Origin of the sequence: Streptomyces anthophorae, assembly GCF_049310305.1 — a bacterium.
Taxonomy (GTDB): Bacteria; Actinomycetota; Actinomycetes; order Streptomycetales; family Streptomycetaceae; genus Streptomyces.
Genome location: NZ_JBLWQQ010000001.1, coordinates 8,338,435 through 8,393,090, shown reverse-complemented (window position 1 = coordinate 8,393,090; position 54,656 = coordinate 8,338,435). Strand labels below are relative to the sequence as shown.

Annotated in this window: 55 protein-coding genes, 1 pseudogene and 1 riboswitch (2 of these 57 only partly in view); of the genes and pseudogenes, 16 read left to right on the top strand and 40 right to left on the bottom strand. The window is 71.6% G+C overall.

Translation table 11 applies throughout. From position 1 onward, the window contains the following. The 6 genes from ACNYS0_RS38220 to ACNYS0_RS38195 form a co-directional block, all read right to left on the bottom strand. Positions 1-255, bottom strand: the 5' end (the start) of a protein-coding gene (locus ACNYS0_RS38220) for an ABC transporter substrate-binding protein (protein WP_422480674.1). Its footprint begins 621 nt before the window's first position; the window shows 255 of its 876 coding nt (coding positions 1-255); its start codon is at positions 253-255; the stop codon falls past the left edge of the window. Then, complete coding sequence (locus tag ACNYS0_RS38215; RefSeq protein ID WP_422480671.1) at positions 256-1,002, bottom strand: ABC transporter ATP-binding protein; 747 nt, start codon at positions 1,000-1,002, stop codon at positions 256-258. After that, positions 999-1,826: an ABC transporter permease gene (locus tag ACNYS0_RS38210; protein ID WP_422480669.1), complete on the bottom strand. Its 828-nt coding sequence runs from the start codon at positions 1,824-1,826 to the stop codon at positions 999-1,001. The genes ACNYS0_RS38215 and ACNYS0_RS38210 overlap by 4 nt, the downstream gene beginning before the upstream one ends. Further along, a complete protein-coding gene (locus ACNYS0_RS38205) occupies positions 1,823-2,824 on the bottom strand; it encodes an NrtA/SsuA/CpmA family ABC transporter substrate-binding protein (protein ID WP_422480667.1) in 1,002 nt (333 codons plus the stop codon). Before ACNYS0_RS38205 ends, ACNYS0_RS38210 begins: the two co-directional genes overlap by 4 nt. An 11-nt stretch (positions 2,825-2,835) precedes the next feature. Continuing rightward, the gene (locus ACNYS0_RS38200) at positions 2,836-3,852 is read right to left on the bottom strand and encodes an ABC transporter substrate-binding protein (RefSeq protein WP_422480665.1); all 1,017 of its coding nucleotides are present in this window, start codon (positions 3,850-3,852) and stop codon (positions 2,836-2,838) included. Positions 3,853-3,961: 109 nt separating this feature from the next. Then, positions 3,962-4,090 (bottom strand): hypothetical protein, encoded by a 129-nt coding sequence (locus ACNYS0_RS38195; protein ID WP_422480663.1) that lies wholly within the window; start codon positions 4,088-4,090, stop codon positions 3,962-3,964. 253 nt (positions 4,091-4,343) lie between these two features. Here ACNYS0_RS38195 and ACNYS0_RS38190 point away from each other — a divergent pair, with 253 nt between their 5' ends. The 3 genes from ACNYS0_RS38190 to ACNYS0_RS38180 all read left to right on the top strand — a co-directional run bounded on the left by ACNYS0_RS38190 (position 4,344) and on the right by ACNYS0_RS38180 (position 6,672). After that, on the top strand, positions 4,344-5,117 hold the full coding sequence (locus ACNYS0_RS38190) for an IclR family transcriptional regulator (protein ID WP_422482882.1): 774 nt from the start codon (positions 4,344-4,346) through the stop codon (positions 5,115-5,117). Positions 5,118-5,251: 134 nt separating this feature from the next. Next, positions 5,252-6,271 carry an MDR family NADP-dependent oxidoreductase gene (locus ACNYS0_RS38185; protein ID WP_422480661.1) on the top strand — a complete coding sequence of 340 codons (1,020 nt, stop codon included), beginning with the start codon at positions 5,252-5,254 and terminating at the stop codon, positions 6,269-6,271. Positions 6,272-6,300: 29 nt separating this feature from the next. Beyond that, positions 6,301-6,672, top strand: a complete 372-nt coding sequence (locus tag ACNYS0_RS38180; RefSeq protein ID WP_422480659.1) for a MerR family transcriptional regulator — start codon at positions 6,301-6,303, stop codon at positions 6,670-6,672. Positions 6,673-6,720: 48 nt separating this feature from the next. Here the strand turns inward: ACNYS0_RS38180 and ACNYS0_RS38175 are convergent, their stop codons facing one another. Beyond that, positions 6,721-7,632 carry a LysR family transcriptional regulator gene (locus tag ACNYS0_RS38175; protein WP_422480657.1) on the bottom strand — a complete coding sequence of 304 codons (912 nt, stop codon included), beginning with the start codon at positions 7,630-7,632 and terminating at the stop codon, positions 6,721-6,723. Positions 7,633-7,733: 101 nt separating this feature from the next. On the opposite strand from ACNYS0_RS38175, the gene ACNYS0_RS38170 reads away from it, so the two are divergent. From ACNYS0_RS38170 to ACNYS0_RS38155, 4 genes are all read left to right on the top strand, one after another. Beyond that, positions 7,734-7,829, top strand: a complete 96-nt coding sequence (locus tag ACNYS0_RS38170) for a putative leader peptide (RefSeq protein ID WP_422480655.1) — start codon at positions 7,734-7,736, stop codon at positions 7,827-7,829. Between the two features lie 151 nt (positions 7,830-7,980). Beyond that, positions 7,981-8,535 carry an NADPH-dependent FMN reductase gene (ssuE, locus tag ACNYS0_RS38165; protein ID WP_422480653.1) on the top strand — a complete coding sequence of 185 codons (555 nt, stop codon included), beginning with the start codon at positions 7,981-7,983 and terminating at the stop codon, positions 8,533-8,535. A 62-nt stretch (positions 8,536-8,597) separates the two neighbouring features. Then, positions 8,598-9,812 (top strand): SfnB family sulfur acquisition oxidoreductase, encoded by a 1,215-nt coding sequence (locus ACNYS0_RS38160; RefSeq protein WP_422480651.1) that lies wholly within the window; start codon positions 8,598-8,600, stop codon positions 9,810-9,812. Between the two features lie 29 nt (positions 9,813-9,841). Continuing rightward, on the top strand, positions 9,842-10,987 hold the full coding sequence (locus ACNYS0_RS38155) for an LLM class flavin-dependent oxidoreductase (protein ID WP_422480649.1): 1,146 nt from the start codon (positions 9,842-9,844) through the stop codon (positions 10,985-10,987). A gap of 77 nt (positions 10,988-11,064) precedes the next feature. Here the strand turns inward: ACNYS0_RS38155 and ACNYS0_RS38150 are convergent, their stop codons facing one another. The 7 genes from ACNYS0_RS38150 to ACNYS0_RS38120 all read right to left on the bottom strand — a co-directional run bounded on the left by ACNYS0_RS38150 (position 11,065) and on the right by ACNYS0_RS38120 (position 19,087). Continuing rightward, positions 11,065-12,423, bottom strand: a complete 1,359-nt coding sequence (locus ACNYS0_RS38150) for an LLM class flavin-dependent oxidoreductase (protein ID WP_422480647.1) — start codon at positions 12,421-12,423, stop codon at positions 11,065-11,067. Further along, positions 12,420-14,063, bottom strand: coding sequence for a dipeptide ABC transporter ATP-binding protein (locus tag ACNYS0_RS38145; protein ID WP_422480645.1), 1,644 nt, complete (start codon positions 14,061-14,063; stop codon positions 12,420-12,422). The genes ACNYS0_RS38150 and ACNYS0_RS38145 overlap by 4 nt, the downstream gene beginning before the upstream one ends. Further along, positions 14,063-14,911 carry an ABC transporter permease gene (locus ACNYS0_RS38140; RefSeq protein WP_422480643.1) on the bottom strand — a complete coding sequence of 283 codons (849 nt, stop codon included), beginning with the start codon at positions 14,909-14,911 and terminating at the stop codon, positions 14,063-14,065. The genes ACNYS0_RS38145 and ACNYS0_RS38140 overlap by 1 nt, the downstream gene beginning before the upstream one ends. 2 nt (positions 14,912-14,913) lie before the next feature. Next, a complete protein-coding gene (locus tag ACNYS0_RS38135) occupies positions 14,914-15,867 on the bottom strand; it encodes an ABC transporter permease (RefSeq protein WP_422480641.1) in 954 nt (317 codons plus the stop codon). Continuing rightward, positions 15,864-17,522, bottom strand: a complete 1,659-nt coding sequence (locus tag ACNYS0_RS38130; protein WP_422480639.1) for an ABC transporter substrate-binding protein — start codon at positions 17,520-17,522, stop codon at positions 15,864-15,866. The genes ACNYS0_RS38135 and ACNYS0_RS38130 overlap by 4 nt, the downstream gene beginning before the upstream one ends. 41 nt (positions 17,523-17,563) lie before the next feature. After that, on the bottom strand, positions 17,564-18,769 hold the full coding sequence (locus ACNYS0_RS38125) for an acyl-CoA dehydrogenase family protein (protein ID WP_422480637.1): 1,206 nt from the start codon (positions 18,767-18,769) through the stop codon (positions 17,564-17,566). Positions 18,770-18,997: 228 nt separating this feature from the next. Then, entirely contained in the window at positions 18,998-19,087 is a 90-nt protein-coding gene (locus ACNYS0_RS38120; RefSeq protein ID WP_351257587.1) for a putative leader peptide, read from the bottom strand. A 130-nt stretch (positions 19,088-19,217) separates the two neighbouring features. Then, positions 19,218-19,303: riboswitch (ZMP/ZTP riboswitch) on the top strand. Positions 19,304-19,324: 21 nt separating this feature from the next. Here ACNYS0_RS38120 and ACNYS0_RS38115 point away from each other — a divergent pair. Next, complete coding sequence (locus ACNYS0_RS38115; RefSeq protein WP_422480635.1) at positions 19,325-20,191, top strand: bifunctional 5,10-methylenetetrahydrofolate dehydrogenase/5,10-methenyltetrahydrofolate cyclohydrolase; 867 nt, start codon at positions 19,325-19,327, stop codon at positions 20,189-20,191. Between the two features lie 56 nt (positions 20,192-20,247). Here the strand turns inward: ACNYS0_RS38115 and ACNYS0_RS38110 are convergent, their stop codons facing one another. The 3 genes from ACNYS0_RS38110 to ACNYS0_RS38100 all read right to left on the bottom strand — a co-directional run bounded on the left by ACNYS0_RS38110 (position 20,248) and on the right by ACNYS0_RS38100 (position 22,647). Continuing rightward, positions 20,248-21,570: a replication-associated recombination protein A gene (locus ACNYS0_RS38110; RefSeq protein ID WP_422480633.1), complete on the bottom strand. Its 1,323-nt coding sequence runs from the start codon at positions 21,568-21,570 to the stop codon at positions 20,248-20,250. 235 nt (positions 21,571-21,805) lie between these two features. Further along, on the bottom strand, positions 21,806-22,039 hold the full coding sequence (locus tag ACNYS0_RS38105) for an MmcQ/YjbR family DNA-binding protein (RefSeq protein WP_422480631.1): 234 nt from the start codon (positions 22,037-22,039) through the stop codon (positions 21,806-21,808). Continuing rightward, positions 22,036-22,647 (bottom strand): TetR family transcriptional regulator, encoded by a 612-nt coding sequence (locus ACNYS0_RS38100; RefSeq protein ID WP_422480629.1) that lies wholly within the window; start codon positions 22,645-22,647, stop codon positions 22,036-22,038. The genes ACNYS0_RS38105 and ACNYS0_RS38100 overlap by 4 nt, the downstream gene beginning before the upstream one ends. A gap of 138 nt (positions 22,648-22,785) precedes the next feature. Between ACNYS0_RS38100 and ACNYS0_RS38095 the strand changes: the two genes are divergently transcribed. Then, a complete protein-coding gene (locus ACNYS0_RS38095) occupies positions 22,786-23,484 on the top strand; it encodes an SDR family oxidoreductase (protein WP_422480627.1) in 699 nt (232 codons plus the stop codon). Between the two features lie 519 nt (positions 23,485-24,003). Here ACNYS0_RS38095 and ACNYS0_RS38090 read toward each other — a convergent pair. The 4 genes from ACNYS0_RS38090 to ACNYS0_RS38075 form a co-directional block, all read right to left on the bottom strand. Continuing rightward, positions 24,004-25,368, bottom strand: coding sequence for a nucleobase:cation symporter-2 family protein (locus tag ACNYS0_RS38090; protein WP_422482881.1), 1,365 nt, complete (start codon positions 25,366-25,368; stop codon positions 24,004-24,006). A 19-nt stretch (positions 25,369-25,387) separates the two neighbouring features. Continuing rightward, a complete protein-coding gene (locus tag ACNYS0_RS38085; RefSeq protein WP_422480625.1) occupies positions 25,388-26,374 on the bottom strand; it encodes an isopenicillin N synthase family dioxygenase in 987 nt (328 codons plus the stop codon). 278 nt (positions 26,375-26,652) lie between these two features. Then, complete coding sequence (locus ACNYS0_RS38080) at positions 26,653-27,981, bottom strand: amidohydrolase family protein (protein ID WP_422480623.1); 1,329 nt, start codon at positions 27,979-27,981, stop codon at positions 26,653-26,655. Further along, positions 27,978-29,321, bottom strand: a complete 1,344-nt coding sequence (locus ACNYS0_RS38075; RefSeq protein WP_422480621.1) for a uracil-xanthine permease family protein — start codon at positions 29,319-29,321, stop codon at positions 27,978-27,980. The genes ACNYS0_RS38080 and ACNYS0_RS38075 overlap by 4 nt, the downstream gene beginning before the upstream one ends. A 555-nt stretch (positions 29,322-29,876) precedes the next feature. Between ACNYS0_RS38075 and ACNYS0_RS38070 the strand changes: the two genes are divergently transcribed. From ACNYS0_RS38070 to ACNYS0_RS38055, 4 genes are all read left to right on the top strand, one after another. After that, positions 29,877-30,080, top strand: a complete 204-nt coding sequence (locus tag ACNYS0_RS38070; RefSeq protein ID WP_422480618.1) for a cold-shock protein — start codon at positions 29,877-29,879, stop codon at positions 30,078-30,080. 299 nt (positions 30,081-30,379) lie between these two features. Then, positions 30,380-31,858 carry a DEAD/DEAH box helicase gene (locus ACNYS0_RS38065; protein ID WP_422480616.1) on the top strand — a complete coding sequence of 493 codons (1,479 nt, stop codon included), beginning with the start codon at positions 30,380-30,382 and terminating at the stop codon, positions 31,856-31,858. Between the two features lie 62 nt (positions 31,859-31,920). Beyond that, positions 31,921-32,211: a CBS domain-containing protein gene (locus ACNYS0_RS38060; protein ID WP_422480614.1), complete on the top strand. Its 291-nt coding sequence runs from the start codon at positions 31,921-31,923 to the stop codon at positions 32,209-32,211. Positions 32,212-32,250: 39 nt separating this feature from the next. Continuing rightward, entirely contained in the window at positions 32,251-32,559 is a 309-nt protein-coding gene (locus ACNYS0_RS38055) for an SCO5918 family protein (RefSeq protein WP_422480612.1), read from the top strand. A gap of 60 nt (positions 32,560-32,619) precedes the next feature. Here ACNYS0_RS38055 and ACNYS0_RS38050 read toward each other — a convergent pair. After that, a pseudogene (locus ACNYS0_RS38050) lies at positions 32,620-32,727 on the bottom strand (MerR family transcriptional regulator); the annotation flags it as partial. An 844-nt stretch (positions 32,728-33,571) separates the two neighbouring features. Here ACNYS0_RS38050 and ACNYS0_RS38045 point away from each other — a divergent pair. Further along, positions 33,572-33,961 carry an ATP-binding protein gene (locus ACNYS0_RS38045; protein WP_422480610.1) on the top strand — a complete coding sequence of 130 codons (390 nt, stop codon included), beginning with the start codon at positions 33,572-33,574 and terminating at the stop codon, positions 33,959-33,961. A gap of 77 nt (positions 33,962-34,038) precedes the next feature. On the opposite strand, the gene ACNYS0_RS38040 is transcribed toward ACNYS0_RS38045, so the two are convergent. The 18 genes from ACNYS0_RS38040 to ACNYS0_RS37955 form a co-directional block, all read right to left on the bottom strand. Next, positions 34,039-34,797 carry an SDR family NAD(P)-dependent oxidoreductase gene (locus ACNYS0_RS38040; RefSeq protein ID WP_422480608.1) on the bottom strand — a complete coding sequence of 253 codons (759 nt, stop codon included), beginning with the start codon at positions 34,795-34,797 and terminating at the stop codon, positions 34,039-34,041. 87 nt (positions 34,798-34,884) lie between these two features. Beyond that, positions 34,885-36,441 (bottom strand): class I adenylate-forming enzyme family protein, encoded by a 1,557-nt coding sequence (locus ACNYS0_RS38035; RefSeq protein WP_422480606.1) that lies wholly within the window; start codon positions 36,439-36,441, stop codon positions 34,885-34,887. Between the two features lie 32 nt (positions 36,442-36,473). After that, on the bottom strand, positions 36,474-37,514 hold the full coding sequence (locus ACNYS0_RS38030; RefSeq protein ID WP_422480604.1) for an MBL fold metallo-hydrolase: 1,041 nt from the start codon (positions 37,512-37,514) through the stop codon (positions 36,474-36,476). A gap of 43 nt (positions 37,515-37,557) precedes the next feature. Further along, positions 37,558-39,051, bottom strand: a complete 1,494-nt coding sequence (locus ACNYS0_RS38025) for a class I adenylate-forming enzyme family protein (protein ID WP_422480602.1) — start codon at positions 39,049-39,051, stop codon at positions 37,558-37,560. Between the two features lie 113 nt (positions 39,052-39,164). Next, a complete protein-coding gene (locus tag ACNYS0_RS38020) occupies positions 39,165-39,485 on the bottom strand; it encodes an EthD family reductase (RefSeq protein WP_422480600.1) in 321 nt (106 codons plus the stop codon). Between the two features lie 89 nt (positions 39,486-39,574). After that, on the bottom strand, positions 39,575-39,952 hold the full coding sequence (locus ACNYS0_RS38015; RefSeq protein ID WP_422480598.1) for a hypothetical protein: 378 nt from the start codon (positions 39,950-39,952) through the stop codon (positions 39,575-39,577). Beyond that, entirely contained in the window at positions 39,949-40,329 is a 381-nt protein-coding gene (locus ACNYS0_RS38010; protein WP_422480596.1) for a nuclear transport factor 2 family protein, read from the bottom strand. Before ACNYS0_RS38010 ends, ACNYS0_RS38015 begins: the two co-directional genes overlap by 4 nt. Positions 40,330-40,579: 250 nt before the next feature. Continuing rightward, on the bottom strand, positions 40,580-41,200 hold the full coding sequence (locus tag ACNYS0_RS38005; protein WP_422480594.1) for a TetR/AcrR family transcriptional regulator: 621 nt from the start codon (positions 41,198-41,200) through the stop codon (positions 40,580-40,582). Between the two features lie 101 nt (positions 41,201-41,301). Beyond that, on the bottom strand, positions 41,302-42,450 hold the full coding sequence (locus ACNYS0_RS38000; RefSeq protein ID WP_422480592.1) for an acetyl-CoA C-acetyltransferase: 1,149 nt from the start codon (positions 42,448-42,450) through the stop codon (positions 41,302-41,304). 16 nt (positions 42,451-42,466) lie between these two features. Beyond that, positions 42,467-43,270 (bottom strand): enoyl-CoA hydratase/isomerase family protein, encoded by an 804-nt coding sequence (locus ACNYS0_RS37995; protein WP_422480590.1) that lies wholly within the window; start codon positions 43,268-43,270, stop codon positions 42,467-42,469. Continuing rightward, positions 43,267-44,046 carry an SDR family NAD(P)-dependent oxidoreductase gene (locus tag ACNYS0_RS37990; protein ID WP_422480588.1) on the bottom strand — a complete coding sequence of 260 codons (780 nt, stop codon included), beginning with the start codon at positions 44,044-44,046 and terminating at the stop codon, positions 43,267-43,269. Before ACNYS0_RS37990 ends, ACNYS0_RS37995 begins: the two co-directional genes overlap by 4 nt. Continuing rightward, positions 44,043-44,849: an SDR family oxidoreductase gene (locus ACNYS0_RS37985; protein WP_422480586.1), complete on the bottom strand. Its 807-nt coding sequence runs from the start codon at positions 44,847-44,849 to the stop codon at positions 44,043-44,045. The genes ACNYS0_RS37990 and ACNYS0_RS37985 overlap by 4 nt, the downstream gene beginning before the upstream one ends. Next, complete coding sequence (locus tag ACNYS0_RS37980) at positions 44,846-46,066, bottom strand: acyl-CoA dehydrogenase family protein (RefSeq protein WP_422480584.1); 1,221 nt, start codon at positions 46,064-46,066, stop codon at positions 44,846-44,848. Before ACNYS0_RS37980 ends, ACNYS0_RS37985 begins: the two co-directional genes overlap by 4 nt. A 30-nt stretch (positions 46,067-46,096) precedes the next feature. Continuing rightward, complete coding sequence (locus ACNYS0_RS37975) at positions 46,097-47,074, bottom strand: phosphotransferase family protein (RefSeq protein WP_422480582.1); 978 nt, start codon at positions 47,072-47,074, stop codon at positions 46,097-46,099. Further along, positions 47,071-48,276, bottom strand: a complete 1,206-nt coding sequence (locus tag ACNYS0_RS37970) for an acyl-CoA dehydrogenase family protein (protein ID WP_422480580.1) — start codon at positions 48,274-48,276, stop codon at positions 47,071-47,073. Before ACNYS0_RS37970 ends, ACNYS0_RS37975 begins: the two co-directional genes overlap by 4 nt. A 43-nt stretch (positions 48,277-48,319) precedes the next feature. Then, complete coding sequence (locus ACNYS0_RS37965; RefSeq protein ID WP_422480578.1) at positions 48,320-49,465, bottom strand: thiolase family protein; 1,146 nt, start codon at positions 49,463-49,465, stop codon at positions 48,320-48,322. Next, entirely contained in the window at positions 49,462-49,866 is a 405-nt protein-coding gene (locus ACNYS0_RS37960; RefSeq protein ID WP_422480576.1) for a Zn-ribbon domain-containing OB-fold protein, read from the bottom strand. The genes ACNYS0_RS37965 and ACNYS0_RS37960 overlap by 4 nt, the downstream gene beginning before the upstream one ends. Before the next feature lie 5 nt (positions 49,867-49,871). After that, positions 49,872-50,660: an enoyl-CoA hydratase/isomerase family protein gene (locus ACNYS0_RS37955; RefSeq protein ID WP_422480574.1), complete on the bottom strand. Its 789-nt coding sequence runs from the start codon at positions 50,658-50,660 to the stop codon at positions 49,872-49,874. 254 nt (positions 50,661-50,914) lie between these two features. On the opposite strand from ACNYS0_RS37955, the gene icmF reads away from it, so the two are divergent. Further along, positions 50,915-54,163: a fused isobutyryl-CoA mutase/GTPase IcmF gene (gene icmF / locus ACNYS0_RS37950; protein ID WP_422480572.1), complete on the top strand. Its 3,249-nt coding sequence runs from the start codon at positions 50,915-50,917 to the stop codon at positions 54,161-54,163. Positions 54,164-54,281: 118 nt separating this feature from the next. Further along, positions 54,282-54,656 carry the 5' portion of an MFS transporter gene (locus ACNYS0_RS37945; RefSeq protein ID WP_422480570.1) on the top strand. Its footprint extends 912 nt past the window's final position, so the window shows 375 of its 1,287 coding nt (coding positions 1-375); it begins with the start codon at positions 54,282-54,284; the stop codon falls past the right edge of the window.

Sequence of the window (54,656 nt, the reverse complement as noted above, 5' to 3'; positions counted from 1 at the left end):
GTCGGGGCGGGGCGCGGAGGCGGCGGTGTAGACGATGTCGTGGCCCGCGGCCTGGGCGGTGATGGGCGGGGTGGAGCCGGTGCCGCCGAAGTCGATGACGCCGTCGGTCAGGAGTTCTCCGGTGCGTACGCCGTTGGTGTACGGGTGGAAGGCGGCGCTCTCGCCGAGTGCCGCGAGTTCTTCCTGGGCGTAGTCCAGGCGGGAGAGGTAGTAGAGCGTCGGATTGCTGTTGTGGACACCGATGGTGACGGTCATTCAGGGGGCTCCTGTCGGGAGGGGCGTGCGGGTGGTGGGGTGGACGCCGAGGTCGGCGAGGAGGCGGCGGCGCAGGTCGGCGAAGGCGGGGTCGCCCGGTTCGCGGGGGCGCTCGACGGTGACGCTCTCGTCGGTGACGAGCCGTCCGTCGCGCAGGACGCAGACGCGGTCGGCGAGGCGGACGGCCTCGTCGACGTCGTGGGTGACCAGGAGGACGGCGGGCCGGTGGATGCGGCACAGGTCGCCGACGAGGTCCTGCATTTTCAGCCGGGTGAGCGCGTCGAGGGCGGCGAACGGCTCGTCCAGGAGCAGGAGTTCGGGTTCGCGTACCAGGGCGCGGGCCAGCGCCACCCGCTGGGCCTCGCCGCCGGAGAGGGTTCCGGGCCAGGCGTCGGCGTGCCCGTCGAGGCCGACCTCGGTGAGCGCGGTGCGGGCCCGGTCCTGGGTGGCGCGGCCGCGGGGCAGGGCGACGGCGACGTTCGCAAGCACCTTCTTGGACGGGACGAGGCGGGGCTCCTGGAACACGATGGTGCGGGCCTGGGGCACCAGCACTTCGCCGTCGTCGGCGCCGTCGAGCGCGCCGAGGATGCGCAGCAGGGTCGTCTTGCCGCTGCCGCTCGCGCCGAGCAGTGCCACGAACTCGCCGCGCCGGATGGTGAGTTCGATGCCGTCGAGGACCGCGCGGTCACCGAAGACGCGGCGCAGGCCGTGGATGTGGACGGCTGTGTCGCCGGTGGGGGCGGTCATCGTGCGGCCCCCTGTGCGGCCGCACGCCAGGGCATCAGGAGGTGTTCCAGCAGGCGTACGACGGCGTCGGCGGTGAGGCCGAGCAGGCCGTAGACCACGATGCAGACCGCGAGGATGTCGGTGCGGGCGTAGCTCTGGGCCTGGGCCATCAGATAGCCGATGCCGGCGGTGGCGTTGATCTCCTCGGCGGCGATCAGGGCGATCACACTGAGCGTCATCGACAGGCGCAGGCCCGACAGGAGCGAGGGCAGCGCGCCGGGCAGCACGACCTCGCGGACGACGGCGAGGCGGCTCATGCCGAAGCTGCGCATGGCCCCGACGAGTTTGCGGTCGGCGTTGCGGACACCGCCGTAGGTGGCGACGTACATGGGGAAGGTGGTGGCGACGGCGATCAGGAGGATCTTGGCGGCCTCGTTGATGCCGAACCAGACCATGAACAGCGGTACCAGGGCGAGGAACGGGATGGTGCGCAGGGTCTGGATGGAGGAGTCGAGGAGTTCGTCGCCGAGGCGGGTGAAGCCGGTGACGACGCCGAGGGTGAGTCCGGCGGCGAGCCCGATGACCAGGCCGATGCCGGAGCGGGTGAGGGACGTGGCCAGCGCGTCGGGCAGCTGGCCGTTGCCCCACAACTCGCCCACCGCGGAGACGACTTGCGCAGGGGACGCGAGAACGTCCTTGGTGAGGAGGCCGGTCGCGGACGCGAGCCACCACACGGCGAGCAGTCCGAGCGGTCCGAGGGCCCGGACGAGCGCGGCGTGGCCGCGGCGGCGGGGGCTGACGCGGGGCGGACGGGGTGCCACCAGGGTGGTGCCGGGGGTCGTCATGACAGTTTCTCCACGTCCAGGACGTGGGCCGCGATGTCCACGGTCGTCCTGGTGACCTTCTGCGCGGCGTAGAACCGGGCGACTTCCTTGAACCGCTTGATGTCGTCCTGGGTGATGGGTTCGACGGTGCCTGCCTGCCGGGTGATGGCGATCTGGGCGGTCTTCGCGGCGCCGGTGAGGGCTTGCGGTCCGGCGTCGGTGTTCACGTTGAGGTAGGCGGCCGGGTCCCGCTGTGCCTTGGCGCTGGCGGTGTGCAGGTAGTCGTAGAGGGCGCGGACGACCTCGGGGTGCTGGTCGGCGAAGTCGGTGCGGACGGCGTTGAGGCTGTAGTTTTCGGAGCCGAGTTGCTTGCCGGTGGCGATGAACTTCGCCTTGCCGGTGCCGAGTTCGGCGACCGAGTTCGCCGCCCAGGCGGCCCAGGCGTCGACCTTGCCACTGTTGAAGACGGCCGCGGTCTGTTCGGGCTTCAGGTAGACACGCTTCACCTTGGAGGCGGGGATGTCGTGCTCGGCGAGGGCCTTGAGGAGGAGGTACTCGCCGGTTCCGCCCTGGTTGACGGCGACCTTCCTGCCGACCAGGTCCTCGACGGAGTCGATGCCGGAGCCCTTCGTGGCGAGGATGCCCTCGCCCGCGCCGTCGGGGGCGGTCGCCGAGAAGAAGGTGAAGCCGGGGGTCTGGGTGAGCGAGGTGATGCCGGAGGTGATCGAGCCGGTGGCGATGTCGAGCTGATTGGCGTTCATGGCCTGCGCGGCGGGCGCGAACGGGCCCGCGCTGCCGGTCCACTCGACCTTCGCGTGCACTTTGGCGAGGGCCTTGTCGAGGCTGCCGTCCTTCTTGCCCACGGCGAGGACACCGGAGTTGCCGGGGTCGGGGATGCGGACGGTGATCTGCTCCCCCGCTCCCTTGCCTGCGTCGGCCTCCGATGTGCCGCACCCGGAGGCGAGGACGCTGAGCGCCGCGGCTGCGGCGAGGGCGGCGACGGGTTTCGGTATGCGCATGGCGGGGGTCCTCACGGGCGTTCAGGGGTGGGATGGAGTGTGCGGGCGCGGCGCAGCGGCTCGGGGTCGGCCCACTGGCGTACGTCGACGGGGGCGGGCAGGAAGCCGTGCGCGCGCAGCCGTTCTTCCTGCACGGTGAGTAGGTCGAGGCGGTCCGCGGACAGGTCCGGGTGCAGGGTGCGGTGGGTGCCGAGCCGGTAGGCGCCGGTGACACCTTCGGCGCCGGCCCCGGTCTCGGCGCCGAGGATGCGGGCGACGTCGTCGGGGTGACCCGCGGCCCAGCCGGCGGCGCGCAGCAGCACGGCGAGGAACCGGTCGACGAGGTCCGGGTGGTCGTCGAGGAGCTGCTGGTGGACGGTGATGGGTCGCGGGGTGCCGTTGTTGACGCGGTAGCGGCGGTCGGGCAGCTCGTCGAGTTCGACGGCGACGCGGGCCCCGGCGCGGCGGGCCGCCTCGACGGCGAGCGCTCCCTTGACGTAGACGGCGTCGACGTCGCCGTGCCGCAGCGCGTCGAGTTCGGCGCCCCACTGGCCGTGGTACCCGTCGGCGGAGATGTCGACGAGGCGGACGTCGTCGAGCGTGAGGTCGGCGGAGGCGAGGACGCCCTCGAAGCCGCGCAGGGCCATGGCCCGCCAGAAGTCGATCGCGATGGTGTGCCGGGGTGCCGCCACCCGCAGGCCCCGCAACTCCTCGGCCCGGCGCACCGTGCTGTCGGGCCGCACGAGGATCGCCTGGCGTTCCTCGATCCAGGTCAGCCCGATCAGCCGGGTCCGCTCGCCGCGCGCCCTGGCCCACAGGGCGGGCACGTTGCCGCCCTCGCGGAACAGGCCGGGCAGGGCGTGCGTGTAGTGCGTCTGCCGATCGACGTCGGACGACGCGTCCTGCAAGGAGCGTACGGCGATGCCGTCGGCGGCGAACTCGTCGGCCAGCCACTGCCGGTCGGCGGCGATGCCGGTGGCCGTGGGCACCGGACAGCGGGTGAACCAGAGGGTGTCGGGGGCGGCGCGGGTCAGGGTGTGCGCAGGCATGGCGGGTCCCGGGGTTCAGGAGGCGAAGGGCGCGCGGGCAGGCCGTGAGGGGGTGGCTGCCGGGGTGCGCGAAGTCGTACGGGAAGGCGCGGCGCGGTGGCGCGACGCGTCAGGCGCGGGCGCCGGTGCGGCGACAGGCGGCGCTGGTCGCGCGGGCCAGGTCGATGTGGCGGCGCAGCGTGAAGGCGGCCGTGACCGGGAGGGCGGCGGGCGCGATGCGGGCGGTGCGACGGTTCATAGCGCGGCTCCCTTCTCCGGTACGGGCGACGGTGGTGTGCTGTGGCCACACCCTGACACGCCTCCGATGGCCCGACAAGCGGCTTACCACCATGTGGGAACGGGTGTGAACACCATGTTGCGCGAGCCCATTTCGGGGTTCGTTTCGGGGGTTCAGGCCTGCCGTAATGTGAGAGAACCGAGCCGCCGTCCACCTTCGAGGGCCCACCGTGACCGACCCCGCCGCCGACGTCCACCGCCCGGCCCCCGTCGACATGCCCGCCCCCGCGCGGGCGCCCTCCGGGAGCCAGGCGGTGCGCCGTGCGCTGGACCTGCTGCACTGCTTTCACGACAACGGGCCCGACCTGAGCGCCTCGGAGCTGGCCCGCCGTCTGGACCTGCCGGTGTCGACGGCACACCGGCTGGCCCGCACGCTGCTGGCGGCCGGCTTCCTGGAGCAGGACTTCCGCACGTCCCGCTACCGGCTCGGCCCCTCGGTCACCGAACTGGGCAGGCTCTCCTACCACCAGCGCGGCCTGCACCTGGCCACACCGGAACTCACGGCGCTGGCCGAACGCACGGGCGCCACCGCCGACTTGGCGCTGCGCAGCGGCCCGTACGCGGTGATCGTGGCGGGTGGCTCGGTGACACCGAAGGTGGGGCTGCGCCGCCCGCTGCACTCGACGGCGCTCGGCAAGGTGCTGCTGGCGTGGCCGCGCCCCGGCGACGCGGGCCCCGAGTCGCTGCCCCCGCTGCCGGCCTTCACCGAGCGCACCATCGTCGAACGGGACGCCCTGCGCGGGGAATTGGACCGGGTGCGCGAGGACGGTCACGCCCTCAACGACGGCGAGTCCGCGCACGGTGTGCGCACCCTCGCGGTGCCGGTCCTCGACCGCGGGGGCCACGCACGCTTCGCCCTCGCGCTGCGGGCGACCCCGGACCTGATCACCACGGCATCCCTGCCGTGGTTCCTGGAACGGACCCGCGCGTGCGCACGGGCCCTGGAAGTGCTGCTGCTGGCACCGGGCGAGCGACGGGATGGGGAGTGAGGGCTGCGACCGGCGGACGGACGATCACACCGCCGGGAGCGGCCCGGGAGCCGTCCACCCGGCTTGCCCCTCACCCGCACGTCAAGAGTTAGCGTCCGGGCCTGCCCCACAATTTCGGCTCCCGGAGGTTCTCCATGCCCGCACCGTCCACCGGCCGTGAAGTTCGACTGGCCGCCGTCCCCACCGGCCTGCCAGGCCCGGAGCACTTCACGGTCACCGAAGCTCCCGTCCCACGCCTCACGTCCGGCCAACTCCTCGTCCGCAACCGGCACTTCCTGGTCTTCCCGGGGCTGCGCACGCTGGTCTCCGCCGGAGCGAAGGGCTTCCCGTTCCCGCCGCTGAAGCCCGGCGAGCCCCTGTTCGGGCCGGCGCTGGGCGAGGTGGTGGCGGCGGGGCCGGACGTCACCGACGTACGGGTCGGCGCCCTGGTCACCCACATGCAGGGGTGGCGGGAGTACGCGGTGGTCGGCGCGGATGCCGTATGTGCCGTGCCGGACGGGCATCCGGACCCGGTGGCGTTGCTGTCCATGGCGTCGTCCGCGTACGGGGCGCTGGCCCGGATGGCCCGACTGCGGCCTGGTGAGACGGTGTTGGTGACCGGTGCGGCCGGCGCGGTCGGTTCGCTCGCCGGGCAGATCGCGCGACTGCTCGGTGCCGCGCGGGTCGTCGGCACCACCCGCAGCCCGGACAAGGCCGCGCGACTGCGGCAGGAACTCGGGTACGACGCCGTGGTGGTACCCGGCAACGACGGGCCCCGTTCACTCGCCGAGGCCGCCCCTGACGGCTACGACGTGATCGTCGACAACGTGGGCGGCGAACAGCTCACCGATGCCCTGGAGTTGACGCGACCCGGCGCACGGGTCGTCGTGGTCGGCACCCTGTCCGGACAGTTCGATCCGGCACTGCCGGGCGGGAGTTCGCCGGCCATGATCGACACGTTCGTCCTGGTGAAGCGGTCCGTGTCGCTGGTCGGCTATCAGGCCGTCGACCACCCCGGAGTGGAGAAGGAGTGGCGCGAGCGGTTCGCCGACTGGCTGCGGGCCGGGCAGATCGTCTTCCCGTACACGGCGCTGCCGGGCATGGAACGCGCCCCTTCGGCGTTGCAGGAACTGCAACGGGGGCGGCACGTCGGCACCCTGGTAGTGGAAGTCTGATCGCACACGGTGCGAAGAGGGAGGCCGGGATGCGGATCGGCGACGCGGCGGCAGCCGCCGGCACCACACCGCGCGCCCTGCGCTTCTACGAGGAACGGGGGCTTCTGCCACCGCCGCGGCGCACCGGATCGGGCCAACGGACCTACAACGAGAGGGACGTGGCCCGAATCCGCGTGGTGCGCCGGCTTCTCTCGCTCGGCCTGACCGTGGCGGACGTCCGGGCGTGCGGCGACCGTATCGACCTGCTGATCGCCGAGCCCGACTGCCGGTGCTCCGCACCCGGCGCCGCACAGGGGGTCGTGGACCAGCGGATCGCCGCGATCGACGCCGAGATCGCCAGACTTACCGTCCTGCGCGAGAGCCTGGCGGGACGGATCACGGCGCCCGAGCCGGCTGCGTGACGGAGCAGGCGCCGACCGTCGGCCGACCGGCGTACACCGCGCCGCCGGTCAGACGCCGGGCGCACCTCCGATGGTGTGCGCTCGGGCGCGCAGTGCCGCGTGCAGGTCGCGCACCGCACTGGGGACCGCGCCCGTGCGGCATTGCAGCACCACCAGCACGTGCGTGGTCTCGTCGACGAGCGGGCGGTACGTGATCAGTCCCGCGCGCTCCAGGGGGTCGCCCGCCACGCTGAAATCGGGCAGCAGGGTGACGCCCAGTCCCTCGGCGACCAGGACCTTGCCCAGTTCGGCACCGTCCGTGGAGTAGGCGAAGGACGGGTCGGCGCCCCTGAACAGACGGTGGGTGTAGCGGTTCATGACGTAGCCCGTGCGCATCCCGATCAGCGGCTCCCCCGCCAGGTCGGCGGGGGCGAGAGCGCTCCGCCGGGCCAGCGGGTTGTCGGTGCGCAGGCACACCACCGGGCGGCCGCGCAGGAGTTCGGTCGTCGCCAGGTCGGGCGGGGTGTCGTCGCCGTCGAGGTAGTTGACCAGGCCGAGGTCGAAGCGGCCCTCGCGCAGCCCTCGGTGGATGTCGTCCTGTTGCGACCCGACCATTTCGACCTGGGTCGCCGGATGGTCGGCGCGGAAGTCACGGACGGCGGGCACCAGGAGCGGGACCGTCGCCGCGTTCACCGTGCCGACGCGCACCATCCGGCTGCTGTGGTGCTGGTCGTGCGCCGCGCTGCGCAGCCGGTCCACGGATTCCAGGACGCCGATGATGTGGGGCAGCAGCTCGCGCCCCTCGTCGCTGACCTTGGCTCCGGAGCGGTGCCGGTCCAGCAGCGCGACGCCCAGCTCGCGCTCCAGGTTGCGGACGGTCTCGCTCAACGCCGGTTGCGAGATGTGGAGTTCGGACGCCGCGCGGCGCAGCGAGCCCAGGCGGGTCACCGCCTCGATGTACTCCAGCTGTTCGGTCCGCACCCGGATTTCCCCTCACTACCGGCAGAGCAGAAGGGAAACCCTATCAGGGGCTCGTGTTTACCGTCTCGACGGACCGGCGGGGCGGCTGCTTGAATCGGAGCATGGATGCAGGGCGACAGGAACTCACGCGACGACGTCACGTCGACCTCGCGCGGGTGAGCAGCGCCGCCTGTCCGCTTTCCCGTTTTCCCCGCTGAGCCTTCCCACGGCTCCCCTCGCACGCCCGCGTTCCTCCCGCCTGCCCGGCGGTCGAGGCCGAACCGGCGTGCGCCCGTCGCCCAGCCGTCGGCGCCCCCAGCCCCCACCCGCCGCGCCGCCTCGGCCCCTCTCCTCCCTCAAGGACTCACCGTGTCTGTTCTCCTCACGCTCACCGGCAGCGCCTCCTCCCCCGGCTCCTCCCGTACGGCCCGCCTCGTCGCACACCTGGGACGCGAGTTCACCGAGGACGGCCACGAGGTCCGCCACCTCGACGTGCGCAGCCTGCCGGCCGAGGCGCTGCTGTCGGCCGATGCCGCCCATCCCGAGGTCGCGCGGGCCGTCGAACTCGTGGCGCGCGCCGATGCGCTGATCGTCGCGAGCCCCGTGTACAAGGCCGCCTACTCGGGCGTCCTCAAGGCCTTCCTCGATCTGCTGCCGCAGTACGCCCTGCGCGGCAAGGCCGTACTGCCGCTGGCCACGGGCGGCTCGCCCGCGCACGTCCTCGCCGTCGACTACGCGCTGCGCCCCGTCCTCACGTCGATGGGCGCGGACGTCGCGCAGGGGTGGTTCGTCCTCGACCGGCACATCGTGGTCGAGGACGAGCACTCCGTCGCGCTCGCCCCGGAGGCGCACGACGCGCTCGCCCCGGTCGTCTCCCGGTTCCGCGCCACGCTGCCCACCGGCTCCCGGCTCGCCGTCGCCTGACCCATGGCTATCGGCTTTCCCTTTCACATCGCCGTCCCTCACTCCGCGGAAGGGCCCCCGCCATGACCCGTACCACCGACACCGCACGTGTCACTCCGTTCGGCCCGGACACCACGGATGCCGAAGTGCTGGAGACCGTGCGGGGGCTGGCCGCCCGGTTCGCCGCCGACGACGCCCGGCGCGACGCCGAGCGGATCCTGCCCTACGACGAGATCCGGGCTCTGGGCGAGTCCGGACTGTTCACGCTGACCGTGCCGAAGGCGTACGGCGGGCCCGGCCTGTCCACGCGTACGCTCGGTGAAGTGTTCACCGAGCTGGTCGCGGGCGACGCCAGCATCGGACAGATCCCGCAGAACCACTACTTCTTCGTCAACGTGCTGGCCTGTGCCGGAACACCGCAGCAGCAGGCCTTCTTCTACGAAGAGATCCTGCGCGGCCGCCACTTCGCCAACGCCCTGTCCGAACGCGGCTCACGCACCGCACGCGACTTCGAGATCGGCTTCGCGCCGCAGCCCGACGGCGGCCGGATCCTGGACGGCACCAAGTACTACGCCACCGGCTCGCTGTTCGCGCACTGGATCCCCGTCTACGCCACCGACGAGGAGGGGCGGGTGCACGCGGCGTGGGTGCCCGCCGACGAGCCCGGCGTCACCGTCGAGGACGACTGGAACGGCATGGGCCAGCGCACCACCGGCAGCGGCACCGTCCGCTTCGAGCAGGTCCGGGTCCCCGCCGAGCGGATCGTGCCGGTGTATCCGATCTTCGAAAAGGCCGAGGTGTTCGGCGCGTTCGGCCAGTATCTGCACGCCGCCATCGACACCGGCATCGCGGTCTCCGCACTGCGCGACGGCAAGCGGCTCATCCGCGAACTGGCCAGGCCCCGCAAGGAGACCGGCCTGGACCGGGCCGCCGACGAGGAGGCGGTCATCGACCTCTTCGGTGCGCTGGCGCTGCGGGTGCGCACCGCCCGGGCCCTGCTGCGCGAGGCGGGCGAGGCGGTGGACGCGGCCCACGCACACCTCGACACCCGTACGGCGGCCGAGGCCTCGGCCGCCGTCGCCGCGGCCCGCGCCCACAGCGACGAGGTCTCGCTGAAGGTGTCGAGCGGCATCTTCGAACTCATCGGCACGCGCGCCGCCGATCGCGCCCTGGGCCTGGACCGGCACTGGCGCAACGCCCGCACGCACACCCTGCACGACCCCCGCCGTCTCAAGCTGCGCTACCTGGGCGGCTGGGAACTCAACGACACCCCTCCTCCCGCCAACGGCCTGGTCTGACACCCTGCTTCGCCCTAAGGACGACTCCCATGCCTTTGACCTTCCACTGGTTCCTGCCCACGAACGGTGACAGCCGCCACATCGTCGGCGGTGGGCACGGCGTGCCCACCGGCTCCGCCGGGGGCGACCGGCCCGCGTCGCTCGCCTACCTCGGCCAAGTCGCCCGTACCGCCGAACAGTTGGGCTTCGACGGCGCGCTGACCCCGACCGGCGCCTGGTGCGAGGACGCCTGGCTGACCACGGCCATGCTGGTCGAGCAGACCGAACGGCTGAAGTTCCTCGTCGCCTTCCGTCCCGGTCTGGTCGCCCCCGCGCTCGCCGCGCAGATGGCCGCCACGTACCAGCGGCACTCCGGCGGGCGGCTGCTGCTCAACATCGTCACCGGCGGTGAGGATCACGAGCAGCGTTCCTACGGCGACTTCCTCGACAAGGAGGCCCGCTATGCCAGGACCGACGAGTTCCTGCACATTGCCCGCTCCCTGTGGCGCGGTGGGACCGTCGACTTCACGGGGAAGTACGAGCAGGTCGCCGAGGCCCGCCTGGCCCGGCTGCCCGATCCGGTGCCGCCGGTCTACTTCGGCGGCTCGTCGAAGGCAGCGGGCGGCGTCGCCGCCCGTCACAGCGATGTCTATCTGACCTGGGGCGAGCCGCCCGCGCAGGTCGCCGAGAAGATCAGCTGGATCAGGGGCCTCGCCAAGGACGAGGGCCGGGAGGTGCGGTTCGGGATACGGCTGCACGTCATCGCCCGCGACACGGCCGCGGACGCGTGGGCGCAAGCGCACCGGCTGCTGTCCGGGATCGACCCGCAGGTGATCGCCGACGTCCAGGCGGGTCTCGCCCGTTCGGGCTCGGAGGGGCAGAAGCGGATGCTGTCCCTGCACGGCGGCAGCACCGACGACCTGGAGATCTACCCGAACCTGTGGGCGGGTGTCGGGCTCGTGCGGGGCGGCGCGGGCACCGCCCTGGTCGGCTCGCACACCGAGATCGCCGACCGGATCGCCGAGTATCACGCCCTGGGCATCGAGGAGTTCGTGCTCTCCGGCTACCCGCATGTCGAGGAGGCGTACTGGTTCGGCGAGGGGGTGCTTCCGGTGCTCGCCGAGCGGGGGCTGTGGCAGCACCCGGAGGCGTCGTCCCTCGACCTGACACCGGCGGCGGTGCCGTTCGCTTCGTAGCCGCACGATCACTCGGACACGACTCGGCCCCAGGAGCGCGGCGCTCCTGGGGCCGGGCCCGTTGGGCCCCTCTGCCCCTAGCGCCGGTGGCGGGCCGCCGGGTGCGAGGTGGGCAGCCGGTCGCCGCGGCCGAACAGTTTCTGCCGCAGGGTGCCCGTTTCGTACTGCGTCTTGAGAAGACCCCGCTTTTGCAGCACGGGCGCCAGATGGTCCGCGAAGTCCGCGAAGGTTCCCGGGCTGGTGACGTACGCGAGGTTGATGCCGTCCACGCCGGCCTCGCGCCACTTCTCCAGCTCGTCGGCGATCTGTTCCGGCACGCCGGCGACCGGCCGCGTCCAGGCGCGCGCCCGCAGCACCTCGCCGAACGTCCATGTCTTGTCCGGCGCACCCTCCACCAGGGAGCGCACGAAGCCCTGCACCCCGTTCGTGTCGATCTCGCCGACCGGAGCGTCGAAGTCGACCTGGGAAAGGTCCAGTTGCAGCGAGCCCGACATGTGCGCGGCGAATCCGTCGAGGCTCGTGTGCTCCCGGTAGTCGGCGAGTTTGCGGGCCGCCTCCTCCTCGGTGCTGCCCACGATGAGCGTCAGCCCCTGGAAGAAGAGGACGTCGCCTGCGTCCCTGCCGTGCGCCACCGCCCGCGCCCGCACGTCGTCCACCTGGGTGCGCGCCCCCTGCGGCGACACGGCGCCGAGGAAGACCGCCTCCGCGTTGCGGGCCGCGAACTCCCGGCCCCGCTCGGACGATCCGGCCTGGAAGAGGATCGGGGTGCGCTGCGGCGACGGTTCGGACAGGTGCGGTCCGTTCACCCGGTAGAAGCGGCCCTCGTGGTGCACGTCGTGGATGCGGGACGGTTCGGCGTACACGCGCCGCTCGCGGTCACGGACGACCGCGTCGTCCTCCCAGCTCCCCTCGAGGAGCTGGTAGAGGACGTCCGTGTACTCCTCGGCGCGCTCGTACCGCTCGTCGTGCAGCGGCAGCCCGTCCAGGCCGAGCCCCTTCGCCGCCGACTCCAGGTACGACGTGACGACGTTCCATGCCACGCGGCCCTTGGTGAGGTGGTCGAGGGTGGAAAGCCGGCGGGCGAAGTTGTACGGGGGTTCCTGGAGGACCGACTGCGTGAAGGCGAGCCCGAGGTGTTCGGTGGCGTGGGCGATCGCCGCGACGAGCAGCGCGGGGTCGTTGACCGGGATCTGGAGTCCTTCACGGACCGCTGTGTCGCGCGACCCGCGGAAGGTGTCGTACGGGCCGACGACGTCGGCGAGGAAGAGCGCGTCGAAGTAGCCGCGCTCCAGGGTCCTGGCGAGCTCCGTCCAGGTCTCCAGGTCGATGTAGGAGGTCTGGCTGGTGTCGTCGCGCACCCACTGCCCGTGGTTGATGTGGGAGACGCAGTTCATGGCGAAGGCGTTGAAGCGCAGGGGCTTGGGGGCGGCGGTCATCGGGTGGCTCCGGTGGTGGTGGGGTGCGGGTGGACGGCGGCCAGCAAGGTGCGCGTGTAGGGATGGCGCGGGGCGGCGAACAGCTCCTCCGCGGGCCCCGACTCCACGACCCGGCCGTTGGACATCACGAGGACGTCGTCGCTGACGTGCCGGACGACGCCGAGGTCGTGGGAGATGAAGAGGTAGGCGAGGCCGAGGGAGTCCTGGAGGTCGGCGAGCAGGTCGAGGACCTGGGCCTGAACGGACACGTCGAGCGCGGAGACCGGTTCGTCGAGAACCAGGACGGCCGGTCGGGGAGCCAGGGCGCGGGCCAGCGCGGCCCGTTGGCGCTGCCCTCCGGACAGCGACAGGGGATGCCGGTCGAGGAGGTCGTCCGCGAGGCCGACCCGTGCGGCGAGTTCCGTCACCCGGCGGCCGGCCTCGTCGGGGGCCGGCACGGGATGCCCGGGTCGCCGCAGTCGGACGGCGTCGATGAGCGAGCGGCGCACGGTCCAGCGCGGGTCGAACACGGACAGCGAGTCCTGGTGCACGAGCTGGATGCCGTGCCGCAGTGGACGGCGTTCCCGTTCGGGCAGCTCGCTCCACGGTGCGCCGTGCAGGGTCACCGTGCCCGCGTCGGGGCGGGTGAGCCCCAGCGCGATCCGGGCGGTCGTCGACTTGCCCGAGCCGGACTCCCCCACGATGCCGAGGGTGCGGCCCGCCGCCAGGGCGAACGACACGTCGCGCACCGCGTCCCGGCCGCCGTACGCCTTGTGGAGCCCGTCGGCGGTGAGGACGACCTCGTGCGGGCGCCGGGCGGGGGCCGGGGCCGTCGTGCGCGCCGCGGTGAGACGTGCCCCCTTCGGGTGGAGCGCCGGATCGGCCGCCAGTAGGCCCCGTGTATAGGGGTGTTGGGGATTCTCCAGGACGTCCGCCACGCTCCCCTGCTCCACGATCTCGCCGCCGCGCATCACCGCCACCCGGTCCGCGAGCCGCCGTACGACCCCCAGGTCGTGCGTGATGAACAGCAGGCCCCGCTCCCGGTGGCGGGCCGCCGCCAGCAGGTCGAGGATCTGCGCCTGCACCGTCGCGTCCAGGGCCGTCGTCGGCTCGTCGGCGATGAGCAGCGGCGGGTCGAGGGCGAGCGCGGCGGCGATCAGGGCGCGCTGGCGCAGGCCGCCGGACAGCTCGTGCGGGCGCTGGGCGGCGCGGAGTTCGGGGTCCGGGATGCCGACCTGCCGCATGATGTCCAGGACGCGGGCCCGGCGCGCGGTCCTGTTGCCGTGGCCGTGCAGCCGCAGCCCGTCCTCGATCTCCTTGCCGACCGGACGCAGCGGGTCGAGCGAGACGAGTGCGTCCTGGAGCACGAAGCCGATGTCGCGGCCGCGGACCCGGCCCCAGTGTCGTTCGCCCCAGCGGCGCACGTCCTCGCCCCGCCAGGTCAGCTCGTCGGCCGCCACTGCGGCTCCGGCACCGGTGAGGCCGACCAGGGTGCGGGCGGTCACGCTCTTGCCGGATCCGGACTCGCCGACGAGGGCGACGGTCTCGCCGCGGCGCAGGGTGAGGGAGACATCGCGCACGACGGTGCGGTCGCCGAAGCCGACGGTCAGGTTCCGTACGGACAGCAGTACGTCGGTGTCGTCGGTGGTGTGGGTGGTCATCAGCTGCTCCTCGTGTCGAGCCAGGCCTGTAGACGGCGGCCGAGGACGGTCGTGGACAAGGTGGTCAGGACGATGAACAGGCCCGGGAAGAACGAGGTCCACCAGGCGTACTGGAGGAAGGTGCGGCCGTCCGCGAGCATCGCTCCCCACTCGGCGGCCGGCGGCTGCGCGCCGAGTCCGAGGAAGGACAGCGAGGACGCCCACACCACGGACTGGCCGATGCCGAGCGTGGCGAGGGCGGCGAGCGGGCGCAGGACGTTGGGCAGCACCGTGCGTCGTGCGACGCGCGCCGGCGAGTGGCCGAGCCCGCGCGCCGCCTCGACGTAGCCGGAGCGGACGACCGTGGTGGCCTGGGAGCGGATGAGGCGCGCGTATCCGGCGGCCTCGCCGATGCCGACGGCGATCGCCGCGGTCACGGCGCCCGTGCCGAACACGGCGATGAACAGGAGGGCGAGCAGCAGCCCCGGGAAGCCGAAGAGGACTTCGAGGACACGGCCGACGGCGAAGTCCAGGCGGCGCCCGCCGAGCGCCGCGCCCAGGCCGAGCACGATGCCGAGGCCGAGCGAGATCGCGGTGGCGCCGAGCCCGATGAGCAGGGACTGGCCCGCGCCGTACACGACGCGGGTGTACACGTCGCGGCCGTTCTGGTCGGTGCCGAACCAGTGTGCGGCGGAGGGCGGCTGGAAGAAGTCGGCGGGCGTGATGGCGTCGGGGGCGTACGAGGTGAGCAGGCCGGGGACGAGCGCGGCGACGACGACCAGGGTCAGGAAGAGACCCGCGGCGAGCAGGCCGGGGCGCAGCCGCGACCGGGCGCGGGCCGGGGCCAGGGGTGTGGTCAGGGCGGTCACGGTCAGATCTCCCGGGAGGTGCGGACGCGCGGGTCGACCACCGCGTACAGCAGGTCGACGGCGAGGTTGACGAGGACGTAGACCGTGGCGATGAGCAGCACGATCCCGGTGACGAGCGGCAGGTCTCGGGCGATCACGGCGTTCAGGAGCGCCCGGCCGACGCCCTGGCGTGCGAAGACCGCCTCCACGACGACCTCGCTGGAGAACAGGGCGCCGACCGCCCAGCCGGACAGGGTGAGCGGCGGCAGCAGTGCGTGCCGCAGGGCCCGCCGGGCACGCACCGCCCCCGGGCTCATGCCGCGCAGCCGTGCCGACGTGATGAACGGCTGGTCGAGCGCGGTCAGGAGCGCGCCGCGTGTCACCTGGCCGAGATACCCGGCGAGCGGTACGGCAAGGGTCGTCGCCGGCAGCACGAGCCCGGTGAGTCCGGTGCCGCCCGCGACCGGGAACCAGCCGAGGCGGAACGCGAACACGTACAGCAGCACGACCCCGAGCCAGAAGTGCGGAAGCCCCGCGGCGACCGTCTCCAGGCCCGAGCCGAGCGCCCGCCCGAGAGCGCCCCTGCCGGTCGACAGGAGCACCACGACGGCGGCGAGGAGCCACGCGAACAGCAGGGCAAGGGCGGTGAGTTGGAGTGTGGAGGGCAGCTGCTCGGTGATGACGGTACCGACGGACTCCTTCAGGGAGGTCGACATCCCCAGGTCACCGGTGAGCAGCCGGCCGATGTGCTGCGCGTACTGCGTGTACAGCGGCTGGTCGAGGCCGTACGCGTGGCGCGTCGCGGCGATCGTCTCCGGCGTCGGACTGGATCCGGAGCCGCCGCCGAGCAGGACGAGCACCGGGTCGCCCGGCACCAGGTGCAGGGCGAGGAAGGTGACGGTGGCCGCCGCCCACAGCACGAGCGCGGCGCCAGCCACCCTTGCGAGGACGCGTCGGTACAAGAGAGTTGTCTTCATCGGGAGCTCACCCACGCGTCGTAGAGGTAGGGCAGGGAAAGGGCCGGCTCGAGGGCGGCGCCGCGCACCGACGCACCGTGGGCGGCGAGCCGGGTCGTCTGCGGGTACAGGGTCAGCTGATAGGCGCCCGCGGAGATCAGCCGTTGCGCGGCGCCGTAGAGCCTGTGCTGCTTCTGCGGGTCCGTGGTGGCCTGCGCGGCGCGGAACAGCCGGTCGAGAGCGGGGTCCTTGGCGTAGGACGCATTGGAGTGGATCCCGCCCTGGACGGCGTACTCGCTGCCGAAGACGGTGTGCAGCACGTCGGGTGTGTTGGTGTTCCAGTAGCCGTCGCGCAGGTCGTACTTGCCCGCCAGATAGCGGGTGTTGACGGTCGCCGCGTCGAGCCGCAGCAGCTTCAGCTGGAAGCCGGCCTCCTTGGCGGTGGCCTGGATCTGCTCCAGCAGGGCGAGCTGGTTCGGGCTGATGTCGGATTTGAGCAGCACCTCGGCGCTCAGCCGCTTGCCGTTCTTGACGCGATATCCGTCCCCGTCGCGCCTGTTCCATCCCGCCTTGTTCAGCAGCGAGTTGGCCCGTGCCGGGTCGTAGGGCCAGGCGTTCTCGTACGCGCTCTTGTAGTGCGGCGTCACATAGCTGAGCGGGCCGCCCGCCCGCCGGTACTGGCCGAAGAAGACGCTCTTGAGGCCGTCGGCGACATCCGCCGAGTACAGGAACGCCTTGCGCACGCGCAGGTCGTCGAAGGGGGCGCGGGAGGTGTTCAGCGCGAGGTTCGTCGGGTTGCCGGGGCGGTCGCGGACGACCACCTTCAGGCGTTCGTCGTGCTCGGCGGTGCGCTGGTCCTCCGGCGGCAGCGCGTCGATCACGTCGACCTGCCCCGACTGCACGGCCGCGAAGCGGGTCGCGGGCTCCGGTATGAACCGCCAGACGACCTTGTGCGCATAGGCGGGGCCCTTGTGCCTGGCGTACGGGGGCGGCGAGTTGTAGCGCGGGTTGCGGACGAGGACGACGTCCGACTGCCGGTTCCACTTCTTCACGATGAACGGGCCGGTCCCGACGGGCGCCGCGCAGTTCGCCTCCTTGCTGCGGGCGAGCGCCTTGGGTGACTCCATGCCGAGGAAGGCCTGGGCGAGCATGTTCAGGAACGGCGAGTACGGGCGGTCCAGGTGCACGCGGGCCGTGAACGCGTCGATGACATCGGTCTTTTGATAGGGCGCCAGGTAGCCGCCCGCTGTGCCCGACTGGGTGTCGGGGTCGACCATGTGGTCGAAGTTGGCCTTGACGGCCGTCGCGTCGAAGCGGGTGCCGTCGGTGAAGCGGACGTCGTCGCGGAGGTGGAAGGTGTAGGTGCGGCCGTCCTTCGAGATGTCCCAGGACGTGGCCAGCCACGGCTTGGCCCTGCCCTGGTCGTCGAGGGCGACGAGCGAGTCGAGGACCTGCTGGGCGACGTAGGCCTGCGGCATGTCTCCGGCGACGTGCGGGTCGAGGCAGGTGGGCTCGCGGTCGGTGGCGTAGGTGAGGGTGCCGCCTGCGGCGGGCCGTGCGGTGAGGGAGGTGGCGGCTTCACCGGTGCCACAGGCGGTGGCCAGGAGCAGGAGCGGCAGGCCGAGGAGGAGGTGGCGGAGGAAGCGGGCACGGTGGGAGCGGGAGTGCGGTTTCACGGGGGCTCCGGGATGAGGGGCCGGCGGGATGAGGGGGGCGGTCAGAAGAAGCCGTTGAGCGGGGGCGGGGTGCCGTTGAGCAGCCAGTCGCCTGCCACCCGCGCCTTGTGTCCGATCGGGTTGTGCGAGGCGACGGTGCGGGCATTGCGCCAGTGCCGGTCCAGGTGGTGCTCGCGGAGAGTGGCCGACGCCCCGCCGACGTCGTAGAGCCGCTCGCCGGCGCCCAATGCGGCACGTGCGGCGGTGACTTGGGCCTGGGCGACGACGGCGGCCGCCGCGTTCAGGGCGTCCGGGTCCCCGGTGACACCGTCCTCGGACGGCGTCGCGAGCGCGGCGTCGATCACCCCGGCGGCGTGCAGCACCACTGCCTCGGCGGCGAGCGCCCCTGCCGCGATGTCACCGACGGTGTGCTGGACGAGGGGGTCGTCCCCCGCCCGCTCGGCCCCGGCGTGTTGTACGGCGCGTGCCTTCTCGCGGGTGTACGTCACCGCGTCGGCCAGGGCCGCCTTCGCGATCCCGGCGTGCACGGCGGCCAGGAAGAGCTGGTAGTACGGCCCCAGGTGGGTGCGGCGCTGCCGGCCTGTGGTGTCGATGGCGACCTCGTCCTCATGGGCGACCACCTGCCGCAGCCGCGTCGTGCCGGACGCGGTGGTGCGCTGCCCGAGTGCGTCCCAGTCGTCGAGGAGTTCGACGCCCTCGCGTGAGCGCGGCAGCACAACCCGGACGCGGTGTTCCTCGTCGTCGAGCGCGGTCACCACGATGCGGTCGGCGAAGAGCGCTCCGGTGGAGTAGAACTTGGTGCCGTCCACGCGGTAGGTGTCGCCGTCGCGCGTGAGGCGGGTGCGGATCTCGCCGGGGTGGGCGGTGCCGCGCTCGGAGGCGGCGTTCCCGAACAGCTCACCGGCCACGACCGTGGGGAACCAGCGGGCGCGCTCGGCAGCGGTGCCATGGCTGAGCAGCAGTTCCACGAACCCGAAGTGCGGCCGCAGCGCCTGGGCCACGTTCGAGTCGGCCTCGGCCAGATCGACGACGAGTCGAAACAGGTCGACGAGCGCGGCCTGCGCGCCGCCGTACTCGCGGGGCACGCGCAGCGCGCCGAGTCCGCTGCGACGGATCAAGTCGACGCTCTTGTAAGGCAGTTCGCGCGCGGCTTCCAGGGGCGCGGCGTCGCCGCGGATGCGCTCCAGGAGGTCGTGCGGGGCGACGAAGGGGACGGAGGGCACGGATGGTGGGACGCGTGAGGACATGGCGGGGCCTTTGGACGTGGGCGGGGCGCGGGTCGGCGGGCGCGCAGGGGCAGGCCGCGGCGCATGGCGGCGCCGCAGGGCAGGAGGGCACACGGGTGGGAACGCGCTGCGCGACCGCGCAGCGGGCGGGATCAGCCTCTCGGCTCCGGCGTCACCCGCCGCGCACGGCAGGGCACGGCGGCACACCGATCCGTGCGGCGAGCACGCGGGATTGGCAGCCTGGAGGGCCTAGGCGACGGCGCGACGACAGACGGCACTCGAAACACGGGACAGGTCGACGTGACGTCGCCGTGTGAGTTCTTGCCGCTCGTCGGACATGACCATGATTCAACCAGGTGTACGACCCGCTGGTCGAGTAGGCATTGGCGAAGCACCTATCGGGAATCCCTTTCACCGGGCCCGACCGAGAACGTAGCCCGGTGTGAGCGTGCTGTCTCTACTAGAGTGCGGTGTGGGCCGTGACTGGCGCTGAGGTGGAGCACCACCGGGGAGCGGTCTGACGAGACGTCGTTGCCGTGCGCCTGGGCGAGTGGTCAGTAACGCCTGGAGGCGACGATGTCCGCTACTCGGACGGCCCAGCTCATGGATGGCACCGGCCTCGCCCGACGCATCATCGAAGAGGCCGCTGCCAAGGCGGCGGAGATTTCACGGCGTGGGGGAACCAGCCCCTGTCTGGCGACGGTGCTGGTGGGAGAGGACCCCGCGTCGGTCACATATGTCCGCATGAAGCAGGCCCGGTGTGCGAAGGCGGGCATCAGGTCCCGGCACATCGCCTTGCCTGCCACCACCACGACCGCCGAACTGATCGACACCCTCGCCCGCCTGTCCGGCGATCCGGACGTGCACGGCATCCTGCTCCAGCATCCTTGCGGCCCGCACATCGACGAACGAGCGGCGTTCGAGGCGATCGCCCCGGAGAAGGACGTCGACGGGGTCACGATGCATTCGTTCGCCGCGATGAGCTTCGCGCTGCCGGGCTTCGTGTCCTGCACTCCGGGCGGCATCATGCGTCTGCTGGAGGCGTACGACGTCGAACTGGCCGGCAAGCACGCCGTCGTGGTGGGCCGCAGCGCGATTCTCGGCAAGCCGGCCGGGATGCTCCTGCTGGCCAGGAACGCCACGGTGACGTACTGCCACTCCCGCACGACGGACCTGTCGGCGATCGTCGGGGAAGCGGACGTCGTGGTGGCGGCCGTGGGGCGGCCCCGGCTGATCCGCGGTGAGGACATCAAGCCGGGCGCGGTGGTGATCGACGCCGGATACAACGCGGGCAACGTCGGCGACGTGGACTTCGACACCGCCTCCACCCGCGCCCGTTTGATCACTCCGGTGCCCGGCGGCGTCGGGCCGATGACCATCGCCGTCCTGCTGGCGCAGACCGTGGACGCCGCCGCGAACCAGCTCGGCATCCGGCACCACTGACCTCGTGACTGGCAGCTCCTTGGCGCAGCGGGTTTCCCTCCCCCACACGGAGCGGGTCAGTCGCCCTCGGGGTTTCGGCGTTGCCTGCGCAGGTCGGCCCAGTGGCGCAGGCGTTCGCCGATCTGGGCTTCGTAGCCGTTGCGGGTGGGCTGGTAGTACGTCTCGCGGTCCATGCCGTCGGGGAAGTAGTCGGCGCCGGAGAAACCGTCGGCGGTGTCGGGGTCGTACTCGTAGTCCTTGCCGTAGCCGAGGTTCTTCATCAGCCGGGTCGGGGCGTTGAGGATGTGGGCGGGCGGCATGAGGGAGCCGGTGCGGCGGGCGGCGCGCTGTGCCGCGTTGAAGCCCCGGTAGATGGAGATGGACTTGGGGGCGGTGGCGAGGTGGACGACGGCCTGGGCGATCGCCAACTCGCCCTCCGGGGAGCCGAGTCGCTCGTACACGTCCCAGGCGGCAAGCGCCTGCTGGAGGGCGTGCGGGTCCGCGATGCCGATGTCCTCGCTCGCGAAGCGGACCAGGCGGCGGGCCACGAACAGCGGGTCCTCGCCGCCGTCGAGCATGCGGGCGAGCCAGTACAGGGCCGCGTCCGGGTCGGAGCCGCGCATCGACTTGTGGAGTGCGGAGATCAGGTTGTAGTGGCCCTCCTGGGCCTTGTCATACAGCGGGGCGCGCTGCTGGATGTGGTGGGCGAGCGCGGCGGTGTCCAGAGGTGCCCTGGCGGTCTCTTCGGCCGGGAGGGCGTGGAGCTGTTCCGCCATGTTGAGGAGGTAGCGGCCGTCGCCGTCGGCCATGGCGATCAGGGCGTGACGGGCATCGTCGTCCAGGGGCAACGGGTGACCGGTGAGGTGCTCGGCGCGGTCGAGGAGCGTGGACAGTGCGGTTTCGTCGAGGCGTTTGAGGACGAGTACCTGGGTCCGGGAGAGCAGGGCGCCGTTGAGTTCGAAGCTGGGGTTCTCCGTGGTGGCGCCGATCAGGACGACCGTGCCGTCCTCGACGTAGGGCAGGAAGCTGTCCTGCTGCGCGCGGTTGAAGCGGTGGATCTCGTCGACGAACAGCAGGGTGCTCCGGCCGATGGTGCGCCGGCTGCGGGCGGCGGCGAAGACCTTCCGCAGCTCGGCGACGCCGGAGAAGGTGGCCGACACCGGCTCGAAGGCAAGGTTGTCGGCGTCCGCGAGAAGCCGGGCGATGGTCGTCTTCCCGACGCCGGGCGGGCCCCACAGGACGGCGGAGGTCAGGTGCTGCTGGGCGACCATGCGGCCCAGCGGGGCGTCCGGGGCCAGGAGGTGGTCCTGGCCGACGACCTCGTCGAGCCGGGTGGGGCGCAGACGGTCGGCGAGCGGCCGGGTGGGCTCCTCGTCGAAGAGCGGCAGGGTCGGTTCCATCGGTCTCTCGGATCACGGGCGGAGGTGTGCTGGCGCGGCAAGCCTTGCACGGGGCACTGACAGCCGCGGGCTCAGCGGCTCGTGGGGCCGCTTGCGGTGCTCATCGGGCCCGGGGGCGGTCGCGCCGCGGCAACCGCTCGACGATCAGGTCGTAGGAGTCCTCGACCGCGTCGGTGATCAGCCGCTCGGTGACGCCGGGGCCGGGGCCGAGCGAGATCCAGTGGCGTTTGTCGAGCTAGCGGCCCGGGGTGATCGAGGTGTGGGCGTGCATGCGCGCGCGGGCGAGTTCGGGGTCGCACTTGACCGTGATGATCTGCTCGTCCGGGTCGTCGGTGACGATGAGGAACACCTTGTCCGCGACCTTGTACACGTCCAGTGCGGGCGTAAAGGGGTATCCGTGACTGACGCCGGGCAGGGCCAGGGCCGCCTGGCGGGCGGCGTCCTGGAGCCGGTCACCGGCCGCGCTCACGAGGCGGCCTGCCGGCCGGTGCCGTCGGTCAGGGCCCGGTGGGCGGCGCCCAAGATCCGTTCGGAGAGTTCGGAGCCCTTGGTCGCGCGGGACAGGACGAGCGCGCCGAACAGAGTACTCAGGCGGACGAGGCCGTCCTGGCCGTCATCACCGAGGAAGTCGGCGAATTCGGCCACCCCCTCGGCATAGGAGCGGCGGGCCTCCTGGCCGTCGGGGGCGCGGGCGATGTCGGAGGCGAGCGCGGCGATCGGGCAGCCGCCGGCCGCGTTGTCGCGGTGTTCGACGGAGAGATAGGTGTCGATCAGCGTGCGCTGCGCGGTGTCGCGCCGCCCGGCGTCCTGCTCGGGTCCGGCGGCGTACCGCCCGGCGTCCTGCTCGGGTCCGGCGGCGTACCGCTCGGCGAGCTCGTCGATCGCGTGGGCGGTGGCCTCGTCGACCAGCGCTTCCTTGGAAGCGAACTGCTTGTAGAAGGCGCCGTGGGTCAGACCGGCCGCCTTCATCAGGTCGGCGACGCTGACCTGCGTGCCCTGCTCCCTGAAGAGCCGGGAGGCCGTGTCCACGACCCGTCTGCGGTTCTCCTCCGCCTGCGCCTGCGATACCCGGCCCATGGCCACCTCCTGCGCGAAACCGGTTTGGATGTCGACTGGCATCTATCGTAATCCGATGTTTAGATTGCCGTCGTAATCTAAACTAGCTGGAGGCGGATCGCCGGACGGCGCCCGCCACAACCGGGAGCAGGGTCAGTCATGGAGCTCAAGAACGCGGTCGCGGTCGTCACCGGCGCCAACCGGGGCCTCGGACGGCATCTCGCCGCTCAGCTCGTGGAGCGCGGCGCGAAGGTCTACGCGGCGGCCCGCCGCCCCGAGACGGTCGATCTGCCGGGTGTCACCCCGCTGCGCCTGGACGTCACGGACGAGGAGTCGATCCGCCAGGCCGCCCGCACCGCCTCCGACGCGACACTGCTGATCAACAACGCGGGCATCTCCACGGGCGCCACCCTGGTCGACGGCGACCTGGACGAGGTGCGCCGGGAGATGGACACCAACTTCTTCGGCCCGCTCGCCGCGACCCGCGCCTTCGCCCCGGCCATCGAGGGCAACGGCGGCGGCGCCGTGCTCAACGTCCTGTCCGTCCTGTCCTGGTACCACCCGGCGGGCCTCGGCTCCTACGCCGCCTCGAAGGCCGCCGCCTGGGCGCTGACCGGCGCGAGCCGCGAGGAGCTGGCGCCGCGCGGCATCGCCGTCTCCGCGCTGCATGTCGGCTACATGGACACCGACATGGCCGCCGAGGTCCCCGTCGACCAGAAGGTCTCCGCCTCCGACGTCGCCACCCAGGCGCTCGACGGCATCGAGGCGGGCCTCCCCGAGATCGTCGCCGACGAGTTGACCCGGCAGGTGAAGCAGAGCCTGGCCGGCACGCCGCGGCCTCAGCCGAACGCTGCCTGAGCCTGGGACCCGCGACAGTCGATCGCCGTGCGCCGCCGCCCAGCTGCCGCCACGTCGCTGAAGCCCCGAGCTTTCGCCCGATCCGGCGTATCGGGCGCCCAGTGGTGGAAGACTGCCGACAACGGCCCCCGCCGGGAATCACCGGGAACATCAGCGAGGGCCGCCGGCGAGACCGCGCGGCTCCCCTTCTCGCGCGGCCTCACAGCTCCGCCCAGCGGCATGCGTTCCAGGAGCGTGCGGGAGGTTCGCCCCGAGAACCGCAGCCGCGGCGGAGCGGCCGGAGCCGCGTTTGTCGGCGATACGGCTCCAGCCGGCTCAATGGCTTCGGTCACCGATCCGGGGTCTGGGGATCGAGCAGCGCAGCGGTGCTCCCCCTGCGCGCCGGAAATGGTAAGTCAGGTGCAACTTTGATCTCAAGGCCCCTTCTCGGCCAGGGCTTTGATGAATCGTCACAGGTCAGAAGCGCGTGCGGCCGACGAGGCGGAACGCAGTTGGGGCATGAACGGGCAGGGCCCGTGGTCAGGCTCCCGTCCGCCCCGTCGGCGCCTCGCGTCGCATCTCCGCCACCGGCGCCCGTACGAGCCCCGCGGCACGTCCTGACCTCCCGCCGTTGAACGCCAGGTTGAGGCCGAACGCCAGCAGCGTCGCGCTCGTCACCGGTGAGCCGAGGACGATGCCGACGCCCTCGGGGAAGCGCGAGTACAGGTCGGGGGCCACCTCGGGTGCCATGCCGAAGCCGATCGACACCGCGACGATCAGCAGGTTGTGCGTGCCGTCGAAGTCGACCTTGCGGAGCGTGTTGATGCCGACCGCGGCGACCGTCGCGAACATCACGAGCCCCGCCGCGCCGACCACCGGCTGCGGCAACCCGGCGACCAGCGCCCCGAGTTTGGGCACCAGGCCGAGGACCACGAGGATGCCGCCCGCGACCGTCGCGACGTGCCGGCTGCGCACCTTCGTCATCGTCACCAGGCCCACGTTCTGCGCGAACACCGTGTCCAGGAACGCGTTCATGACGCCTCCCAGCACCCCGGAGAGCCCGTCCGCGGCCAGCCCGCGCGCCATGTCCGCGGTGGTAAGGCGCTTCCCGGTCAGCTCCGCGACCGCGATCAGATCGGCCGTCGACTCGGCGAACAGCACCAGCATCACCACGCACATCGACAGCACGGCGACCGCGGGGAACTCCGGCGCCCCGAAGTGGAACGGGGCGCTGACCCCGATCCAGTCCGCCGTCCGCGCCGCCGAGAAGTCCACCAGGCCGAGCGGCACGGCGACCGCCGTGCCCGCCAACAAGCCCAGCAGTACGCCGGTTTGAGCGAGGAACCCGCGCCCGAACCGCGCCACCAGCAGGATCACGACGACGACGAACGCGGCGAGCGCGAGCCGCGAGGGCGCCGCGTGGTCGGCCGCCTTCGGGTCGTTCCCGACGACCAGGTTCACGCCCACGCCGATCAGCGCGAGCCCCACCACCGTGATCACCACGCCGCTCACCAGCGGCGGGAAGAAGCGGACCAACTTCGCGAACGGATAGGCGATCAGCAGCCCGAACACACCGGCCGCGAGCATCGACCCGTACACCGCCTGAAGGCCGTACTCCCCCGCGATCAGGATCATCGGCGTCACCGCGGTGAACGCGGCCCCCGCCATCACCGGCATCCGCACACCGAGGAAGCGGCCGACACCGGCGCCCTGGATCATCGTGACGACGCCCGCGACGAGCAGATCGGCGTTGATCAGAACGGCGATCGTCGCGGCGTCAAGCCCCGCCGCGGCGCCGAACACCAGCGGCACGGTCACACACCCCGTGTACATCACGAGCACGTGCTGGAGCCCCAGCACCGCGAGCCGCCCGAAACCGGCCCGCTGACCGCCCTTCGCAGGCATCGTCACGTCAATCACCTGCCTATCGGGCGAAGTTGGCAGCGATCCGCTGCTGGATGTAGTCGGCCGCGGTGATCGGCGGGTAGCGGCGCTCCGGGCCCTCGATCACCACGTCACGGTCGGCCTGCGCGAAGAACGCGATGCTGTGGCGGGCCGCGCGGTCGTCGTCAGGGCCCGGCGACTTGACCCGGTGGAAGTTCGACGGGAGCCGGTCGTCGCTCCACCGCATCAGCATGTCCCCGATGTTGCAGGTGATCACGGAGTCCGCCGGCTCGACCGGCGTCCACTCCTGCGCCTCGGCCTCCTTGCCCGGGCACACCTGAAGCCCGCCCTGCCCGTCCCGCTGGAACAGCAGCGTCAGGCAGTCGAAGTCGGTGTGCGCCCCGGCCCGCCACACGTTCTCGGGGATCACGGCGTCCTCGGGCACGGCGAAGTAGTGCAGCATCCGCAGCGTCGACTGGTACTGCGGGCTCGCCGGGTCGTGGGCGCGCGCGAAGAACCCCTCGGGCAGCCCGAGACGGTCCGCGAAGCAGGACAGCACCCGCATCGCCAGGTCCCGGCAGCTCGCCTCGAACGCCAGCGTCCGCTCCCGGAACCCGGGCAGCGCGTCGTCCGGCCACAGTCCTTCCATGTGCGGGCGGGTCAGCTGGTACGACTCCTTCTGGTCGGGCGTCCCGATCGAGGGACGCACTTGAGTCATCGACTCCCAGCCGGAGTTGAGCCCCTTCTTCAGGCCGTGCCGCGCCTTGGTCTCCTCCGGCAGCGCGAAGAAGGCCTCGGCGTCGGCGAACGCGCCGTCCACGGCGCCGGGTTCGATGCCGTGGTTCACCAGCTGGAAGAAGCCGATGTCGGTGGCGGCGGCCCACAGCTCCTCGGTGATCTCCGCCTTGCGGTGCTCGAAGTCGGAGAGGTCGATGCGGCGGATCTCCCGGGCGGACGTCTCCGTCCCGGCCCCGCCCATGCGGGTCTCCTTGGCCAATTCGTCGAGTGTGTACGTGGTGTTCGTCATCGCGGCTGTCGCTCCTCGGACACGGAGTTGCGTACGGGATGCAGTCACCGCCCCTGCGATCCCCTCCGCGGGCGCTCAGATGGCCGCGGGCACGGTCGCGGCGGACCCCTTCGTGGGCCCGGGCGCCGTGGGCTGGCGCGGGCCCCTGGGCGGGGCCCGCACGCGATGGGGTCAGCCTGCACGGTGTGTGTTACCGGTGGGGATCGTGCTGTTACGCGGCCGTAAAGCTCACGGTGCCCCTGGGCGCGGGCTCGGGGCTCTGCCCCGGACCCCGCTGCTCAATCTCCGCAGGGGCTTGAACGTGCGAGGCCTGCCGCCAACTCCCCTGATGGCAGCCGGACATGCTCCCCGTCGCGTACCAGGATCTCCCCGTCGACCAGGACGGCCGCCACGGTCCTGCTGCCCGCACACGTCAGCAGCGTCGCCCCCGGATCGCGGACCGGGAGGCAGGCGTAGTCCCGGTCGAAGCGGTGCAGGACGAGATCGGCCCGCGCCCCCACCCGCACCCCGCCGTCCGGGTTCTCCTCGATCCCGAGCACCCGGTTCGCGCCGCCCGCCGCCATCGCGAACATCTCGGGGAACCCGAACAGATCCGCCTTGCGGTGCGCGGCCCGTTGCAGATACGCGCCGATGCGCAGCGCCTCCAGGATGTCCTGCGTGTCGTTGCTGGCGGCCCCGTCGACCCCGAGGCCGACGCTCAGCCCTGCCTCCAGCATCTCGGGCACCGGCGCGATCCCGCTGCCGAGCCGCATATTGCTCAGCGGGTTGTACGAGACACCGACGCCGTGCCGGGCGAGGGTGGCCCGCCCCTCGGCGTCGAGCTCCACGCAGTGCACGGCGAGCAGCCGATCCCACAGGAACCCGGCCCGCTCCAGATACGCGACGGCACCGACTCCCGTACGGTCACGGCACATCGAGTCGTCCGTCGTGGTCTCCAGCAGGTGCAGCGAGACGGGCAGCCCGCGTTCCCCGGCGTACGCGCGCACGGCGCCCATGCCCTCCGGCGTCAGACACCGCGGATTGGGCACGGCGACACCGACGTCCACCCGGCTGCCGCGCGCCTGCGCGATCAGTTCGTCGGTGTGCGCGAGGGCCTCTTTGAGCGGCTGCATCAGGCGCGGATCGAAGCCCCATTTGCGGCTCGGGTCGGCCCGGTCGGCGACGCCCCGGCACAGCACGGCCCGGACGCCGCTGTCCTTGAGGGCGCGCAGCACCGCGTCGTGCACCTCGGGCGACGGATGCGGCCACATGTGCTCGACGAGCGTGGTGGTGCCACTGCGCAGCGCCTCGGCCGCGGCGGCGGCAGCGGTCGCGTAGGCCCGCTCGGGCGTGAGCTGCGCCGCCTCCTCACCGACGGCGCTCAGCCACGCGAGCAGCCCGAGCCCCTCGCCGATGCCGCGCAGCCCCGCCTGGAAGAGGTGGGTGTGGGTGTTGACGAGGCCGGGCGTCAGATGCCCGCCGTGTCCGTCCAACACGTCGCCATTGCAGGGGAGTTCGCCGTGCGCGACGAGCGCTGTAACCCGTCCGTCGGCGATGTGCACATCCATGCCGGGCAGCCAGCGGCCTCCGCTGTGGACGGTGACGTCCGTGATCGTGCCGAGTGTCATCGGGCGGGCTCCTTCGGGGGACGGGCCGCGCCCGTGTGGTGGAACAGCAGATTGAGCAGGAACGCCACGATCCCGGTGACGGCGATGCCGCTGTCCAGGACGGTGCGCACGTACGAGGGCAGCGGCGCGTAGAAGTCCGGCGCGCCGAGCGGGATCATGCCGAGCGCGAAGGCGAGGGCGACGGTCAGCAGATTCCTCGGCTCCGTCAGATCGGCGCGCGCGAGGATGCGCAGCCCGACGGCGCCCACGGTCCCGAACATGACGAGCGAGACCCCGCCGAGGACAGGACCCGGCACGGCGGCGACGGCGGCCCCGAGCACGGGCACGAACGCGAGCACCACCATCAACACCCCGGACAGGGCCACCACATGACGGCTCTTCACGCGCGTCACGCTCACCAGGCCCACCGACTGCCCGAACGTCACGATGGGGAAGGAGGCGAGCGCCCCCGACAGCACCGTGGCGGCCCCGTCCGCGCGCAGCGCCCGGACGACGGTGGGCGCGTCGTCGCCGCGGCCGACGATCTGGCCGACCGCGAGGGTGTCGCCGACGGACTCCACCATGTTCACGAGCTGCACGACGAGCATCGCCACGATGGCGGGCACCACGAACGTGGGCGCCCCGAAGGCGGTCGGGTCGGGCGCCGTGACGACGCGCGCGTCCGCGACCCCCGACCCGTCGAACAGCCCCAGCGGCAACGCGGCCAAAGTGCCCACGGCCATGGCGAGAAGCACCGAGAACCGGGCGAGCGCGGGCGGCGCGAGGCGCTCCACGACCACCACGAGAAGCACGGTCCCGGCGGCGAGGGCGAGCCCGCGGCCGCCGCTGCCGCCGGCCCCCTCCCCCGCGATGAGACCGGCCGCCGAAGGCACCAGCGAGAACCCGATGACAGCGATGACCGTCCCGGTGACCAGCGGCGGAAACAGATGCAGACAGCGCCCGAACCACGGAGCGACGGCCAGCGTCACCAGGCCGGACACGACGGTCGCCCCGAACACCGCGGCGAGCCCGTGCTCCTGCCCGATGAGGATGGCGGGGGTGATCGCGGTGAACGTGGAGCCCATCACGATCGGCAACCGCGCCCCGAACCACTTCAGACCCAGCGACTGCAACACGGTAGCGACCCCGCTGACCAGCAGGTTCGCGCTGATGAGCAGCCGTATCCTGTCCTCGGGCAGATGCAGCGCGGTCCCCACGAGCAGCGGCATCGTGGCCATGCCCGCGTACGCGACGAGCAGATGTTGCAGGCTCAGCGGCACGAGCCGTCGCCACGGCGGCCGTACGTCGACGGGGTGGGGTCCTTGGTGTGCGGGCGCGACGGCATGCTCGACTACAGCCATCGTTCCTCCTCACAGCTCGGCGGAAGACGGCTGGTTAGCGCCCGGGACAAGCCCCGCACCCGGACACCCACCGGCCGTTGCAGCCATGACCGGTGTGGGGGTGACGGTAGGGAGACGGTGTTTCGGCGGCGTTGCGCCCAGGAAACTGGGGCGTAGCTGAACGGCACGCCCGGACCCCATGCCGTTGCCTTCAGGACCACCCGTCACTGCCCGCACGCGCTCCACACTGGCGCGGCCCTCAGGCGCACGCTTCCGAAACGCCGCACTCGGCGAACCAATGTCTGTGTTCGCGAAGTGAGGGTTTAACAATCCGGGCGGGGAAGGTTTTTAGCGCAATGAGCAGAGCGGTATTAATTCGTATCCACGGGCCGCCATGGCGTGCTACTGTCGTCTCAGTTGCAGTTGTGGTTCCCGAAAACTTCAAGTGCTCCTGGCCGCACACTGCGGTGGGGGCACTTTTGTATTACCGGTCATTTCCGGGCGGGGTAATCATCGCGGCGACACGGCATCCGCAACACCGCGGATATCCGCTGTACTGCCCCAAAGGAGATCGACATGAACACTGGCATCGTGAAGTGGTTCAACGCGGAAAAGGGTTTCGGCTTCATCGAGCAGGAGGGCGGCGGCGCTGACGTCTTCGCCCACTACTCGAACATCGCCGCCCAGGGCTTCCGCGAGCTGCTCGAGGGCCAGAAGGTGAACTTCGACATCGCACAGGGCCAGAAGGGCCCGATGGCCGAGAACATCGTTCCCGCCTGACGCCAACGCGCACTTGCAGCTGGGGCCCGCATCCTTCGGGGTGCGGGCCCCAGCTGCAAACATTTCCCGCAGTGATTCGACCTGCGGTCGATCGGGACGACTCCCTCCCATATCCACAGTCGACGCCCCGAGCGAGATCCTCATTTCGCGTCACTGATTTTCAGCGCCTGCGCCCGCATGGTTAACCAGCCGGCCGGGTCCGCTTTCTCTTTTACTGCCGGTCCATTTCTTGTGATTCTCTGTGCCGCTTATCGCCGGAAGAATTCCTTGACGTGCACCGCATCAAGGAAAGGTTCCGCATGAACCGCACACGTACAAACGACCGATTCACCCGCACCCGTAATGGCGGCGGTGCACATTCCGGCGCCGGAAACCGGAGCAGGTTCGGTCGGTCATCCCGCTCCGGTGGCTACGGTCGTCGGCCCGCCGCGGTGCAGGGTGAGTTTGCGCTGCCCGAGACGGTCACCGCGGCGTTGCCCGCGGTGGAGAGTTTCGCCGCTCTCGGGATGCCGGAGCAGTTGCTGGCCGAGCTCGGCCGGCAGGGGGTCAGTGCGCCGTTCCCGATCCAGGGCGCGACGCTGCCGAACTCCCTGGCCGGCCGGGACGTCCTGGGGCGCGGGCGCACCGGCTCCGGCAAGACCCTGGCGTTCGGGCTGGCGCTGCTGGCCCGCACCGCCGGACAGCGTGCCGAGCCCCGCCGGCCGCTGGGACTGATCCTGGTGCCCACGCGCGAGCTGGCCCAGCAGGTGACCGACGCCCTCACGCCGTACGCCCGCGCCGTCAGGCTGCGGCTGGCCACGGTCGTGGGCGGCATGTCGATCGGCCGGCAGGCCAGTGCGCTGCGCGGCGGGGCCGAGGTCGTCGTCGCGACCCCGGGCCGGCTCAAGGACCTCATCGACCGTGGCGACTGCCGCCTCGAGCAGGTCGGCATCACGGTGCTCGACGAGGCCGACCAGATGGCCGACATGGGATTCATGCCGCAGGTCACCGCGCTGCTCGACCAGGTGCGTGCGGAGGGACAGCGGATGCTGTTCTCCGCCACCTTGGACCGCAATGTCGACCTGCTGGTGCGCCGCTACCTCAGCGACCCGGTCGTGCACTCGGTCGACCCGTCGGCCGGTGCGGTCACCACGATGGAGCACCACGTCCTGCACGTGCACGGCGCCGACAAGCACGCCGCCACCACGCAGATCGCCGCCCGCGACGGCCGCGTGATCATGTTCCTCGACACCAAGCACGCCGTCGACCGGCTCACCCGGGACCTGCTCAACAGCGGGGTGCGGGCGGCCGCACTGCACGGCGGCAAGTCCCAGCCGCAGCGCACCCGCACCCTGACCCAGTTCAAGACGGGAGACGTCAGCGTCCTCGTCGCCACCAACGTCGCCGCCCGCGGCATCCATGTCGACAACCTGGACCTCGTCGTCAACGTCGACCCGCCGACCGACCACAAGGACTACCTCCACCGCGGCGGGCGCACCGCCCGTGCCGGTGAGTCCGGCAGCGTCGTCACGCTCGTCACCCCGAACCAGCGCCGGTCCATGGTCCGCCTCATGTCGGACGCCGGGATCCGGCCCCAGACCACCCCGGTCCGCTCCGGCGACGAGGCCCTGCACCGCATCACCGGCGCCCAGGCCCCCTCCGGCGTCCCGGTCGTCATCGCCGCACCGGTCACCGAACGCCCCAAGCGCGGCGGCTCCTCCCGCGGCCGACGCCGCCCCGCTTCCGCCGCGCGACGCGCCTCCACGCCACAGCGGTTCGCCGCCGACGCGGCTGCCTAGAGACCTTCGTGATCAGAACACTGGCCAACCTTTGCCGGAGGCACCTTTTGACGCTGGTTCAGATGCAGTCCCGCCCGCTGAGCGGCGAGCCCGTGCGCGGGCCCTTGGGTGACACCGTTGCCCCCATCCTTGAGGAAGCCGGACCACGGGTCTGGGACGACATGACCGTCGAGGTCGCCCTGTCCGTGATGGCCGGCGCCCGCGTCGGGCACCTGCTCGTCTGCGACCAGGACGGCCGACGCACCGGTCTGGTCACCCGGGCAAAGCTCTCGGCTGTCCGTGACGGCTGCGCATACACGGATCGGATCCGCCTGCGCGACCTCGGCGACGGTGGCCTCACCCTCGCCCGCTGAACCAGCTCACCACGATCGTCCTTCTTCCTGTGAGGTCTCATGCGCTGTGTCATCGCCCGCTTCCCGTTCGACCTGACCAAGAGCGGGGTGCTGGAAACCATGAAGGGCGTCAAGCCCGAGTCGGTAACCGGCGAGTCCGTGATCATCGGGCGCCGCCACTATCCCGTCAAACAGGTCGGCCAGGTCATCACCCACCAGGACCGCCGTGATTTCAGCGCGGGCGAAGTCCTCCGGGCCATGGCCCGACTCGGGTTCACCTGCCGGACTCAACCCGCGGCCGCGCCCTCGCTCGGCGTCACCCCGCTCCAACGGGCTTCCGTCATGCTGGGCGCCCCCGCACCCGCCTGACAGGCGCGGCAGGCGCGAGCCCGTCATGCGCCTGGACCGGCACAGCGTCGACCATTCCCGGCGGCAGGCGGTCTCGACGGGCGTGCCCTGGTCGACGAGCTCCCGGGCGCGCGCGGCGTTGCGCGGCCGGTAGCGGGAATAGCGCCGGTGGCCGCCCTCGGAACGCGTCGAGGGGCCCGGGTGCCGTACGGCACCCGGGCCCCGAAGGAACTGTTACACCATCTGCCGGCCCTGATACTGCGCCGGCCTTCTGTATCCGCCGACCCGACCTGGAAGGTGTCGGGGATGCGGGGATCGCGGTTGCTTGACCGGAGACCACCTCACTGTCGATGTCCTGCGGTACCCGGGCTCAAGACGTCCGCCCGGGCGATCCTGATGGCGCTCGGCTCCTCCGTTCTTCCCTCTGGGATCAATCACTTGCCTACTGCTGGTGATGCTGGTGATGCGAACTGCTCTGTGGCCTGCGGTAGCGCCACTCTTCGACAGCCAGCCCCGTCGCCCGTCCTGCATCTGCTCCGGCTTAGAACCCCACTGTCGAACTTCCCGGTGCGCGCGTCCGCAGCCGACGCCTTCACCGAGGTGCTGCTCACTCAACTGCACTGCGGGGTACTGCACTTGCGGGTACTGCTACTGCGGTACTGCTCACGGCGGCCCCTGATCACTGCGGGCCACCCGGTCCGGCCGTCAGTCCCGTCGCCGTCCTGCGACAACCCTGGCTTCGGAACTCCACCACCGAACCGTCCTGCGCACTGCAACTGCGGTACTACTGCCCGGCAGTTCATCTCTGCCGGGCTCTGTTGATCTCGGCTACGAGAGAAACCATAACCACGGCACTGGCGAATGTCTACTCCGGGCGACATAGATTTCCGTGTGTTCGACGGGGAGGTAATCGACCTCGAACAGAGGCGGAGGGCTGGAACAAGCCGGGTTAACGGGCCGCAGCCTGGGCACAAGCCTCGAACGCACAGGACCGGGCAATCACGATCCAGAGACCCAGAGCCAGGGGGACCTGATGGACACGATGAGCGTCAACGTCGCAACCCTCCGCTCCGCGACGTCCGTCGCCGACACACGCGAGAGCACCCGGGACTTCCTCGACGAGCTCGTACCGGCGATTTCAGCCGGGGCCGCCGACACGGTGGTCCTGGTCGTCTCGGAGCTCGTCACCAACTCCCTGCGGCACGGCGGCGGCACCTGCACCCTGGAACTGACCGCGTACCCGGACAGCATCGAGGTGACCGTGCACGACCCCAGCCCGCAGGCCCCACACATGCGCACCCCCGACCTCAACGACGACACCGGAGGCTTCGGCTGGCCCATGGTCAACCGCCTCGCCCGCGCCACCGCCGTGAACCGCCAAGCGGACGGCAAGACCGTAAGCGCCCTCCTCCCCCGCCGGTGACCGCGTCGGGACACCGTGCCAAGAGCCCCGGCCCGCGCAGGAACGCGCCCGCAGACCAGCCCAGCGCTCCGGCCACGTCAGCGCGCCGTCCAGCCACCATCCACGTACAGCTCCGAACCGGTCATGAAGGTGGCGTCGTCCGACACGAGGAAGGCCACCGCACCCGCGACCTCGTCGGGGCGGCCGAGGCGTGCCATCGGGGTGCCCTCGACCATCGCGGCGCGCCGGGGTGTGCCCGCCCACAGCTCGCGCGAGAGCGGTGTCTCGATGAAGCCGGGGTGGATCGAGTTGACGCGGACGCCGCGCTGGGCCCAGTGCAGTGCGGCGTTCTTCGTCATCAGCCGGACCGCGCCCTTGGCCGCGTGGTACGAGAACTGGCTGCCGAAGCCGCCGACCGTACCGAAGATCGAGGCGACGTTGACGAGGGAGCCGCCACCGCTGCGCTCGATCGCGGGGCCGCCGTGCTTCATGCCCAGCCAGACCCCGGTCTGGGTGACCGAGATGACCTTGTCCCAGGACTCCTGGGTCTCGCTCTCCACGGTGCGCATCTCCGCGATGCCCGCGTTGTTGACGAGCGCCGTCAGGCTCCCGAACTCGGCCGTCACCCGCTCGACGACGTCGCGCCACGCGTCCTCGTCACTGACATCGAGGGCCAGGCCGATTGCCCGCGCCCCGCCGTCCGTCAGTTCCTTCGCCAGCGCCGCGCAGCGTCCGGCGTCCACATCGGTCACGGCCACAGCGGCGCCCTCGGCGGCCAGCCTGCGCACGACTGCGTCGCCTATGCCGCCGGTCGCGCCGGTGACGAGGGCGATCTGTCCGCTGAGACGGTCGTTCACGGGATCTCCTTCGATACGTTCAGTGGGTGTCGCGGCCGGTGGCCGGCGGTAACGGAAGCGGCTCGAGGGCGCGGGGCGGCGCCAGAGCTACGTCGTCCGCCCGCTGGACGGGATGCTCGGCCCGGCGGCGCGCGGGGGCTGCCGCAGCGCCGCCTTCATGATCTTGCCGGTGGACGTCTTCGGCAGGGTGTCCGCGAACTCGATGAGCCGGGGTCGCTTGTAGCGGGCGAGGCGGCCGTCGAGCCAGGCCCGAAGGGTCCGGGCGTCGAGCTCTTCCCCGCGGCGCAGGGCCACGACGGCCTTGACCCGCTCGCCCCACACGGGGTCGGGGACGCCGACAACCGCCGCCTCCAGGACCGCCGGATGGGCCACGATCGCGTTCTCCACCTCGATCGAGTAGATGTTCTCTCCACCGGAGATGATCAGGTCCTTGAGCCGGTCCTTGATGTAGAGGAACCCGTCGCCGTCGAGGCAGCCGATGTCACCGGTGCGCAGCCACCCTTCGGGGGTGATCGCCGCCGCCGTCTCCTCGGGCCTGTTCAGGTAGCCGATCGTCAACTGCGGTGTACGCAGCCAGATTTCGCCGTCGGCGCCCGGAGTCACGTCCTCACCGGTGCGGGGATCGATGATGCGGCACTCGCAGGTGTCCACGACCGCCCCGGCCGAGCCCGGGTGCGCGTCGGTGTCCCCGTGCCTGCGCAGGGGCTCGATGGCGACACCGGCGCAGGTTTCGGTGAGCCCGTACCCCTGCGAGAACCCGGTGCGCGGGAGCATCGCCATGGCCTGTTCGATGAGCGTGCTGCCGGCGGGTGCGGAGCCGTAGATGACCACTTCAAGGGTGCTCAAGTCATGGTGTGCCGCCGCGTTCTCGGCGACGAGGCGGGTCAGTACGGTCGGCACCAGGACGGTGTGGGTGACCCCGTGTTCCTCGACGGCCCGGCCCACGTCGGCCGCGGAGGCACCGGCGGGGATGACGAGTTCACCGCCCATGTGTACGCAGCACATGACCGAGCTCATGGCACTGATGTGGAACATCGGCAGGCAGGCCAGAAAGGTCATGTCGGGGTGCATGCGCCAGGCCCGGGTGGCCTGCGCGCAGGTGTGCGCGAGGTTGCGCTCGACCAGTTGGACGCCTTTCGGCGAGCCCGTGGTGCCGGTGGTGTACAGCAGCAGGACCACCGACTCCGGGCCCTGCTGCGGCGCGGGCGGGATGTGCGGGTCGCCGTCGGCGCACCAGGCGTCGAACGTGGCCGGGTCGAGCCAGACCACGCGGTGGTGCGGGCCGACCAGGTGGGCGAACTCCCGCTCCGCGAAGACGAGTTCCGGTTCGCTGTCGGTGAGCACGGCCCGGCTCTCGGCCGGCTCCAGGCGCCAGTTCACGCAGACGAGCTGCGCGCCCGCCCAGGAGGCGGCGTACACCAGCTGCACATACGCGAGGCCGTTTCTGGCGATCACCGCGATACGGGATCCGTGGCGGACGCGCTCCTGCTTCAGCCGGGAGGCGATGCGCGCCGCGTCGCCGGCGAGTTCGCCGTAGGTACGTGTGCCTGTCGGCGCAGTGACGGCACGGTGGTCCGGCCGCTCCCGCCCGTGCCGGTCTAGGGTCCCGGCCAGGGTGGTCCCCGACGTGGCTCGGCTCGTCATCGCTCGCCCTTCTCCTCGGTCGCGGGCCCCGTTCACCGCGTGCGCGTGTACCGGTCGACGCCGTCGGCCGCCACCGCCACGGCCTGCTCACGCAGGACGAGAACGTCCAGATGCGCCGCCGTCTCGTTGACCGCGAGCATCTGGTTGAAGGCGCTGAGCTCGGCGAACGGCACGTTGCGGCGGGTCCATCCGAGCCCCCGCGCCACCGCGTGGGCGTCGAGGGTGCGCTCGCCCAGGACCGCGAGGCTCTCGGCGAGGCGGTCGTCGTGGTGGGCGAGGAGTTCGGCGACGCGGGCGTGGGCGCTGTCGGTGACCGGACCGTGCGCGGGCAGCAGGCGGGCGTCGGCGTAGCGGGTCATCAGCCGCAACGAGTCCAGGTAGTCGGCGAGCGGCGCGCCGCCCGGCTCGGCGAGTTCGAAGCCGATCGACGGGGTGATGTGCGGCAGGACGTGGTCCCCGGAGAACAGCAGCCCGCGCCGCTCGTCGAGGAACACCGTGTGCCCCTTGGTGTGACCGGGCGTCGGGACGGCCGTCAGTTCGCCGCGGCCGAAGCGGACGGTCTCGGCGCCGAGCCAGTGGTCGGGCGCCTCCCACACCTCCGGGTCGTAGCCGCCGTGGTCCAACTCTTTGATGTGGTCGGCCAGTTCACCGGCACCGGCCCGGCGCAGCGTGTCGAGGGAGCCGGCCGGTACGTCGCTGGCGAGACGGTGCAGCATCTCCAGGCCGGGGCGTTCCCCGGCGCCGAGGTGGACGCGCGCGCCGAACAGGCGGCGCAGCTCCACCGCTTGCGTGTAGTGGTCGCGGTGGATGTGAGTGGCGAGGATGTGGCGGATGTCGCCGAGGTCGCGGCCGATGGCGGCGAGGGCCTCCTCGAGCCGCTTGCGGGCCTCGGGGATCGCCCAGCCGCCGTCGATCATCACGAGGCCGCCGTCGTCGGCGAGATCCTCGAGGACGTACACGTTGACGGCGTGGAGGCCGTCGTTGGGGAGCGGCAGGGGAACGCGGTGCACTCCGGGCTGCACGGTCTGGATTCCGGCTTCGGCCCACGGGCCCTGGTCGAACCGCGTTGTCATGACTCTCCCTTGTTCCTGTGGCACTGTGGTTCGGATCCCGCCGTCAGGCGTGCGCGCGCAGCCTGCCGACCAGGTCACGGGCCCCGCTGCGGTCGAGCTTGCCGACCTTGGTCTGGGGAAGTTCCGTGATGGTGTAGACGTACTCGGGCCATTTGGTCTTGGCCAGGCCGACGCCCTTGAGGTGTCGGGTCACCTCGTCGAGGTCGATGCCGTCGCCGTCCTCGGTGACGACGAGCAGCGCGACACGTTCGCCGAGCACCTCGTCGGGCACGGCGGCGACGCAGGCCCTGGCCACCCGCGGGTAGGTGGCGACCGCGCGCTCTATCTCCGTGATGTCGATGTTGCGGCCGCCGCGGATGATGATGTCCTTCTCGCGGCCCATGATGCTGATGGTGCCGTCCTCGTGGCGCGTCAGCAGGTCACCGGTGGGGAAGTAGCCGTCCTCCGTCAGGGCGGGCGGCTCCACGCGGCCGTCCTGCGCGTAGCCGAGGAAGAGGGAGGGGCCCCGCACCTGCGCCCGGCCGGCGACGCCGGGGGCCACCGGCCGTCCCTCGGGGTCGAGCGCGCGGACGTCGGTGCCGGGGAAGGGGCGGCCGTCCCTGCCGAGCCGGATGTCCTCCGGCTCGTCGGGCCCGGGCGAGGTGTGTCCGAGGCACTCGGACATGCCGAACACCCGCAGGATCTTCGTGCCCAGGGAGCGCTCGGCGCGGGCGAGGGCGCCGCGGTCCATCGGCCCGCCCCCGACGGTGATCGCCCGGACGCCCTCGAGGATCCGGGACCCGGCCGCCTCCGCACCCATTTGCAGTGCCATCGTCGGGACACACATGGTCCAGCGGACATCGGCTTCGGCCATCCGCCGAAGTGCGAGCGCCCGGTCCCACTTCGCGGTCAGTACGAGCGGCCCCTGAAGGAGCAGTGCGACGTAGATGCCGAAGCAGTACGACGCGGTGGAGGACAGCGGCACGATCGCGGCCACCGCGTCCCCCCGCTCAAGGCCGTTGATCTCGATGGTGCTGGCGGCGGCGTAGCGCAGGGCCCGTTCGGACTGCACCACGCCCTTGGGCCGCCCCGTGGAGCCGGAGGTGAGGCCGATGAGGACGCCGCCCGCCCAGCGCGACGCGTCCTGCTGCTCGGGCGCCGCCCGACAGCTCCAGCCGTCGAGCACGGTGTCCGCACGGCCCGGCACCAGCTCGGGCACGGCCCATTCGTCCATCGCGGAAGGCTCGGCGATGACGAAGTCCGGCCGGATGTCCTGCTGCGCTGCCGCGAACTCGTCGCGCGTGGTGTGCCGGTTGACGACGGCGAGCACCCCGCCGGTCAGACCGACGGCCAGGGCGGCGGCGACGGTGCGCCACGAATTGTCGGCCTGGAGCATGACGGTCCCGCCCGTCCTGCCCGCCGTCGACGACATCACCGCGGCCACCCGTGCCGCCTCGTCGAGCAGTGCGCGCGCCGTATGACTGCCCGCGTCGTCGATCACGGCGACGAAGTCGCCCTGCTCGGCCTTCTGTTGGAACCCCTGCACTACCTGTCGCATTCCCGCTACCTCGCTGCGATGTGCCGTACTCCGGTGTACTGACGCTTTCTCAACTGCTGGGCGGACGACCGACGTTGCTCCGGTGGCCGCTGGTGACGGGCCGGCGGGACCGGTCAGCCGGTGAACATCTCCGCCTCGTGTCCCATCACGGCGATGCGCCGTCCCTTCATGTCGCCGACCTGGGCGACGGCTTCGGCCCATGCGGCGCTCTTGAGGGCCTTCTTCAGGTCGTCCGGCGAGTCGAAGCCGAGCACCGAGATGCCGTCCCAGCCCTCCGAGCGCGGTTCCAGGGCGGCGTCGATCTCGGTGTGCCGCCAGGCACGCAGTCCGGGCAGTCGGCGGGTCAGCTCCGCGTGGTCCTTGCGCCACCACGTGATGAACCGCTCGTGGGTCCACTCGGGGGGCCGCGCTGCGAGCAGGACGAGGTTGTACATGACGTTCCTCCGTACAGGGCCGGTGGTGTGCCCGGTTGGGTGGCCGGCCGGATGTCCGCCGCGGCCACGGCTGGGCGGTCGGGACGCGGTCAGGGGAAGCGGATCTGCGACGAACGGCCGATCAGCAGGCGCTGCAGCCGGTGGTCGTCGCCCACCCGCCCGGCGGCGACGAAGCTCGCCTCGGGGACACCCCCGCGCCGCACCTCGCCCAGGAAGAGCTCGTCCTTCCCGGTGGTGGTCGCCGAGAGCAGGTGGTGGGTGAGCGCCCCCTTCTCGCGCTGTGCGAGATAGCCGACCAGGGCGTCGCGGCCGCCGGCGAAGTCGGTGGCCTTGCCGTCGCCGGTGGAGAAGAGGATGGAGAGCGAGAAGTCGTCGCTGATCAGGTCGAGGATCTTCGACGGCTCGTCGCCGTCGAGGATCGCGAACCACGCGGTGAGGAAGGGCGCCGCGGTCGAGGTGTCGGTCATGCCCCGCTCCTCTCGGCCGGGACCCGCCCGGCCCAGTCGACGAGTTCGAACGAGGTGGTGAAGAAGGACTGGTAGCGCGCCAGGAGCCCGCCGGGAGAGGTGACCGCGGCGGACAGGAACGAGCCGACGTACTGCCCGGACTCCGTCACCACGCCGTACACGGTCTCCAGGTCGCCGTCCCGGCTGTAGCGCACGACTTCGTGCGCCCGGTCCACGGGATTGCGTCCGGCGAGGTAGCCGGCGAAGTCCTCCCTGCTGGTGCCGGCCGCCTCCTTGCCGGGCAGGGCGATGAGGAAGCGGAAGTCGGGTTCGAGCAGGTCGAGCGTTCGCTCGGGGTGGGGACTGTCCATGCTGGTCAGGTATGCACGCAACGACATGGGTGGGATCCTTCAGCTCGCGGCCGTCCGGAGAGGGGCGGGCGTCCGCTCGGACGCGCGGCACACCCCTTTCCTCAGATCAACTTGAGTCAAGTTCAGTTCAGTTCGGATGCTAATCCCGCCGAAACACCGCTGGCAATAGCCCGTCACACAGTGATGCGCCGGCGCCGCGGCCGAGAGGATGCGGACACGGCGAAGCCCCTGACGGAGATCCGTCAGGGGCTTCGCCGAAGACCAGGCGCTCAGTGCCTCACGTCGCGACCATGCGTACGCAGGCGCCCTCGATCAGCTCGCCGACCTCCGCCAGAGGGGTCGCCCCCGACGGCCGGTACCACCGCCACACACTCACGATCAGGCCGAGCACGCTCGCCCCCAGGAGCTGGGCGTCCCGCAGCGGAAAGGCACCCTGGGACATGCCCTTCACCAGCAGGTTCGTCCAGTCCCGCTCGACGACCTGGACCAGTTGGCGCGCCGCCACCCGCTCCGCCTCCTCGCGCTTGGACTTGCGCGGGCCCGACAGCAGATCCATGTGGTTCTGCAGGATGCGCATCTGGAGCACTTCCTGCTCGGACACGTCGTACGCGGCGCGCACCGCGGCCCGCAGCGCCTGGACCGGGTCCTCGGCATCGGCGGTCGCCTGCGCGAACCGGTCGTGGGAACGCTCCAGTTCGAGCCGCATGATCGTGAGCAGGCAGTGCGTCTTCGACTCGAAGTAGTGGTAGAGCGCGGTCTGTCCGATGCCGACGCGTTCGGCCACGGTGGACCACTTCGTGGCCTCGAAACCGGTCTCGCCGAAGCAGTCCACGGCGGCCGTGAGGATGGCCGCCCGCTTGGACCTCGGCCCCGCCTCCGGTTCAACGATCTTCGTCATGACTCTCTCCAGGCCGCAGCTCACCGTGTCAGTGCACCAGAGAGTAACCCCAACCTGAACTCGGTTACTACTCAGGTACGACGCCGGGCGCAGGGGCCCGGTCAGAGGCGTTCGAGCACGGTCGCGTTGGCCATGCCGCCACCCTCGCACATCGTCTGGAGCCCGTACCGGCCACCGGTCCTGCGGAGCTGGTGGACGAGCGTCGTCATCAGCCGGGCGCCGGTGGCGCCGAGCGGGTGGCCGAGCGCGATGGCGCCTCCGAAGGCGTTGGTGCGTTCCGGGTCCGCGCCGAGTTCCTTCCGCCAGGCCAGGACGACCGAGGCGAAGGCCTCGTTGATCTCGATCAGGTCCATGTCGCCGAGGGCGAGCCCTGCCCGCTCGAGGACCTTCTCGGTGGCGGGGATCGGGCCCGTCAGCATGAGGATCGGGTCGGAGCCGACGACGGCCGTGGCGTGCACGCGCGCCAGCGGGGTCAGACCGTGGCGGCGCACGGCGTCCTCGGACGCGATCAGCAGGGCGGCGGCGCCGTCGGAGATCTGGCTGGCGACCGCCGCGGTCAGCCGCCCGCCCTCTGTCAGGGGCCCCAGGCCCGCCATCTTCTCCATGCCGGTGTCGGCGCGCGGGCCCTCGTCCACGGTGAGCCCGAAGGACGGCACGATCTCGTCGTCGAAGACACCCTCGGCCTGCGCGGCGACGGACCGCCGGTGGCTGCTCAGGGCGTAACTCTCCATGTCCGTACGGGAGATGCCCCATTTCTCGGCGATCAGCTCGGCGCCGTGGAACTGGGAGACCTGCTGGTCCCCGAAGTGCTCGTGCCAGCCGTCGCCGGTGAACGGGCTGCCCGTTCCCGCCTGTTCGCCCACGGTCATCGGGCTGGCGATGGGCACGAGGCTCATCACCTCCACTCCCCCGGCGACGACCAGGTCCGCGGCCCCCGACCCGACCGCCTGGGCGGCGAAGTGCACGGCCTGCTGCGAGGAGCCGCACTGCCGGTCGACGGTGGTGCCGGGGACGTGCTGCGGCAGGCCCGCGGACAGCCAGGCGGTGCGGGCGATGTTTCCGCTCTGCGCACCGATCTGGCTGACACAGCCGAGGATCACGTCGTCGACGTCCCCGGCGTCGACGCCCGTCCGCTCCACCAGGGCGCGCAGCACGTGCGCGCCGAGGTCGGCGGGGTGCACGCCGCTGAGGGCGCCCTTGCGGCGGCCGACGGGGGTGCGGACGGCTCCGACGATGAATGCTTCCGGCACGGTGACTCCAAGGGATTCAGGTTCGGGGTGCGGTGCGGGGGTATGCGGGCGCGCGCTTGCCGAGGAAGGCGGCGACGCCCTCCTGCCCCTCGGGGGACGCGGCGGCCGCGGCGAGCGCCGCCGCCTCACGGTCCAGGTGCGGGCCGAGTTCCGCGGTGAGCCCCGCGTCGACGAGCCGCCGGGTGGCTCCGTAGGCGGCGGTGGGGCCGCGGCGCAGCGTCTCGGCGGTCCGTGCGGCCTCCGCGGCCAGCGCGTCCGCGGCGACGACCCTGCTGACCAGGCCGAGTTCGGCGGCCTCCGGGGCGCTGACACGGCGGTTGGTCAGGAGCAGGTCCAGGGCCCGCTTGGGCCCGATCAGCCGTGGCAGGGCCCGGCTGACCCCGGCGTCCGGTGAGTAGCCGATGCCGGTGTACGCGGCGGTGAACGAGGCGTCGTCGGCGGCGAGGGTGACATCGGCGGCCGCGGCGAGCCCGATGCCCGCGCCGGCGACCGCGCCCTGCACGGCAGCCACCAGCGGCGCGTCGAGCGCGGCGAAGGTGCGCAGCGCGTCGTGCAGCGCCTCGGTCACCGCCGTGAGGTGCTCGGCCAGCGCGTCCCCGGTGAGGGTCGAGAACTCGCGGAGGTCGCCGCCCACGCAGAAGGACCTGCCCTCGGCGCTCAGCAGGATCGCCCGTACGCCGACCTTGTCGCAGGCGCGTGCGGCGTCGAGGAGGCCGCGGGCCATGGCGAGGTCGATGGCGTTCCCGGCCTCGCCGCGGCGCAGGGTGAGGCGGGCGAGGCCGTCGCCTCGGAGGTCGGCGGTGACCCTGGGCCCGCTCATCGTGCCGTCCAGCCGCCGTCGACGGTGAGCACCTGGCCCGTGCAGTACGAGGAGGCGTCCGAGGCGAGGAACAGCAGCGCGCCGTCGAGTTCGTGGGCGTCGCCGCCGCGGCGCAGCAGGGTGTTGCGTTCGACCCAGCGGTGCGAGCGTTCGTCGCCGAACAGATCCGCGGTCATCTCGGTGCGGAACCAGCCGGGCGCGAGCGCGTTGACGCGGGTGCCGGTGCGGCCCCACTGTCCGGCCAACTCCCTTGTCAGGCCGATGAGTCCGGCCTTGGAGGCGGAGTAGCTCGCGCCGCCGAGGGGCGCGGCCGAGACCAGGCCGAGGATGGAGGAGACGTTGATGACGCTGCGTACGGGGTGCTCGGTCTCGGCGGTGAGCCGGGCCAGGTGGAACGGGGCGGTGAGATTGACGCCGAGGACGTCGGTGAAGGCGTCCGGGGTCTCGTCCGCGGCGCGGGTCTCGCCGGACGAGGCGGCGTTGTTGACGAGGATGTCGACACCGCCGCGTCCGGTGCCGGCCAGGGCGGTGTCCACGAGGCGCACACGGTCGGCCTCCAGGGAGACATCGCAGGCCACGGGGTGGATCCGGGCATCGGAGTCGGCGAGTTCCTTCAGCCGGTCGATGCGGCGCGCGGCGGCGAACACGGTGGCGCCCGCCTGTGCGAGGACGGCTGCGAAGCGGGCGCCGAGTCCGGCGGAGGCGCCGGTCACGATGGCCGTCCGCCCCTCGAGGGAGAACAGTTCGGCGGCAGTCGGTGCGGCGGCCGCGGTCACTCCGCCACTCCGATCGGCAGGGCGGTGGCGCCGCCGTCGAGCACCAGGGTCTGACCGGTCATCCAGGACGAGGCGTCGGAGGCGAGGAACAGCGCGGCGTTCGCCACGTCCTCGACGGTGCCGAGGCGGCGCAGCGGCAGCTGGGCCGTGAGGAGGGGCTCGCGCACCTCCCACACGGCGCGCGCCAGCTCGGTCTTGATGAGCCCGGGGGCGATGGCGTTGACGCGGGCGCGGGGGCCGAGTTCGTAGGCGAGCTGCCGGGTCATGTGCAGCATGGCGGCCTTGGTGGCGTTGTAGTAGCCGATGTGCGGGTCGACGACGAGGCCGCCGACGGAGGCGATGTTGATCACCGCTCCGCCGTGCTCGGCCATCCAGGCCCGCCAGGCACACCGGGTCCAGGCGATCATGCCGTACTGGTTGACGCGCACGGTCTTCTCGGCGCGCGGCAGGTCCAGGTCGAGCAGGTCGCCGTTGTACGGGTTGGTGGCCGCATTGTTGACCATGATGTCGAGGCGTCCGAAACGCTCCATGGTCTCGTCGACGCAGGCCTGGGCCTGGTCGGGTTCGCCGGCGTTGGCGACCACGGTGTGGACGTCGCCGTCGCCCTTCACGCGCAGCAGCTCCTCGCGCGCCGCGGCGAGTCCGGCCGGTTTGCGCGCGGCGACGACCACGTGTGCGCCGGTCGCCCGGTAGGCGCCCGCGATGCCGAGGCCGATGCCGCGGGAGCCGCCGGTGATGACGGCGACCCTGTCCTTGAGGGGTTCGGCCTTCAGGGATTCTGCCTTGAGGGTGTCGGTGCTCACGCGGTGCGCGCCCCTTCCTGGTACTTGGCGAGTTCGTGGCGGGCGACGGTGCGCAGGTGCACCTCGTCGGGGCCGTCGGCGATGCGCAGCGCCCGTGTGATGGCGTAGAGCCGGGCGAGGACGGTGTCGTCGCTGACGCCCGCCGCGCCGTGCGCCTGGACGGCGCGGTCGACCACCTTGTGGGCGACGTCGAGGGCCGCCACCTTGATGGCGGCGACCTCGGTGCGGGCTGCGGCGTTGCCGACGGTGTCCATCAGCCACGCCGACTTCAGTACCAGCAGGCGCAGTTGCTCGATCTCGATGCGGCTGCGGGCCACCCACTCGCGTACGACGCCCTGGTCGGCGAGGGGGCCGCCGAAGGCGGTGCGCGCGGTGACGCGTTCGCACATCAGCTGGAGCGCGCGTTCGGCGAAGCCGACGGCCCGCATCGCGTAGTGCATACGGCCGGGGCCGAGCCGCCCCTGGGCGAGCGCGAAGCCCTCCCCCTCGCCTCCGAGGATGTTCTCGGCGGGCACGCGGACGTCGTCGAAGAGCACTTCTCCGTGCCCGCAGCGGTCGGTGTAGCCGAACATCGGCAGGTCGCGCACGACGGTGACGCCGGGGGTGTCGCGCGGCACGAGCAGCATGCTCTGCTGCCGGTAGGTGGGCGCGTCCGGGTCTGTCTTGCCCATCACGACGACGAGTTTGCAGTCGGGGTCGAGGATCCCGGAGGTGTACCACTTGCGGCCGTTGACGACGTAGCTGTCGCCGTCGCGGGTGATGCGCGTGCGGATGTTGCGCGCGTCGGAGCTGGCGACCTCGGGTTCCGTCATGGCGAAGCAGGAGCGGATGGCGCCGTCCAGGAGGGGCCGCAGCCAGCGTTCCTGCTGCGCGGCCGTCCCGTAGAGCGCGAGCAGTTCCATGTTGCCGGTGTCGGGCGCCGAGCAGTTGAAGACCTCGTTGCCGATGATGGAGCGGCCCATCAGCTCGGCGAGCGGCGCGTATTCGAGGTTGGTGAGGCCCGCTCCCCAGTCGCCGTGCGCCATGAAGAGGTTCCACAGGCCCTCGGCGCGGGCCTTGTCCTGGAGCTCGGCGAGGACCGGCGGCAGCGCGTGCGGGTCGGCCGCCTCGGTGAGCTGGCGGTCGTACACCATCTCGGCGGGCAGGACGTGGGCTTCCATGAACGACCTTATGCGGTCGGCGAGTTCACTCGCGCGCGGCGAGAATCCGAAATCCACAAGTACTCCTGGGGGTGGGGCGCTGAGAGGTCAGCCGAGGATGTCGCGGGCCGTGCGGATCATGGCGGTGATGGTGGGCGGAAGCCGCTCCTGGTCCGGGTCGTGGTGCTTGCCCTCGCGGTGCCGGCGCAGGTTGTGCCCCATGATCGCGGCCATCTTCATGCGGCCGAGGGCCCGGAACCAGTCCATGGCGGGCAGGCCGGGCGCCCCGTCCAGGTAGGCGTCGAGGAGGTCCGCCTCGGTGGGCAGGCCCGGTACGGCGCGGCCCAGCTGCGGGAAGTTGCGGTGGTCCGCGAAGAGCAGGAACCAGCCGAGGTCGATGCGCGGGTCGCCGACGCTCCAGATCTCCCAGTCGACGACGGCCACCGCGCGTTCCTCGACGCACAGCACGTTGCCTAGCCGGAAGTCGCCGTGCAGCAGCGTCGGCGGCACGTCCGGGGGGATGTCGAAGGCGAGCCGCGTGAGCAATTCCTCGCCGCCTTCGCGCAGTTCGGCAGGGACGGCCCGCATGGTGCGGCTCCAGCGCTCCAACTCGCCTGCCGCGTCGAGGGGATCGGGCGCGTCGAGGCCCGGCGTGCGGGTGTCGGTGGCGTGCAGCCGGCGCAGTACGCGGGCGATGCCGAGCATGCGGGCGCGGGCCGTCCCGGCGTCGACCTCCGGCGTGTCGAGGACCGGTTCGGCGGCCTCGCCGTCGGCGAACTCCATGGCGAACCAGGCGGGTTGCGTCTCGTCGACGGCGACGACCCCCGGCACCGGCACGTCCGTCCCGGCGAGCGCCGCGAGCACCCGGGCCTGCCGCAGCACGTCGTTGCGCCCGACGGGCCGCTGTCCGGGCGGCACGGCCTTGACGACGTAGCGTGACCCGCCCGCCGCGACCGAGTACGTCAGCCCGGAGTGGCCGCCGGGCAGTGTCGTCAACTCTCCTACGGGTACGTCTGGTTGGAGCGCACCGAGCCGTTCCCGGACCCGGCGGGACAGGGTGTCGGTGCCGCTGGTGGCCGTGCTCATCGGGCGGTCGTCTCCTTCGGCAGTCCGAGTACGCGCTCGGCGAGGATGTTGTGCTGGATCTCGTCGGTGCCGCCCGCGATGCTGTAGCCGGGCGCGCCGAGCAGATGCTCGGTCCAGGCGAAAGTGCCCCACTCCCCTGTGTCGGCGACGAGGGACGGTCCGAGCAGGTCGGAGACGAGGTCGCTGGTGCGGCGCATGGTCCCGGTGGCGTACAGCTTGCCGACCGAGGCCTCCGCGCCGGGCTCCCGCCCGGCCACCAGGGCGGCGGTGACCCGCAGCCCGATGAGCCGCTGCACGAGGGTGCGGATGTGCAGGTCGGCGGCGTGCAGTTGTTCGCCGCCGGTGAGGGGGCGCGGCAGGTTGGCGGCCAGGTCGAGGGCTCGGTCGGCGTTGTCGAGGCCGAGGCCGCCGGAGTCGAGGCGCTCCGCCGCGAGCACGCTGAGCGTGACCTTCCAGCCCGCGCCGACCGGTCCGAGCCGGTCGGTGTCGGGGACGACGACGCCGTCGAGGTAGACCTCGTTGAAGCTGGCACCGCCGGTCATCTGCTGGATGGGGCGCACGGTGACGCCGGGCGCGTCCATGCGGACCAGGAACACGGTGATACCGGCGTGCTTGCGGACGTCCGGGTCGGTGCGGCACACGGCGACGCCCCAGGTCGCGACGCCGGCCCCTGACGTCCACACCTTGTGTCCGTCGAGCACCCAGTCGTCGCCTTCGCGCACCGCCTTCGTGCGCACCGCCGCCAGGTCCGACCCGGCCTCGGTCTCCGAGAACAGCTGACAGGCCAGTTCGTCGGTGCGCAGCATGGGCCGCAGCCAGCGCGCCTTCTGGTCCTCGGTGCCCCAGATGCCGATCGCGGGCGCGACGAGCTGCTGGGTGACCGGGAAGATCTCGGTGCGGTGCGGCACGTCGAAGGCCGCTTCCTCGGCGCGGTAGAGCTGCTCGTAGTAGGCGGGCAGGCCCCGGCCGCCGTACTCCGCCTGCCAGTTGAGCGCGCCCCAGCCCTGGTCGTAGCGGGTGCGCTCCCAGTCCCGGGTGCGGTCGGTGTGCGCGCGTTCCTGGTCCTCGGTCCAGTTCTCGAAGACCGCGACGGAGTCGGAGCCGCTGCCCCATCCGCCGTCCACGGCGCGCGGCCGGGCGACGGCGGCGAGCCACTCGCGGGCCTGGGCGCGGAACGCGTCGGGTTCCGGGATGGCGTTCATGATCTTCCTGCACCTCCTGTCGAGGGAGTCACCCGGTCGCGGGTCAGCGGGACAGCACCGTGCAGGCGCTGACGCCCGGTGCGCCGTACACGTGGGTGAATCCGATGCGTGGTCCGCCAGGTACCTGCCGGTCGCCCGCCCGACCGCGCAACTGCTGGACGACTTCGTAGACCTGGCGCAGCCCGGAGGCTCCGATGGGTTCGCCGTTGGCGATGCAGCCGCCGTCGGTGTTGACCGGGAGCCGGCCGTCGATCTCGGTGACGCCGTCGGCGATCAGCCGTTCCTGCTCGCCGTCCTCGCAGAAGCCGCACTCGGCGAGGTGCATGACCTCGGCGCCGCTCTCGGTGTCCTGGAGCTGGCACACGTCGACATCGCCGGGGGCGATGCCCGCCTGCTCGAAGGCGGCCGCCGAGGCGTCACGGCTGACGCTCGACAGGTCGCCGCCCGCGATCCACGGGCTGAACACCTCGAACGAGCCAAAGCGGCGGGTCCGTACGGCCGCCGAACGCAGCGTGACCGCGGGGGCCTCCAAGGTGCGGGCGACCTTCGGCGAGCACAGGACGAGCGCCGCCGCGCCCGCTCCCGGTGAGCAGAACATGTAGCGGGTCAGCGGATCGCTGACCATGCCCGAGTCCAGGACCTCCGCCGCCGTGAGCGGTTTGCGGCGCCAGGCCTCGGGGGTCAGTGCGCCGTTGCGGTAGGCCTTCTCCGCGACCCTGCCGAGGGTGTCCGCGGGGATGCCGTGGTCGTGCATGTAGCGCTGGATCTTCATGCCGAAGAACTGCGTGGTGACCATCAGGCCGTCCCGGCCGTACTCCTCGCCCAGGCCCCAGTCCTCGGGGCGCGGGTCGAAGGCGCCGCGCGGATGCTTGTCGAATCCGACGGCGAGGACGACGTCCGCCGCGCCGGAGCGGATCGCGTTGACGGCGGAGATCAGTGCGCTGCCGCCGGTGGCGCAGCCGTTCTTGACGTTGATGAACGGCAGTCCGATCAGGCCGAGTTGGGCGACGAGCGTGTCGGCGAGGCCCGCGCTGTCGCTGCCGCCGAACGCGGCGCGCACCCGCGACCACTCGACGCCCGCGTCGGCGAGGGCGGCCCGCACCGCGCTCACGGCCAGTTGCCGGCCGCTCGCCTCGGAGCGGCCGAAGGGGGTGCGTCCGGCGCCGCAGATCAGGACGTCGTCGGTCATGACACCTCCTGGGCCGAGTGAGCCTCACGGGACAAGGGGACGGGGCGGGCCCGGGGGACGCCGTCCCCCGCGTGCACGGTGAGCGGCATGCCGATCCGTAGGTCCGCCGGGTCGTCGACATCGATCACGGCGGCGACGCGCACCCCCTCCGCCAGCTCCACATAGCCGACCGCGAAGGGCAAGAAGCCGCCTTCCGGGACCTCGTAGGGCGGGGACTTGGGTGCGTGCCGCTGCACCGTCCAGGTCCACAGCGTGCCCGTGCCGGAGAGGGCCGCCGGTTCGGTCGGTCCCCCGCAGCGCGGGCACGTATCCTCCGCGGGGTGGACCGTGACCGGGCAGTCGGGGCAACGTGCCCCCTGGAGCCCGGCGGACGCGGCCGGGCTCCGCGGAAGTGTCACCATCGGGCTCAGCGCCCCTGCCACTTGGGCTCGCGCTTCTCCAGGAACGCCGACACACCCTCGTTGGCGTCCTCGGAGTTGAGCGCCACTCCGACGGCGAGGTGCTCCATGACCATCAGCGACTGGGTGTCGGCGTCGAGGCTGCGGTCGATGGTCATCTTGGTGAGCCACATGGTGAAGGGGCTCTTGTCGGTGAGGTGGGAGATGAACTCCTCGACCGTCTCGTCCAGCTTCTCGGTCGGCGCGTGGTCGTTGATCAGGCCGAACTCGGTGGCCTCGACGCCGGAGAGCAGCTTGCCGGTGAGCATCAGCTCCTTGGTCTTACGAATCCCGATCATGCGCGGCACCCGGTAGATCGGTCCCGCCCCGCCGAACAGCGCGCGGCGGATGTGGAAGTCGCCGATCTTGGCATCGTCCGCGGCGATGGCGAAGTCGCAGGAGATCATGATCTCGAAGCCGCCGGCGGTGACGTGTCCCTCCAGGACGGCGACGGAGGGTGTCTTCATGGAGTAGAGCCGGTCGCAGACCTTCGCGGACTTCACGGCGACGTCGATGGCGTTCGACTTGCCGACGTAGTTCTCCTTGAGGCTGTCGAGGTCGAAGCCGGAGCAGAACGTGCCGCCGCGGCCGCGGACCACGAGGACGCGCAGCTCGGGGTCCTCGTCGACCTCGGTGATGATCTCGTCGAGCCGGTCCAGGATCGGCACGGTGACGCAGTTCTTCTTCCACGGACGGTTGAGCCAGACGCGGGCCACGTGGCCGTCGCGCTCGAACTGGATCTCGTCTTCCACTGCCATCTCAGTCACCTCTCGAAGCCGAACCTGAACTGAATTCACTCTGAGTTTGGGGACACTGCACGGGGCTGTCAACCCCTTCCACTCACACGACTTCAGTCAATGGACAGCGAATACTGCGCTGTTGAGGCCCCAATACGCATGATCGAACCGAATCTGATTCAAGCCCACTCTTGAGCGGCGTACCGACTTCGGTTCACTATTGGGGCACCTCACATCCGCCCCCGCCGCACCGGCCGGGGCAGTCTGGAGTGCACATGTCCGTCGGCGACGCCGCCGCGCGGCCCTACCGCGCGCAGCACCCCGTCCGCTTCGTGACCGCTTCGAGCCTCTTCGACGGCCATGACGCCTCGATCAACATCATGCGGCGCATCCTGCAGGCGCAGGGCGCCGAGGTGATCCACCTCGGGCACAACCGTTCCGTGTCCGAGGTGGTGGACGCCGCCCTTGAGGAGGACGCGCAGGGAGTGGCCGTAAGCTCCTACCAGGGCGGCCACATCGAGTACTTCGAGTATCTGGTGGAGTCGCTGCGCGAGCGCGGCGCCGGGCACGTGCGCGTGTTCGGCGGAGGCGGCGGGGTGATCGTGCCCGAAGAGATCGAGCGACTCGGGCGCTCGGGCGTACGTATCTTCTCGCCGGACGACGGTCAGCGGCTCGGCCTCGTCGGCATGATCGAGGCGATGATCCGGGAGTGCGACACCGCCCCCTGGCTGACCGCTCCGGCCGCCGTCGACGAGGTCCTGGCCGGGGAACGCCCCGCGCTGGCGCGGATGCTGTCGGCCACCGCCGCCGGGACCGTTCCCGCGGCCGACCTGCGCACCCTGGAGAAAGCGGCGGGCGCGGGCCGCGCGCCCGTGCTCGGCATCACCGGGACGGGCGGCTCCGGCAAGTCCTCGCTCACCGACGAACTGGTCCGCAGGCTCCGCACCGACCAGCGGGACGCGCTGCGCGTCGCGGTGCTCGCCGTCGATCCGAGCCGTCGGCGCGGCGGCGGCGCCCTGCTCGGCGACCGCATCCGGATGAACGCGCTCGACGGCGAGCGGGTGTTCTTCCGCTCGCTCGCGACCCGCGGCAGCGGTGAACTCCCCGACGGGCTCGCCGAATCGATCACCGCGTGCCGGGCCGCAGGGTACGACCTCGTCGTCGTCGAGACCCCTGGTATCGGCCAGGGCGACGCGGCGATCGTGCCGTTCGCGGACGTGTCGCTGTACGTCATGACGCCCGAGTTCGGCGCGGCGTCACAGCTGGAGAAGATCGACATGCTCGACTTCGCCGACGTCGTCGCCATCAACAAGTTCGAGCGCCGCGGAGCGCAGGACGCGCTGCGCGACGTGGGTCGCCAACTGGTGCGCAACCGGGAGGCGTTCGGATCCACCCCGGAGGACATGCCGGTCTTCGGCACCAGCGCCGCCACCTTCAACGACGACGGTGTCACCGCGCTGTACCAGCGGCTGCGCACGCTCCTCGCCGAACGCGGACTCCAGGCCGGGGCAGGGGCTCTGCCCGAGGTGTCCGTGCGGCACTCCAGCGGTGCGGCGCAGATCGTGCCGCCGTCCCGGTCGCGCTACCTGGCCGACATCGCACAGACGGTCCGTACGTACCACGCGCACACCCTCGACCAGGCAGCCACCGCCCGCCGCCTTCAACAACTCACTGCGGTCCGAGCCGAGTTGGCGGCCTTCGGAGCCCCGACGGGCGATGTCGACCGGCTCCTCGACGCCGCGGGTGCCCGCCTCGACGCGGACGCCCGGCGGGCCCTCGACCAGTGGCCGGAGACCGTGGCGGCGTACAGCCGCGACGAGTTGGTGACAGAGGCGGGCGGGAGGCGGACGCGCACCGCGCTGGTGCGCACCTCGCTCTCCGGCACCCGCGTCCCCCGCGTGGCACTCCCCCGCCACGAGGACCACGGTGAACTCCTGCGGTTCCTGCGCGCCGAGAACCTGCCGGGCCGTTTCCCGTTCACCGCCGGGGTGTTCCCGTTCAAGCGCGAGGGCGAGGACCCGGCGCGGATGTTCGCCGGGGAGGGCGACCCGTTCCGTACGAACCACCGCTTCAAGCTGCTGGCCGAAGGCAATGAAGCGACCCGCCTGTCCACCGCCTTCGACTCGGTCACCCTGTACGGCCGCGACCCCGACCGCCGCCCCGACGTCTACGGCAAGGTCGGCACGTCGGGAGTCTCCGTGGCCACGCTCGACGACATGAAGGCCCTGTACGCGGGCTTCGACCTGACGGCGCCGACCACCTCCGTCTCGATGACCATCAACGGCCCGGCGCCCACCGTCCTGGCCTTCTACCTCAACACGGCGATGGACCAGCGACTGGACGCGTTCACCGAGGAACACGGCCGGGAGCCGAGCACGGCGGAGGCCGACGACATCCGCTCGCACGTCCTGCGCACCGCGCGCGGCACCGTACAGGCCGACATCCTCAAGGAGGACCAGGGCCAGAACACCTGCCTGTTCTCCACCGAGTTCAGCCTGCGCATGATGGCCGACATCCAGGAGTGGTTCATCGAGCAGGGCGTCCGCAACTTCTACTCCGTGTCCATCTCCGGCTACCACATCGCCGAGGCCGGCGCGAACCCGATCAGCCAGCTCGCCTTCACCCTGGCCAACGGATTCACGTACGTGGAGGCCTACTTGGCGCGCGGCATGCGCATCGACGACTTCGCGCCGAACCTGTCGTTCTTCTTCTCCAACGGCATGGATCCCGAGTACTCGGTGCTCGGCCGGGTCGCCCGGCGCATCTGGGCGGTGGCCATGCGGGAGCGCTACGGAGCGAACGAGCGCAGCCAGAAACTCAAGTACCACGTGCAGACGTCGGGGCGCTCCCTGCACGCGCAGGAGATGGACTTCAACGACATCCGCACCACCCTTCAGGCGCTGATCGCGCTCTACGACAACTGCAACAGCCTGCACACCAACGCCTACGACGAGGCGGTCACCACACCCACCGAGGAGTCGGTGCGCCGGGCCCTCGCCATCCAGTTGATCATCAACCGGGAGTGGGGCCTCGCGATGAATGAGAACCCGATTCAGGGCTCATACCTCATCGACGAGCTCACCGATCTCCTGGAGGAGGCCGTGCTCGTCGAGTTCGACCGGATCAGCGAGCGCGGCGGGGTGCTCGGCGCCATGGAGACCGGCTATCAACGCGGCCGCATCCAGGACGAGTCGATGCTCTACGAGCACCGCAAGCACGACGGAACGCTGCCGGTCATCGGCGTCAACACCTTCCGCGGGCCCGGGGCCGACGAGGCCGACCCGGCCCCCGTCGCGCTGGCCCGCGCCACGGAGGCCGAGAAGCAGTCCCAGCTCGACCGCGTGGGCGCCTTCCGCACCCGCCACGACGCCGCGGCACAGGCCGCCGTCGCCCGCCTCAAACAAGCCGCCACCAGCGGCGAGAACGCCTTCGCCGTGCTGATGGACGCGGCGCGCGTCTGCTCGCTGCAACAGATCACGGAGGCCTTCTTCGAGGTGGGCGGGGCCTATCGGCGCAACGTATGACGCCCGCGAAGCCGCCCATCTCATCCTGACAGACTTATTGAACTGACCTCAGTTTGAAACTACTGTGCCGGTCTCAGAGCATCGACGTCGTTGTCGCTGCCTGAGCAGAGGATTGCCGATGTTGCAGCAAGCACCTCCCGACGCGGCCCGATTGGGGCGACGAGCCAGCATCGCCGCGGGCGTGGGCGCCGCGATCGAGTACTACGACCTCGCCATCTACGGCTACATGGCAGTGGTCCTCGCACCGCTGTTCTTCCCCGCCGAGAACGAGACGGCGAGCATGCTCGGAACCCTCGCCGTCTTCGGCAGCGGCTTCTTCGCCCGCCCGCTCGGCGGCATGGCCTTCGGGCGCCTCGGCGACCGCCGCGGCCGCCGGGCGGTCCTGATGGTGACGCTCATCGTCATGGGAGTCGCCACCCTCGCCGCGGGCCTGATCCCCACCTACGCCACCGCCGGTGTCGCCGCCCCGGTCCTGCTGACGCTCGTCCGTGTC

Bases quoted from the DNA above. Each gene is read 5' to 3' on its own strand.
- ACNYS0_RS37960 (WP_422480576.1), bottom strand. From the start codon at position 49,866: ATGGTGACACTTCCGCGGAGCCCGGCCGCGTCCGCCGGGCTCCAGGGG.
- ACNYS0_RS38045 (WP_422480610.1), top strand. From the start codon at position 33,572: ATGGACACGATGAGCGTCAACGTCGCAACCCTCCGCTCCGCGACGTCC.
- ACNYS0_RS38195 (WP_422480663.1), bottom strand. From the start codon at position 4,090: ATGAACCGTCGCACCGCCCGCATCGCGCCCGCCGCCCTCCCGGTCACG.
- ACNYS0_RS38215 (WP_422480671.1), bottom strand. From the start codon at position 1,002: ATGACCGCCCCCACCGGCGACACAGCCGTCCACATCCACGGCCTGCGC.
- ACNYS0_RS37955 (WP_422480574.1), bottom strand. From the start codon at position 50,660: ATGGCAGTGGAAGACGAGATCCAGTTCGAGCGCGACGGCCACGTGGCC.
- ACNYS0_RS38085 (WP_422480625.1), bottom strand. From the start codon at position 26,374: ATGACGAACACCACGTACACACTCGACGAATTGGCCAAGGAGACCCGC.
- ACNYS0_RS38210 (WP_422480669.1), bottom strand. From the start codon at position 1,826: ATGACGACCCCCGGCACCACCCTGGTGGCACCCCGTCCGCCCCGCGTC.
- ACNYS0_RS38120 (WP_351257587.1), bottom strand. From the start codon at position 19,087: ATGTCCGACGAGCGGCAAGAACTCACACGGCGACGTCACGTCGACCTG.
- ACNYS0_RS38055 (WP_422480612.1), top strand. From the start codon at position 32,251: ATGCGCTGTGTCATCGCCCGCTTCCCGTTCGACCTGACCAAGAGCGGG.
- ACNYS0_RS38095 (WP_422480627.1), top strand. From the start codon at position 22,786: ATGGAGCTCAAGAACGCGGTCGCGGTCGTCACCGGCGCCAACCGGGGC.
- ACNYS0_RS38015 (WP_422480598.1), bottom strand. From the start codon at position 39,952: ATGACCGACACCTCGACCGCGGCGCCCTTCCTCACCGCGTGGTTCGCG.
- ACNYS0_RS38075 (WP_422480621.1), bottom strand. From the start codon at position 29,321: ATGGCTGTAGTCGAGCATGCCGTCGCGCCCGCACACCAAGGACCCCAC.
- ACNYS0_RS38030 (WP_422480604.1), bottom strand. From the start codon at position 37,514: ATGACAACGCGGTTCGACCAGGGCCCGTGGGCCGAAGCCGGAATCCAG.
- ACNYS0_RS38065 (WP_422480616.1), top strand. From the start codon at position 30,380: ATGAACCGCACACGTACAAACGACCGATTCACCCGCACCCGTAATGGC.
- ACNYS0_RS38100 (WP_422480629.1), bottom strand. From the start codon at position 22,647: ATGGGCCGGGTATCGCAGGCGCAGGCGGAGGAGAACCGCAGACGGGTC.
- ACNYS0_RS38170 (WP_422480655.1), top strand. From the start codon at position 7,734: ATGGATGCAGGGCGACAGGAACTCACGCGACGACGTCACGTCGACCTC.
- ACNYS0_RS38060 (WP_422480614.1), top strand. From the start codon at position 31,921: ATGCAGTCCCGCCCGCTGAGCGGCGAGCCCGTGCGCGGGCCCTTGGGT.
- ACNYS0_RS38110 (WP_422480633.1), bottom strand. From the start codon at position 21,570: ATGGAACCGACCCTGCCGCTCTTCGACGAGGAGCCCACCCGGCCGCTC.
- ACNYS0_RS38115 (WP_422480635.1), top strand. From the start codon at position 19,325: ATGTCCGCTACTCGGACGGCCCAGCTCATGGATGGCACCGGCCTCGCC.
- ACNYS0_RS38150 (WP_422480647.1), bottom strand. From the start codon at position 12,423: ATGACCGCCGCCCCCAAGCCCCTGCGCTTCAACGCCTTCGCCATGAAC.
- ACNYS0_RS38080 (WP_422480623.1), bottom strand. From the start codon at position 27,981: ATGACACTCGGCACGATCACGGACGTCACCGTCCACAGCGGAGGCCGC.
- ACNYS0_RS37970 (WP_422480580.1), bottom strand. From the start codon at position 48,276: ATGAACGCCATCCCGGAACCCGACGCGTTCCGCGCCCAGGCCCGCGAG.
- ACNYS0_RS37995 (WP_422480590.1), bottom strand. From the start codon at position 43,270: ATGAGCGGGCCCAGGGTCACCGCCGACCTCCGAGGCGACGGCCTCGCC.
- ACNYS0_RS38145 (WP_422480645.1), bottom strand. From the start codon at position 14,063: ATGACCACCCACACCACCGACGACACCGACGTACTGCTGTCCGTACGG.
- ACNYS0_RS38190 (WP_422482882.1), top strand. From the start codon at position 4,344: ATGCCCGCCCCCGCGCGGGCGCCCTCCGGGAGCCAGGCGGTGCGCCGT.
- ACNYS0_RS38205 (WP_422480667.1), bottom strand. From the start codon at position 2,824: ATGCGCATACCGAAACCCGTCGCCGCCCTCGCCGCAGCCGCGGCGCTC.
- ACNYS0_RS38185 (WP_422480661.1), top strand. From the start codon at position 5,252: ATGCCCGCACCGTCCACCGGCCGTGAAGTTCGACTGGCCGCCGTCCCC.
- ACNYS0_RS38025 (WP_422480602.1), bottom strand. From the start codon at position 39,051: ATGCGACAGGTAGTGCAGGGGTTCCAACAGAAGGCCGAGCAGGGCGAC.
- ACNYS0_RS38125 (WP_422480637.1), bottom strand. From the start codon at position 18,769: ATGTCCTCACGCGTCCCACCATCCGTGCCCTCCGTCCCCTTCGTCGCC.
- ACNYS0_RS37965 (WP_422480578.1), bottom strand. From the start codon at position 49,465: ATGACCGACGACGTCCTGATCTGCGGCGCCGGACGCACCCCCTTCGGC.
- ACNYS0_RS38035 (WP_422480606.1), bottom strand. From the start codon at position 36,441: ATGACGAGCCGAGCCACGTCGGGGACCACCCTGGCCGGGACCCTAGAC.
- ACNYS0_RS38155 (WP_422480649.1), top strand. From the start codon at position 9,842: ATGCCTTTGACCTTCCACTGGTTCCTGCCCACGAACGGTGACAGCCGC.
- ACNYS0_RS38070 (WP_422480618.1), top strand. From the start codon at position 29,877: ATGAACACTGGCATCGTGAAGTGGTTCAACGCGGAAAAGGGTTTCGGC.
- ACNYS0_RS38010 (WP_422480596.1), bottom strand. From the start codon at position 40,329: ATGTCGTTGCGTGCATACCTGACCAGCATGGACAGTCCCCACCCCGAG.
- ACNYS0_RS38135 (WP_422480641.1), bottom strand. From the start codon at position 15,867: ATGAAGACAACTCTCTTGTACCGACGCGTCCTCGCAAGGGTGGCTGGC.
- icmF (WP_422480572.1), top strand. From the start codon at position 50,915: ATGTCCGTCGGCGACGCCGCCGCGCGGCCCTACCGCGCGCAGCACCCC.
- ACNYS0_RS38160 (WP_422480651.1), top strand. From the start codon at position 8,598: ATGACCCGTACCACCGACACCGCACGTGTCACTCCGTTCGGCCCGGAC.
- ACNYS0_RS38020 (WP_422480600.1), bottom strand. From the start codon at position 39,485: ATGTACAACCTCGTCCTGCTCGCAGCGCGGCCCCCCGAGTGGACCCAC.
- ACNYS0_RS38005 (WP_422480594.1), bottom strand. From the start codon at position 41,200: ATGACGAAGATCGTTGAACCGGAGGCGGGGCCGAGGTCCAAGCGGGCG.
- ACNYS0_RS37975 (WP_422480582.1), bottom strand. From the start codon at position 47,074: ATGAGCACGGCCACCAGCGGCACCGACACCCTGTCCCGCCGGGTCCGG.
- ACNYS0_RS38180 (WP_422480659.1), top strand. From the start codon at position 6,301: ATGCGGATCGGCGACGCGGCGGCAGCCGCCGGCACCACACCGCGCGCC.
- ACNYS0_RS38090 (WP_422482881.1), bottom strand. From the start codon at position 25,368: ATGCCTGCGAAGGGCGGTCAGCGGGCCGGTTTCGGGCGGCTCGCGGTG.
- ACNYS0_RS38200 (WP_422480665.1), bottom strand. From the start codon at position 3,852: ATGCCTGCGCACACCCTGACCCGCGCCGCCCCCGACACCCTCTGGTTC.